Below are 56,497 nucleotides of genomic sequence, written 5' to 3' on the forward strand. Positions count from 1 at the left end.
GGCACCGTCGGCGCCGGTCGCACCCGTCGCTCCTGTGGGGCCGGTGGCTCCCGTGGCTCCGTCGGCGCCGGTCGCACCCGTCGGGCCGGTCGCGCCCGTGGCACCGGCAGCGCCAGTCGCACCCGTCGGGCCGTCAGCCCCGGTCGCACCTGTCGGGCCAGTCGCCCCCGTCGGGCCGTCAGCCCCGGTCGCACCCGTCGGGCCAGTCGCACCTGTCGGGCCGGTCGGGCCGGTCGGGCCGATCGTGGGGTCCACGTAGGCGAAGGTGAGGACGGGAGCGCCGGTGGCGTCGGCTGTAGCCACCGCGCCCGTGGTCAGGGTGGGGTGGCGGTACGAGGAGCCTGCGCCTGCTCCGCCGTCGACGTTGCCGCCCGCGCCTCCGCCCCAGTAGCCGCCCCCGCCGCCTCCCGCACCGTCCGAGACCGTGCTCGAGTCGCCCCCGCGGCCCGAGGTGCCGTTGCCTCCCCCGTCACCGCCCCGCCCACCACGCGGGTCGACGAGACCGCCGCCGCCTCCGCCTCCACCCGCGTTGAAGCCGTTGCTCCGTCCCCCGCCCCCGCCTCCGGCGGTGTCGGGGGAAGCACCACCGCCGAGGCCGGCGTTGGGGTTGGCGCCGGGTCCGCCGTTGCCGCCGGCGTGGTTGAAGCCCCCGCCCGGCTGCCCGACGCCACCGGGGAACGAGCTCCCGCCCCCGGCGCCGCTGCCGTTTCCACCGCCGCTGAAGCTGTAGCCACCGCCTCCGCCACCGGAAGCGACCAGGATGCGCGGGTCGCCGGGAGTCGGGTACGTGGCCGTGCACGCGGGGTCCGTGGCACGGCAGGTCTGCAGGCTGCTCGCTCCGCCTCCGCTGCCGTCGTCCAGGCCCCCGTTCCCTCCGCCGTTGAAACCGCCGGGTGCCGGCTGGGTCACCGTTCCGCTGACGCCGATGCCGCCGATCTCCACGAAGAGGTTCTGGGCCGGCGTCACCGTCACGGCAGTGGCGGACACCTTCCCGCCCTTGCCTCCGATGCCCGGGGTGCTGAACAGTCCGTTGCCGCCCGGCGCACCGGTGGCGGCGAAAGCGGTCAGCTCGCTGACGCCGTTCGGGACGGTGAACTGGAACTCGCGCAGGGTGCTGGTATTGGCCGGCTGGTAGCGGCACGTGACGGTCCTGCCGTCGAGCGTGGCGGTGATGCCGGTGGTGGCCGTACTGCCGAAGACGGTGCCGCAGTACGGGTCGGCCGCATGGGCCGCGGAGGACAGGGAGAGCGGGGTGAGGATTCCCGTCAGTACGGTGAGGGCACAGCTGAGGAGAGTTCCTCGCCGGGCCGACGTTCGAGCCGGTGCCGGACGAGTAGGGGGAACCATGACGGCTTCGTCCTCCTGTGACGTATGAGTCGGTCGACTCCGTGGTCGCGCGGAGGGGAGTCCTTCCCGCGCCGGCCCCTGCATCGGCCGCGGCCGCACTCCCGTCACCCGGGTGGCCCGGGCCTGTCATGCGCTCGGACCAGGGCTGATTCCGTCGCGCACCCGGTCGCCTTGCGCCGGTGTCGTGAGCCGGTTCTCTGAAGGGGGGGATCGCGCGCGTCCGGGACCGGAAGGAACGGGAGCACGAGCATGAAGACGATGCCGGCGGCACGGCTGTCCGTCGAAGGTGGCGGCCTGGTCGTCGAAGAAGTACCCGGACCCGCCCCCGGGCCGGGACAGGTGCTCGTGGAGGTGCGGGGCGGCCGGGGTCTGTCTGCCGGACGTGCATCTCATCCAGGGCATGCTCAAGGCGCGGCCCCTCGCGGGCGACAAGGCGACGCTGGGGCACGAGACCGCGGGGGCGGTGCAGCCTCTGCCTGATCGGGGACACCGGCACCGGCAAGTCCCACCTGCTGATCGCCCTGGGCACCGAAGCCGCGATGGCCGGCTACCGGGTCAAGTACGTTCCGGCCACCACGCTCGTCAACGAGCTCGTCGAAGCCGCTGATGAGAAACAGCTGACCAAGACCGCCGCCCGCTACGGCCGCGTCGACCTCCTCTGCACCGACGAACTCGGCTACACGGAACTCGACCGCCGCGGCGCCGAACTCTCTTCCAAGTCCTGACCGAACGCGAGGAGAAGAACGGCGTCGTCATCGCCTCCTACGAGTCCTTCTCCAAAGCGCACACGTTCCGGCGAACCTGTGCCAGGCGGCGCCGAAACCATCCAGGTTCGGCCAGGCTCAGCTGTTCTCCAGGGAACGGCTCTTGTGCCAGACCTCTCTGAGGGCTTCGAGTTCGAAGCGGGGAAAGTGCTCGCCCCACTTGCCGCGATACCCGCTCTCGCCGTACTTCCGCGCGACCTCGTCGAAACAGCGGACCATGGCGCGAGCCACAGTGCCGATGTTTTGCTGACTCGACCAGATTTCGGTTCCAGCGTTGTCGTGGTCGCTGCCGTCGGCCAGTTCCAGCACACGAATCCACACGTCAGTGCCCTCGCGGTAGAGGATCCAGCGGAAGGCGGTGGGTTCCGCCTCGAACTGCACGCGTACCTCCGCCTCACCGGTGACGAGGCGGGCCACCGCCGTCAGTAGGTCCTCGGGGGCTGTGGAGATGTATGAGGCTGTGACCTCGGCTTCCGCCTGATGATCGGCGATGGTGCAGTCGGCCCATCCCCGCCCGCTGAGAGTCCAGAGGAGCTGCATGTCACCCACGATGACCGGTCTCCTGGCCGAGGAAGTGCCGGACATCGGCTGCGAGTGTGGACATCTGCTCGCCGGCTTCCAGCCAGGTGGTGACGGATGCCTCCCACCTACCAACGGATATTCTCCAAGGACGTAGTGTCCAGGTCAGCCCAACATGGCCGCCCGAGCGGAAGACCGCTCTGACAGTGAGATCGCGGTCATTGGTCTGCCAGACACGCTCTCCATCCCAGCCGCGGAAGTCCTCGGAGAGCTTCTCCAGGAATGGGGCCAGGTCGGCGCCCCAGTTCCAGGCTGCCACGCCGTCCAGGCGAGCGTTCAGGCCGGCCGCGCATGCCTCGATGGCGTAGTGGACGCAGTCTTCGTCTTCATCGAAAAGGTCGCAGAGCTTCACCGAGACGGACCGGTCGTCCTGGCAGCGGACGGTCAGTTCGGCTGGTTCTTCGCGGGCGGTGTCTCGGGAGCTCATCCAGAAACACTAGGTCAAGGAGGTGCTCGTCGTTCACACGGTGAGTTCTCGTTCCACTCCAGCCGGCATGTCGCGTCACTCGGGGAAAGTGAAGCCCAGTTCGCGCAGGCGGGGCAGGCAGGCCTTGAGGCACTGCTCCACCGACGCAGCATCGGTACGCACGAGGATGTCGTCACGCAACGGGGCGCCACTGGCCACGAACGTCCAGGGCTTCCGCCTCTCTGCCATCCGCTCAGCATCTGCCTTGAACAGCACGGTTATGCCCTGTTCGGCCAGCGCCTCCATGATCGCGACAATGTCCACCGGTGACCCCTTCAGAAGTGGCTCGAACACACCACGCTGAACATATCCGTCCGAGGACGGACCACGAACACCGGCCTCGCCGCCCAGAGCGGCCAACGAGAGCCGTCCAAGCCGGAACAGGCGACACCTCAACTTGCTTGCGGGCCTGCCATCTCACCCGGATCAGCGGGGCAGGATGCGCAGTACTGCCTCGCGTTCGCCGCTGAGCCGCAGGCCTTGCTGTAGTGCGACGCTCAGATCGACGTCGCCGAGCAGGGTCGCGGCCAGCAGGTGCGGCGGTCCGGTCAGTGACGCGGTGGGGTGGTCGACCCGGCCGGCGTGTGTGTGCACCGAGCCGTCCTTGACTTCGATGACCAGGTCCTCGCTGCCGTCGGCGTGCAGTTGCAGGGCGATTGCCGGCTGGTCGGGGCGGTGGTCGGTCAGTGCCCGGGCGGGCATGTCCAGCCAGTGGGTGCGGAAGGTGTCACTGCCGCCCGGCTCACGCAACAGCGGCACGCCCCACCGGCTCAGCTCCCGCAGCACCGGCTCCAGCTCGCGGCCGCGCTCGGTGAGGGAGAACAGGGTGCTGGCCACCGGCGGCGGGGCGGCCTCGCGGCGGATCAGGCCGGCTTCCTCGAGTTCGCGGAGCCGGTCGACCAGCAGGTTGCTGGCGATCCCCGGCAGCCCGTTGCGCAGGTCGGTGTGCCGGCACGGACCCAGGGCGAACAGTTCACGGACGATCAGCAGGGTCCATCGGTCGCCGATGGTGTCCAGTGCTTTCGCGATGCCGCAGTACTGCCCGTAGGTGCGCATGCCACCACCCTACATCGTGGTGTTGAGATTCAAAACGCTCTTGTTGACTTTCTCAACAACATCGGTCTAGCGTCGCTGCCCATGACCCCCACCCTTTCCGTACGTCGGCTGGCCTGGGCCGGCGTCGAGATCCGTCTCGGCGACACCCGCCTGCTGATCGACCCGCTCGAGAACGTCGCTCCGCTGGCGCCGGTGATGGGGCCGCCGCACCGGCCGGTCGACCCGGTCGATACCCCGCCCGGCACCCACGCCCTCATCACCCACCTGCACCCCGACCACTACGACCACGACCTGATCGCCCGGATCGCGGCCACCGGCACGATCGGCTGCCACACCCCGAGCGCGGCGGCGCTGCACGAGGCGGGCATCACCCCAGTTGCCCAGGACCTGGGCCGGTCACGCCGCATCGGAGAGCTGACCGTCACCCCGGTGACCTCGCTGGACTGGCGCGGCAACGACTGTGACCAGGTCGCCTGGGTCGTCGAAGGCGCCGGCCGACGGGTCATCCACTGCGGCGACACCCAGTGGCACGGCAGCTGGTGGCAGATCGCCCGCGACCACGGCCCGTTCGACGTCGCGTTCGTCCCGGTCAACGGCGTCATCGCCCACTTCGAGGGCTACGCGGCCAACGTCCCGGCGACCATGACCCCCGAGCAGGGCGTCGAGGCCGCCGTCGCACTCGGCGCCGGCACCGTCTGCGCCATGCACTACGGCCTGTTCCACAACCCGCCGTTCTACACCGAACAACCCGACATCGAGCAGCGCTTCCAGCACGCCGCCGACGAGCGCGGGATCACCGCGGCCATCATCGCCGACGGCCAGCCCGTCCTGTGACCATCAGAAACAAGGAGCAACACATGAAGATCGTCCTGTTCGGTGCCAGCGGCAACATCGGCCGGCCCACCACCGAGGAACTACTGCGTCGCGGCCACACCGTCACCGCGGTCACCCGAGCCGGCCACGTCGACGGACTCAAGCACCAGGCCCTGACCGTGACCACCGGTGACGTCACCGACGCCGCCGCGGTCGCCGGCCTCGCCGCCTCCCACGACGCCGTACTGTCGGCCGTCGGCCCCCGGATCGGCCAGGAGAACGACCGCGCCACGATCGTCGGTGCCGCCCGTGCGCTGATCGACGGACTCCGCCGAACCGGCGTCACCCGCCTGGTCACCATCGGCGGTGCCGGTAGCCTGCGCACGCCGACCGGCGCCAGGGTCATGGACGACCCGGACTTCCCAGCGCAGTGGAAGGCCAATGCCGAGGCCCAGTCCGAAGCGCTCGACCTCTACCGTGGCGTGCAGGACCTCGACTGGACGTACGTGTCGCCCGCCGCGGTCATCGGAGCGGGCGAGCGGACCGGGGCCTACCGCAGCGCCGGGGACACCCTGCTCACCGACGACGACGGCAACAGCCGCATCTCGTACGCCGACTACGCGATCGCCCTGGCCGACACGATCGAGAGCGGCACCGCGATCCGCCGCCGCATCACCGTGGCGTACTGAGCCATGAACAACGACGCCGCCGGCCGGCAAACCCGATTCATCGTCCTGCTCGCAGCGCTCGTGGCCCTGGGACCACTGTCCATCGACGGCTACCTGCCCGGACTGCCGGACCTCGCCGGCGACCTGCGCGCCAGCGCCGCGGCCACCCAGCTGACCATCACCGCCTGCCTGGCCGGGCTGGCCATCGGGCAGCTGATCGCCGGGCCGCTGAGCGACACCTACGGCCGGCGGCGTCCGTTGCTGGCGGGCCTCGCCCTCTACACGATCGCCAGCGCGCTCTGCGCGGTGGCGCCCGACGTCCGGACCCTCGTCGGCCTACGCCTGGTCCAGGGCATAGGCGGGGCGTTCGGCATCGTCATCGCCAACGCCATGGTCCGCGACCGCACCTCCGGAACCCGCACCGCACGTCTCTTCTCCACACTGACCTTGATCACCGGCCTGGCGCCGGTGTTCGCGCCGGTCCTCGGTGGCCAGCTACTGCGCGTCACGGCCTGGCCGGGGATCTTCGTGAGCCTGGCCGTACTCGGCGCCGTGATGCTGGCGGCCTCCGCCGCAGGACTGCCGGAGACCCGGTCCTCCGCGTCACGCCAGCCGCTGCCGGCTGTCGTCGGGCAGCTGCTCAGCGACCGGGTCTTCACCGGGTATGTCCTGGCCAACGGCCTGGTCTTCGCGGCGATGTTCGCCTACATCTCCGGCTCGCCGTTCGTCCTGCAGGAAATCCACGGCCTGTCACCGCAGCAGTACAGCGCCGTGTTCGCCGTCAACGCCGCCGGACTCATCGCGGCCGCCCAGATCAGCGGCCGGCTGGTGGCCCGGGCCGGCGCCCGCGTGCTGCTGCTCGCCGGTCTGCTGGGCGCGACAGCCGGTGGCACCACGGTCCTGGGCGCGGTGCTGACACGGGCACCCCTGCCCGTGCTCCTGATCGGCCTGTTCGTCCTGGTCTCCAGCGTGGGCCTGGTCATGCCGAACGCCGCGGCCCAGGCCCTGGCCGACCACGGCGGACACGCCGGGTCGGCAGCCGCTCTGCTCGGCTTCAGCCAGTTCATGTTCGGCGGGGCACTTGCTCCGCTGGCCGGCGCGGGTGGCGCCACCGACGCCTTGCCGATGGGAATCATCGTCGCCGTGCTGCCGGCGCTCGCTCTGGTCACACTCGGCGTCCTCACCCGGTCGATGCCCGGTGAGCGCACTCGCAGGCCGGCTCGCCAAGGAGGCGCCGGGCACCGGCGACCGCGCCAGCACATCGACCGCAGACGAACCGGCATCCAGTGAATCGGGCCAGCGTCTGGCGAACAGGGTGTTTCCGCGATCAGCGTGACGGACGTACGACGACGGTCGGGTGCAGCGACGCGTGGAACGCGAATGTTCGGCGTCCCGCCGCAACGAGGCAGGACCTCCGGGATCCGCCAGTTCGTCCTCCAAGCCCCGGCACCCGTCATCGCGAAGGCACTAACCCGAACGACGGCGAAGCGGTCGCTCGCGAGGCGACCTCGCTGCTGGCCTCCCGGCCGGTCGAGGAGATCGTCGCAGCTGAGCAGGTTCTGCGGGACCTGATGGGCGACTCCTACACCAACCCTCTCTGGGCCGCTGCTTACATCGCGCCAACGGTGGGTGCTCTGACGACGGCATCGACTACTTCCGAGGCTGTCTGATCATTCAGGGTTCCGCAGCCGACGGCGTCGACCTGGAGGGTGAGGACATGCTGGGCATCGCCTGGAACGCACACATCTCGGCGACCGGTGATCAGCTCCCAGCGATCCCACCCACCATCCGATACCAGGAGCTGGACCCCACCTGGAACTTCGATGTCGATGCCCACGACGAAACGACCCGCCGACTGCCCCGCTTGGCAGCTCTCTATCTGGAGTAAGCGGAAGCTCGCAGTCACAAGACGAGGTCCAACAGCAGAGAACCAGACTCCCGGATCACTGTCGGTCATCTCATCGGGCCATGCACACACCTCGGCTGACGAATTCGCGACACCTCAACATGCGCGCCCACCAGCCTCAGACCCGGTGAGGCCGGTGGGTTCAGGGAAACCGAAGTCTGTTCAGCGGGAACTCGCGGGTCGGCCCGTGTGCATCAGCTGCGCGAATCCGTGGGTTCGGCGGGAACCGCGGGGTGGGCTGCGAGGCGGCAGGCTTCGGCGGTGACCTCGGCATCGACCTGGTCCACGGTGTTCGCGGCCTGCTCCGCCACCGCATCCTCCTCGGATAACACCACCCACCGTTACCACCGAATGTGAGGCAGAGCCGTTGACCGTACAGACCCCCGTGGCGCAGGGCCGGGCCGGATCCTGGGCAGCCTCCAGTACCCGCTCGTGCAGGGCGACGACCGGACGGCGGCGGCGCGGCTCCGCCGGCTCGCCCCCACCCATGCCCGGCTGGCCTCCGCACTCGGCGAAGCGCTGTGAAGCGAGTACGGGCTCACGGCGACCCGGCGCCGCGGGGACGGGCTGCGCCCGGCGCGCCGGTCGGTACGGGTGGCCCCGAAGCGCGGAAGGCTGGCCGCATGAGGAAACTGATCTACGGGATGAACGTGACCCTGGACGGCTACATCGCCGCACCCGGCGACGACATCGCCTGGGGAGTGCCGAGCGACGAGCTGTTCCGGTTCTGGTCCGACCAGTTGGAGGCGACCGACCTGTCGCTGTACGGACGCAAGCTGTGGGAGACGATGAGCTCGCACTGGCCGACCGCCGACCGGCAGCCCGGCACCAACGATGCGGAGGCCGAGTTCGCGCGCCGCTGGCGGAACATGTCGAAGGTGGTGTTCTCCTCGACACTCGACGAGGTCGACTGGAACACCCGCCTGGTCACCGGCGACGCGGTCGCCGAGATCACCCGGCTCAAGGCCGAGGACGGCGGCCCGATGGACATCGGCGGCGCGACGCTCGCCGGTGCGGCCATGCGGGCCGGCCTGATCGACGAGTACGTACTGGCCACCGCCCCGGTCCTGGTCGGCTCCGGCACGCCGTTCTTCGCCGCGCTGGACCGGTGGGTGGACCTGCGCTTGATCGAGACGCGGACGCTGCCCTGCGGCGTCGTCCTGTCGAGGTACGAGACCAGGCGCTGAGCTTCCGTGCCCCCGCATTCCCAGCGCGGCGGCGCACCGGCCCCGCAGAAGGCTGGGGGCCGTCCCCGTCCGCAGGCGCGGTGCGCCCGCTGACGGAGACGGCCTCGTCGCGCCCGTCGCGACGGTGTCCGTCAGGCGAGCGTCACGGGAGCGCAGTAGGCGTACGCCTGGACCACGGCGTTGGTGGAATCCGTGGGGTTGTACGCCTGGACCAGCCACGCGTCTCCCGCGGCCGCGCCACTGACGCTGGCTTGCTGGGACACGTTCACGGTGACCCCGGACGACGAGCGGAAGCCTCCGGAGATCGCCTTCTGCCCTGCCGGGCACTGCGCGGTGCTGCCGACCGCGGTGCCGGGAGGGATGGTCACCTCGGGCCCGAGGACCTGCCGGAGGGTGAGGGTCGGTCCCGCGGGTCCGGCGGGTCCGGCAGGCCCTGCGGGGCCCTGTGCACCGGCGGCACCCGCCGCACCGGCCGCCCCTGCGGCACCTGCCGCCCCGGCGGCTCCCGCCGCGCCCGCCGCCCCGGCGGGACCGGCAGGCCCCGCGGGTCCGGCAGGTCCGGGCGGGCCGGGCTGCCCGCCGCCGCACTCCCCGTCGGACCCGTGGGGCCCGTCGTGGCACAGCTGCGGTGGCGCCGACTGCCGGGAGGACGGTGCCGCCTGCTCCAGCGCCTGCGCCTGCGGGGCCGCCCAGCCCATGAGCGCGCCGGATGCGAGGGAACCCGCCAGCGCGCACGCTCCGAGCCAGCCAACTCTCATCGGATTTCCTCTTCTCGTAGCACGGGGACCCCCGCGGGGATCGCGGGGATCGCGAACGCCACCATTCATATCGAGCGATGATCGGCACTAAACGGCGGCGAAGCCGTTGTCGCTCGGTTGCCCTCGCGGCCCGGGCCGTCTGGAGCTCGTCACCGCCTCGACGATCCTGCCGGCCGTGATCTACGGAGCGACCCCCGTTCTGCACCTGGCCGTACGCGGCCGCCTCGACCGGCGGTCCGGCTCCTCTTCTTCCGCGGCATGGTTGTCTTCGACCGTCAGGCCCTGGACGCGCAGCCCGTCGGCGAGGAGCCCGAACTCCGCTGACCGGCCCCGCCGGCGGAAGTCGGTCAGGCCTGCCTGGGATGCTCCGAGCATGGAGATGACTGTGCAGCCGACGATCGACTGCTCCGACCCGTGCCACCGTGAAACGCGAGGCCGACGCCACGTTGCGGGGCCGGGGTGCCGAGGGGCCGAGTGCCTGGCGATCGACGGATCGCAGATCTGTGTGCTGGTGAGAGGGGCCGTTCAGCGCCATGGGGGAGTACGGCCGGCACAGGGGTGTGCGTCGTGGGGTTAGGGGAGGGTTGGGCCGGTGGTGCCGTCGAGGGTGATGAGGTTTCCGGTGAGGTTGCCGTTGTTGGCGATACCACCGGCGCCGCGCTCGCCTCTGCGTAGTCATCCCTCGCCGCCGCTGCCGCCGAGGACGGCGATGGTGTCGGTGCCGCCTCCGCCGGTGATGGTCCGGTTGTAGCCGTCTCGCGCCGTTCCCGCCCCTGTCGTTCACGGCTCCGCTGTCGCCGGCGCTGCATCGGACGAAGATGGTGTCGTTGCCGGGGTTGCCGTCGATGGTCCCGTCGTTGCCGGTCTGGCCATTGCCCGCCACGGTGCTCGACGCGGTCTCGCCCTCGACGATGATGGTGTCGTTTCCGGCCCCGGCACTGCTCGGAGAAGATCGCCTCCCCGGGTCTCGCCGCCCGGCGTGGTGCCACCAGCAGACATGCCGTTACGACCACGGCGGGTATCCCCTGTGCAAGCCATGCCGCCAGGAGCAGCCGGTCCGCTCACGGAGACGAGCGCTGCTGGATCCCTGCTGCCGAGGCCGTATGGCGCCACCAGGTCTTTGACCGCGGGTAGGCGACCATCGGCATCACCGACCGAGCAATGACCAGCACGCCATCGATACGCAACGGCGTAGGCACCGGCTTGGCCCCCGGCTCCGTCTCGGGCCTGTCCGGCCTCTGCCGGGGCGCAGGATCCGTGTCCGCTCACCGCGCCCCTTGCCCGGCAAGTGGCCGGTGACGCCCCGAACGGGGCGACTTCCCCCACCAGCCGGCCCCCACCACTCGCGCCCACGGCCGTCCGCAGGCACGCGTGGGAGCGAACCTGACGGGGGAGGGCGGCACCTGACCGGCCAGTGCATGGCACGGCAGCCGAACCAGCCCCGGACCGGTGGCCCGAGCCCGAAGGAGCGTCGGTCGCGCCCGTGGATGGGCGGCCGGCACGCACTCGGGCCCCGACCCAGGGGGAGGGTCGGGGCCTGAGAAGGGGGCGTGTCAGGACGCCCGGGTCAGTGGCGGAAAGTGTCCTTGATGTCTTCCTTTGCCTGTCGAGCGTTGCCCTTGGCCTGGTCGGCGTGGCCTTCGGCGGTCATCCGCTTGTTGCCGGCGATGCGGCCGATGGCTTCCCTGGCCTTGCCCTTGGCCTGTTCGGCGGTGGCCTTGGTCTTCTCCGTGCCCGACATCGGGACCTCCTCGTGTAGTACCGGATTGGTCGTGACCTGACGCCTGCTCCAGATCGGCGACCGCAAACCCCCTCGCCGCCGACTGGGCGAACCGACTGCGCCACGTTGCGGCGGGCCGTCGCTCATACCCGGCCGTGCGGATAAGAATCGGGTAAAAGTCGGGTGCATGAGCGTCGCGGTGGCGGGCAGTCGCCGCTGCGGAGGTTGATAACTATGGTTCCCCTGCTTCTCGTTCTTCTGCTCATCCTGATCCTCCTCGGCGCCGGTTTCGTGGTGAAGATCCTGTGGTGGATCGCGATCGCGGTTCTGGTGCTGTGGCTGATCGGGTTCGTCGCCCGTCCGAAGGGCAGCAGCGGCCGCTGGTACCGCTGGTAGCCGGGCCTGCGGCACGTCCCGGCGATAGGCCAAGGTGGGCCGCTCCCCAACCCGGGGAGCGGCCCACCGCCGTGTGCCGTCCCCTGCCGCGTCAACTCCTCGACGCCGAGGACACGGGGTAAGGGCGGTCGCCCAGGGGTATGCGCGAAAGCAGCCGGGTCGGTCGTCGTGACGCAGCAGGGACCTGCTCACCTCCAAAGATCGGCGGCCGTCCCGGTCACACCGGCTCCGACTGAAAGGGACTCAAGGGACCGGCCTGGCCGAGCACCGCCCCAGCAGCGCACCGTCCGCGTAGGACTGCTTGTCATGGAGGGGCACCCGTTGCTGGCGCTTTGACACGAGGTCAACAGCAGGCTGAGCGCTGGGCGGCGTGGCTGATGGCGATTTTTGGGAAACGGCTGTGGCGGATATTTCGTGACGGCCAGTTCTAAACATCTCGTGTAGTTCTAGATGCCCGTTCCTCAGCATGGTGTTTGTGGGGGACGAACAGTTCTGGATCTGGTGTGGCCCGACGTCGAGCAACTGGGCATCGATGCAGTACGCGTCGTTGGGGATGCTGTGTGGATCGACCTGCATGCTCGGCAGCCGATGGTGACGTGCCCCTCGTGCGGCGTGACCGCCTCACGCGTGCACAGCACGTACATGCGACGCATGGCTGACCGCCCGCTGGGCGGCGAGTGCTGCTACGGCTGCGGATCCGCCGGTTCTTCTGTGACAACGGTCTGTGCCCCGCCGGACCATGGCGGAGCAGGTCCCGGGCCTGACCACGGGCCACCGGCGCCGGACCACGTCCCTCGCCCGAATGGTGCAGGCGATCGGGCTGGCTGTCGGCGGCCGGGCCGGTGCCCGGCTTGCCGGCTACCTACCGACGCAGACGAGCCGGGACGTGATCCTGGGGGAACTCCGGCGACTGCCGGACCCGCCGTCCGGCAAGGTCACGGTCCTGGGCATCGACGAGTTCACGTTCCGCAAGGGCGCCACCTACGGGACCGTGCTGATCGACGTCGAAACCCGGCGGCCGATCGACCTGCTGCCCGACCGCACCGCGGACACCGTGGCCTCCTGGCTCACCGACCATCCCGAAATCAGGGTGATCTGCCGGGACCGGTGCAGCACCTTCAGCCAGGCCGCTGCACGCGCGGCACCCGACGCGATCCAGGTGGCAGACAGGTGGCACTTGCTGTACTCGCTCGCCCGTGCCGTCGAACGAACCGCCCACCAGCACCGAGTCTCCCTGCGTAAAGACGCCGAGATCGACGATCTGGACCAGTGCCAGGGGCCGTCGAGCCCCGCATCCCTGGCGGCGCTGATCGGGCCACCGGAGCCCAGCGACCCACCAGACGGGCAGCTCTTGGCCCGAGTCCGCCAGTGGCACACCGACATCCACCAGCTGCGCGAACGCGGCTACCGCGGCAATCGCGTCGTGGTCACCAAGTACATCGCGACCCTCCCTGCCGGCACCGCCGCCCCGGAACCACGCCAGCCGATTCCCAGTCCCCGCCGGATCACGACCTGGATCATGCGCCGGCCTGACACCCTGACCGACGGCCGGCGCGATCAGCTCAACCGCATCCTGGACGCCTGTCCTGACCTGGACGCCGCCCGCGACCTCGCCCACGAGTTCAGTGCCATCGCTCGCGAACGCCGAGGTCACGACCTCACAGGCTGGATGACCCGCGCTCTCGATCAGGGGGCATCGCCGATCCAGGGCTTCGCCTCCTTCTTCCAGAACGACTGGGCCGCCGTCGTCAACGGCCTCACGCTCCACTGGAGCTCAGGCGCCGTCGAGGGCCGGGTCACACGCATCAAACTGATCAAACGCCGGTCATACGGCCGAGCGTCCTTCTCTCTCTTGCGAACCCTCGTCCTCGCACAGCCACCATGACCTTCACAGCTTCAGACGCGTCGCCCGCGCTTGGTCTTCGCGCGCACGCGGTCGCGAAGCTCGGCCTGGTAGAAGGCGGCTTTGTCACCGCCCAGTTTGAAGTACTCACAGATGTCGGCGACCGTTTCGGCGTCTTCCGCAGTGCCCGTGAGCCCGATCTGGACGAGCCCCCAGAACCCCTCTTGAGCGTGGTGCCTGCATCTGTCGCCCAGACCCGCGCCTTCTGTTGTATCCAGTGCATAGTCGCCGGAACCCGCGGCCACGAACAACAAGGTCTGCAGCAGCACGTCTCGGGCCAGTGGCGAGAGGTCGCCCGCCAGCGCGGCCATGATCACGCCAACCGCGGGCGGCGTGCACTCGAAGATGACGGTGTCTCCCTCGACGTGATCATCAAGGGTGTACCCGATCATGTCCCGGGGCGTCTCAGCAGTGATGATCGCCTCGAACAGAAGGGGCACATGCTCCGCAGAATCGCCGCAGCCGCACTTCAACGAAGCCCAATCGACCCGTCGCAGTTCCGCGCGCACCAGCTCACCGACCACCACCGCGGACCCCCAAGAGCCATGCCGGACCCCGCCCTCCGGCGCTAGCGATCAAGCATGACCCAGCTGTCGGCCCCACCGCCATCACGTGCTTCACGAAATATCCGTCGCGGCCAAATTTCAAGAGCCGCATCATCGTCGCCGCACGGGCCGGTACGAGGTCTTCCTCCCGGCCGGTCCGCCGTCGCGGCGGCCGTCGCCGCCGATCCCCGGGGCCCCTATGGCCCGGCCACCCGCACCGTTCTGCAGCGGGTCGCGCCCTGACGAACCTCGTGGCGCTTCGATGGAACCAAAATGTCGCCGGATTGATCTATACCTGTGAGGTCCGTTCGAGACCGCGTTCGAGATCCTTCAGTCTGCTCCGGAGTCCGAGTGAAACACCGTTCCGCCACGCTCTGCGCGGCCTTCGTCCTGTCCGGCGTCGCCGCGCTGTCCGGCTGCTCCAGCGACGGAGCTCCCGTCTCCTTCGCCCCGAAGGAGTCGGCGAAGCCGGGGGAGACCAAGGCCGCCAGTGACGTACGGATGCCGACCAACCCGCGTACGTGGGACCCGCAGAGGACGCTGCCGGACGGGACGCGGGTGGTGCACGTCGACCTGAAGGGGGCGAAGTCCGGCTTCACCGGCCGGGTGTGGGCCTGGGTGCCGAAACAGTACGACCGGCCCGAGTACAAGAACAGCGCCTTCCCGGTCCTGATGGCGCTGCCGGGTGCCGTGGGCTACCCGACGAACTACTTCTTCTCCAAGGAGTTCCGCCTTCAGGAGCGGATAGGGGAGGCCGCCGACAAGGGCGAGAGCCTGCCCTTCATCGTGATCATGCCGGTCCTGAACGCCAACAAGGACACCTACTACGACGGCAGCGACATACCGGGGCAGCCCAAGATGGGCACCTGGATCTCGGACGACGTCCCGGACCTGGTGCGGGAGAACTTCCGCACCTACGCCGACCCGAAGGGCTGGGGCTTCTTCGGCTCCTCCTCCGGCGGCTACGTGGGCATGAAGATGGTGCTCCAATACCCCGAGCGGTTCAGCGTGGCGATCGCCGGCGGGCCCGATGCGGCCCCCGACTCCCCGCTGTGGAACGGCCACCCGAAGGAGAAGCAGGAGAACAGCCCGGCCTGGCTGGCCGAGCAGCTGATCAAGAAGAGCGGCGGCGCGGGCGGTCCCTCGAGCAGCCCGTCCAGCAGCGCAAAGGCCGGTGCGAAGGCCAGCCCCAAGCCCACGAACAGCCCCTCGCCCTCGGCGGCGACCGGTCCCACCACCGGCTACAAGGTGTCGATCTCCTTCCTGATGGGCACGAAGGAGCCCAAGGCGGAGGTCGCGGCGCTCGACAAGCTCCGCCAGGAGATCACCAAGGGCCCGATCGAGACCAAGGTGACCTCCTTCGAGGGCGGCCACGACGGCTACAAGTACACGGACACCCTGTTCAACGGTGACCTGAAGTGGATGAGCGACCGGATGCGCGGCCCGGTCGCCGCGAAGTGAACCGTTCCGACCTCTCTGCCGCTCGAATGTGAGCCATCGGAGAGGATGGGACACGTGCCCAAGATTCCTACTGACTTCGGCTCGTCAAGGTGTTGTTGGGTGTCGAGGGTCAGGCCCGTGCCTGCTATGAAGCCGTCGGGGGTGCCGGGCCGGTACTGAAACCGTTTGAGACGGTTGCGGACGAGGGTTTCGAGTCGGTCGAGGGCTATGACGGCGAGGTGGGCCAGGCTGCGCTTGACGTGTGCCCAGACGCCTTCGACCGGGTTCAGGTCGGGGGCGTAAGCGGGCAGCAGGAACGCTGTCAGCCACGTCCGGTCCGACACCACCCGCGCCCGCCGCAAGGCTTTGAAGCTGTCCCCACCGGCCCTCGTTCAGGCCCCGCCGAGGTGCGCCCGGGGCCGCCGGCGCCACGGAACCCCAGGACACCGCCACCGGCCCCCTGGTCACCGATATGCAGGTACTGATGCGGCGCTGCGCTCTGGCCGGCCACCGGTGACCGGCGCCCGCCGGTACGCGCTCGGGCAGGCGGTGTTCGACCGCGACCGCCAAGCCCACGGCCGCGTAGTCGCCCTCTACCTATCCCCGCTGCTGGTGCGCCTGGCGGATACGGCCGGATTCCAGTGGATCGCCCGCACAGTCGCCTGCGAGCCGGCCCCACCGCCACCGGCCGCCGCCCGCGATGCGGAAGCGGGCCGGGGCGGGGTGGGGGTCCCGGCGGGGCGGGTGCCGGTGGACGTGGTGCCGACCGAACTGCGTGTCCGGGACCAGGTGATGGCGGGCGACCGCCTGGTCGCGATCACGGATCTGCGCTACCGGCACGGCGGCAGCCGCACCATGATGATCCTGGCGGGTGGCCGCCTGGCCGGCGCCGAGCGCAGGGTGCGTGTCTACCGCCCCCGCACCGCCTGAACCGATGTCCGGCGAACTACCGAATGAGCTATCCCGTTCGAGGCATCGTTCGAGGCCATGGCAACATGTTCCGAATGACGACAAACCGAAAGGTCCATGCCGCGTAATCGGCCAGGACAGATCCGCGCCGGCCTCCCGCATCGGCTCCGCGGACAGAGCACCAAGCCCGCCATCAACGGGCTGTCCCCGCGAGTGCTGTCCGAGATCGCCAGTCTTGAGCGCACCCGTAACTACCTGGACCCGGGAGAAATCGGCTGGGCCGTGCGCATGTGGAGTGACCATGTTCACCGGTCCGCGCGCGAGCTATGGCATCACTACGAGCACGGCGACGTGCACGAGTACTGCTGCGGCAATCCCCTGCAGGCCCGTGCCGTCCTCGAGACCGCCCTTCGGGCCATGTCTCTTTGCGGCGCCCGCGAGTTCCGAAAAGTCATCGCCCATCTCGACGGTCAGCTCGATCGACTCTCACTCCCGCCACCACCAGCCTGACCATAAAGCACAAGCTGGGTGCCTGTTCCGTATCCCCGTGGTCGCAGGTGTAAGGCCAGGTCTGCGGGAGAGCCGTCGCGAGACGCGTTCGGGGAGCGGTCACTGTGACCGCTCCCCGAACGGAACTTCTGGTGTCCATGAGCCTGCTGCGACGTGTGCAGCGGTCACTTGCCACCACTACGTCGCGGAGTCTCGCGGACAGTGGCGAGTGCGGCCCGAAGTGCTGGGCCGGCAGAGGGAGGCCCCGGACGCGGCGTGGGGTCGGCTACTTCTTCCCGGTGACCTTCAGCCGCCAGGTGACCTGGCCCAAGTGGACCGGGAACAGCTTCGTGTCGCCGTTACCCTGCATCCTGTTCATGGAACAGTCACCCTCGTCCGCGGTTGCGCCGCACGGGTCGTGGGTGGTGGTGACTTTCACGACTCGGCTGAACCAGCGGCCGCCCTTCTGCTTGACGTCACCGACCTCGTATTCCAACTCCGGCCCCACCTGATCGACTGCTGTCTCACCGCCACCGGCCTGGCCCTCAACCCACCGACTCCACCCTGAAATCCTCAGTGGTCCTGTTCCCATTGAACCAGGTCTGCCCAGGCAGGCCCGCTGCTCCGCCGCACTGGGGGTGGCTGCTGAGGGGCCGGATGACCGAGGCAGATGATCATTTCGGGGCGCAGGGCCTCGGTCAGGTTGAGAAGGGTGGCGACCGCAGCCCGGCTGAAGGACGTGACCGGTCCGGCTCCCAGGCCGATGCTGTGCGCCGCCAGCAGCATGGTCGCGGCAGCGGTTCCCACGTCGATGTAGGGGCCCGGGTTGGCCGGAGGGAACCCGTAGCTTTTGACGCGTGCCCAGTCCACACAGATGACGATCGCGGCCGTCGGACGCTGGAGCATCCCCGGTGAGACCATCCGTACTGCGCGCAGCAACGCAGGACGGGTGATGGCGACGTAGCGGTGCAGCCGCCGGTTGCCGGCGTGGGGCGCGTAGCGGGCGCTGTCGAGGACGGCTTCGACCTGGAGAGGGTCGACCGGCTCCGACGTCATGGCCCGTACGACGCGGCGCGTGCGGATGGCGTCGATCACGGCGGCGGCCGGCCCTGTGCTGTCGTTCACAGGCTGCTCCCGTCCAGGTCGAGTGAGGACGCCAGGTGCACGGCCACCGTGCGGCACAGGGCGTCTAGCCGGGCCGTGTACCCGTCAGGATCACCGGCCGCGACGGACGTCTCGCCGGAGCCTTGACGGATGTCCTCCAGGAAGGGACGCAGCCCGTCACTCGCCGCAGGCCCGATCATCTCGGCCAGACGGCTCGCGGCGGTGAGCAGGCGCAGCGGCGCGTACTCCGCCGCCTCGTCCAGCTGGGTACGCGCAGCTGTCACCAGGTAAGCGAGGAGCTCGACGGCATCGTCTTCGGCAAGCACGAAAGTCGAGGACACTGCAATTCCTCTCTCTGTCGTGGTTCCGCCCCCGCCGCGTCGTCCGACAGCGTCAGAGGGGCCAGCACTGCATTCTCCTGCCGGAGCCCCCGGGCCGCCTGTTGATTCCATGACGGTGCGCTGTACTGTCCGCGCCAGCGGCTGTGCCGCAGGTCCTGCCGATCGCTTGTAGTCGAGGACCGCACTGGCTACCAGCTCACCAGCTTCAAGCACTGGAACGCAGGCGACATCCCGGCGGACGGCTGCAACACCCGCGCCGAGGTATTGCTGTCGGAGGCGGTGGAATACTCGCAGATCGGTCCGGGCTGCACGCTGACGGGGGGCGTGTGGTGATCTTACAACGACGACACCACGGTCACCGACGCCTCCAAGCTGGACATCGACCACATGGTGCCCCTCGCCGAGACCTGGGATTCGAAGTAGGCGGAGTTGCCTTCCCCGCATCAAAATCGCGGTCCACAGGCACGGCGATGCCCTCGTAGGAGGCTGCCGATGGGGTGCCCGTTCAGTTGACGCCGTCGGCCTGATCTCGGCCGCTGGTGACAAACACCGCAACGTCGTATCGGGTGCAACGCCCGGGAAGGCCGTGAAGCTCGGGTGGCACGCCGCTGTCGGGTTCCAGAGATGTTCGTACCAATGATCAGCTATTTGGCAGGCACTACGCGGGTGAACACGGCAGGTGAAGTGGGGCATCAGCCGCGGCGATCACGATCGGGTTCTACGGTGTCCGCATCAGCGTAATCATGCGTCAGATGCCGGGTGGGTGGGTGTGACGGATGTTCCTCTGGTAGAAGCGGTGGCGGCCGTACGGGACGAACTGGTCGCGGCGGCGGCGCAAGTGGGTGACGATCCCGGGGTGGTGTTCGCGGTGGGGCCGGTGGCGATGGAGTTCGAGGTCGAGCTGCGGGCGGACGCGAAGGCGAAGGCCGGCTTCAAGCTGTGGGCGGTCGGCAGCGTGGAGGCCGAGGCCGGGGTGTCACGGGGGCGCACGCACCGGGTGTCGTTCACCCTCACCCCGAAGACCGCGGGCGGCGGGGATCTGCTGGTGCACGCGACGCGGCCGCGCCGGTCCGGTCCCGGGGACACCTCCAAGCGCATCGAGGACTGATCCCGCGGCCGGGCCAGGGACGCTGTTTGCCGGACCCGGCTGCGGGGCTTGTGTTCGGACGAGGCCGTGGAGGGCTTGGATGGAGCGGCGACGTCTGGCCGGAGTGAGTGGGCCGGGTGAGCCGGGTTCGGGGTATGCAGTGGGCGGGCGGCTGGTGCTGCCCTCCGCGCACGTCGCTGGCCCCGCCGGCACCCGGGTGGAGGTCTCCCCCTTAGGCGGCAGCGGGACGGTGGGTGGGTCGGTGGTGTGGTGCGGTACCCCGGCCGGTCGGGACGACGCAGCCCTGGTCCTCGTCGACGACGATCCGCACTGGCAAGCGCCAGCCGCGCCGGTGCGGTGGGGCCGACTGGTCACGGACCGGCCCGGTACCGGTTGTGAGACCTGGGGCGTACCGGATGTCGCCCAGCGTGAGGACAGGACGGTGGAGGCCGCGCAACTGCGCGCGGAGCTGAACCCGGGCACCGGTTTCGTGGGCAACCAGTATGTGATGGACCTGCTCCAGCACCCCCCGCAGTGGTCATCCGACGGCACATCTCCGTGGGGCGGCATGTCGGGCGCGGCCGTGTTCGCCGACCTACTGCTGGTCGGTGTGGTGGCCTCCGACCGCGCCTATTCCGGCGGTGGGCAGCTGAACGTCGTACCCGCCTACGTCCTCCACCACGACCCCGCCTTCCGTACCGCCCTGGCCCAGCATGGCCCGGGCGCGGATCACGGCTTGGAGGCGGTGGAACTCCAGCACCTCACCGATCCCGCCCAAGGCACCGACCGAAGCACGCAGCTGCCCTCCCCCGCGGCGCTGCTCGAAGCCCGGTACCAGACCGTGCCCTTCGACGGCCGCGAGGACCTTCTCGGCGAGCTGAGGGCGTGGTGCGCACGGGGCGGGTTCGGAGCCTGGCTGCTGCTCGGGCCGGGCGGGCAGGGCAAAACCCGCCTCGCTCACCACCTCGCCGCCGACCTCGCCGCCGACCACTGGGCCGTGCTGTGGCCGAAGGCGAGCGCCAGTGCGGACCAGCTGGCGGGGGTGCGGCACGTCGCCAGGCCGCTGCTTGTCGTCCTCGACTACGCCGAGACCCGCACCGAACAGCTCGCCGCCCTCGTCGAGGCCGCCGCCGAACACCCTGGCGCCACCCCGCTCAAACTCCTGCTGCTTGCCCGTACAGGCGGCGACTGGTGGCGCCAGGCCGCTACCGCCACACGCCTCGCCGGGGACCGCCTCGCAACTGCACCCATTCGCCTGCTCACCCCTCTGGAGAACGACCCCGCCGACCGGGCCGACCGCTACCGCGACGCGGCCCGCGCCCTGGCCACCGCCCTGCCACGGGTCGCCGGCATGGCCGGACACGACTGGACCACAAGTGCGGCCTGTCTGCCGCCGCTGCCGGACCAGGACGCCTACGGCAACGCCCTCACCCTCCACATGGCCGCCCTCGCGGACCTCCTCGACACCGCCGAGCCCCCAACCACCGTCGCCACCGGAGACCAGCAATGCGATGCCGCACTCCGTGGAGCCGCGGATGTCGAGGACCGGCTCCTAGACCACGAGAGCCGCTACTGGAGGCAGAGCGCTGCCGTTCTCGGCCTCACCCCGGGTCTGAGTCCCGCGACGCTGGAGACGGCGCTGGCCGCTGCCCACCTCGTCGGCGCCGCCGACCGCGAACAGGCCGACCGGCTGTGGCAACGGCTCCCCGCGCTGGCAGACCAGACCCGCGACCGCCGCAACCAGGTCACCACCTGGCTTGCCACCCTCTACCCCCCAACCACCACCCCGCTTCCGTGGGGCGCACTACAGCCCGACCGCCTCACGGAACGTCACGTCGGTCGCTTCCTGAACGCCGACCCCACCCTCGCCGACCGCCTCCTTCAGGACGCCGACCACGCCCAGACCGTACGGCTTCTCACCGTCTACAGCCGCGCCGCAGCCCACCCTGTCTTTCAAGACCGCCTCGACACCCAGCTCACTGACCTCTGCACACGCAACCCTCAGCTGAGCGCGCAGATCATCATCACCGCCACCCACACCGACCACCCCGCCCCCCTCGCCGCCGCTCTCAACATCACCATCTCCGACCCCGCTACCCCCACTACTGCTCTCACCACCCTCTGCGATCAGCTCCCGCGGAGCAGCCAGCGCCTCGCTGCCACAGCCTCTCACCTCATGCAAACCCTGGCCGACCGCTACCGCGTGCTGGTCCAGGCCGACCCCAACGCTCACCTGCCCGGCCTCGCCATGGCCCTGAACAACCTGGCCGTCTGGCTGAAGGAGGTGAACCGGGGGGAGGAGAGCCTGGCTGCCATCGAGGAAGCCACCAGGTACTACCGCGTGCTGGCTGAGGCCAGCCCCGACGCCCACCTGTCCGTCCTCGCCGCTTCCCTGAACAATCTGGCCGTCCGGCTGGGTGAGGTGGGCCGGCGTGAGGAGGCCCTGGCCGCCGTTCAGGAAGCTGTCAGGTACTACCGCGTGCTGGTCGAGGCCGACCCTGACGCCCACCTGCTCGACCTCGCCAAGGCCCTGAACAGCCTGGCCATCTGGCTGGGAGAGGCGGGCCAGCGTGAGGAGGGCCTGGCCGCCGGTGACGAAGCTGTCAAAATCAACCGAACACTGGCCGAGGCTGACCCCAACGACCACCTGCCCGCCCTTGCCGCCTCCCTCACCAATCTGGCCATCCGGCTCGGTGAGGTGGGTCGGGGTGAGGAGGGCCTGGCCGCCCTTGAGGAAGCTGTCAAAATCAACCGAACACTGGTCGAGGCCAGCCCCAACGCACACCTGCCCGACCTTGCCAAGGCCCTGGACAACCTGGCCGTCCGGCTGGGTGAGGAGGGCCGGCGGGAGGAGGGCCTGGCCGCAATTGAGGAAGCTGTCAGAATCAACCGCGGACTAGCCGAGACCAACCCCATGGCTTTCGAAGCCGCGCTACGACAATCTCTGGAAGTGGCAGCCTGGTTCGAAGCCCTCGGGCAGTAGCCCAGCGGGCGCACCTAGCCCCTCGGGCCACCATCCGCCGCAGCGCAACGCGACACCAGGCGCAGAACGTCCACCATTCTCTGGACGCCAAGGGCAGGCTGGAGGAATAGTGCACGTTTGGAATGACGCTCCCCGCCCACTGGCGCAAGTTCGTGGACCGCGCGGCATGTTCATGTTCATGCCCGGCCGCACGAAGGTCTGCTTCTCGCCCACCATCGACCGCCGGCATATTCCGGAGGCGCCCGCGTTCACCGACCTCGCCTGGTACCTGCGCGCTCTCGTACCCGTCCTCGCCACGATAGGGCTCGAAGGGTACGAAGCCAAAGAGATCAAGTACTGAGCATCCCGTTGCAACACCTCGTACCTGGCGGGATGCGCTGCGAGGCGGAGGGATTGCAGGATCGTTCCGCCAGGGGATCGCGCCATCATGGAGCTGGAGACTGTCGAGGGCGCCCTGTTCCCGGGCCTGACCGTAGTTGTGCGGCAGGCCGTCGTCCTGGATGACCACTTAATGATCGACGCGGCTGGCTGCGGGCCGCCCGGGGTGTGTCCCGCGTGTCAGCATCCGGCCGAACGCGTTCACAGCACGATCACCGGCCGCCGGCTTCGCGAACTGACGCTCCGCGTGGGGCGGGATCGCCTGGACAAGGTCGCGCGCGGCGTTGACAGTGCTCCGGGCACCTCAGGGCAGCAGTCCCCGGCCCGTAGAAGCGGGTGTCGCCATCCTCCACGACCGTGCTGAGCGGGGGGGGCTCCTACGCCAACTGGCCATGACGCCCGTCAGTCTGGACTCTGTTTCCTCAACCCCGCCGATACCGACGACCAGGCCTGTGCGCCATCCTGCGCCTCACCTTCCTCGGAGGGATCGCCGGTCCTCGCTTTCCCGGAACGGCCCGCGGCAGGTAAGTCGATCTTCTGGCGCTGTACGCGACGGCTTCCGGCGCTCACCAGCTGGAATCTGGCGCGCCCGTACCGGCGGGCAGCGCCGGGTTGGCGGGGCGCGGACCAGATCAGTTCAGCTGTGGCGGGACCCAGGTGTGGTGTCGAAGGATCATGCGCGTTGTGACTCGGGAGGGTGTCAGCCGCATTGCTGCATTGCGCAGGGTGACGGCCAGTGGATGGGAGAGCTGCTGGCCCATGCGCCCGGCCTGCCGGGCAGCCCGGGCGACGGCCTGGCTCCGGGTGCGGCGCATGGCGTTGTAGCGGGCGAGGGCGGTTTCGATGGTGGGCTCGGTGCCGAGGGCGGCGGCCAGGGTCACCGCGTCCTCCATTGCCTGGCAGGCGCCCTGTCCGAGGTTGGGGGTCATCGCGTGTGCCGCGTCGCCGAGCAGCGCGATCCGTCCGACCGTGTACGAGGGGAGCGGCGTGCGGAGTTCGCTCACGTCGTGGTGCAGCACGGCTTCGGTCCGGGTCGCGTCGAGCAGGGCGGGGATCGGGTCGTGCCAGGCGTGGAACCGTCGGCGCAGTTCGGCCAGTGGGTCGGCGAACCTGGTCCCGGCAGCGAGGCTGAGGACGGCGTGCCACTCGGCTCGCCCGTCCAGGAAGGCGATGTGCCCGAACTCCGCGCCGCGGCCCCAGGTCAGCTCGAAGTCGGTGCGCAGGTCGACCGCGTGCTCGGTGATGGCGCGCAGCACCGTCGAGCCGCCGTAGACCGGGCCGGGGTGGTCTGGGAAGAGCCGGCTCCGGACTTTGCTGCCGATGCCGTCGGCCGCCACCACCAGCTCGGCGTCCAGGACCGTCTCGCCGCAGCCGACTTGAACCGTCCCGGCGTCGATCTGCTTGACCGAGGCCGCCTCGGAGCCGATCAGCATTGATTCGGGGGGCAGGGAGTCGCGAAGCAGCCGGTGCAAGGTGGAGCGAGGGATGCCCATGATCGGCGTGCCCACCGCCTTCTCCAGCGCCGCACCGTCCATCCGGGCCAGCCAACCGCCCTGGGGCGTGCGAGTTCCGCCACTGTACTGGCCTCGCGATGCATCTCGTACCGCCTCGCCGACGCCGAGTTCGTCCAGCGCCCGAAGGCCGTTGGCAGCCAGTGAGATGCCCGCCCCCGCGTCCTCCAGCATGGACGTGCGCTCGACCACCGTCACGTCCCATCCGATGCGGCGCAGGCCGATCGCGGCGGCGAGCCCGCCGATGCCTCCTCCGACCACTACTGCCTTGCTGCCCATGCCGAACTCCGATTCTTCTACAGCTGTAGAAAACGATCCTATGTGAATCTCTACGGGTGTAGAAAGGGGTATGGCCTCGAATCGACGCACTTTCCTCGCGGACTCCGCGATCGACGTACTCGCCGACGAAGGGATCCGCGGCCTGACCCACCGCGCAGTCGACCGCAAAGCCGCCATGCCGCCCGGCACCACCTCGGCCTACTACCGCACCCGAGCCGCGCTGCTCACCGCACTCGTCACACGCCTGGTCCAACTCGACCAAGCAGAACTGCAAACGATGCCCGAAGAGCTACCGCCCCTGCGCACCGTCGAGGACATGGTGAACGGCATGGCACTGCTCACCCGACAGCGACTCACCGGCGAGGGACGCCGCCGCTCGCTCGCCCGCTACGCCTGCGCCATCGAGAGCGTGCGCGACCCGGAGCTCCGCGAGATCCTCGTACCCCGCGAGAACGCCGGCCGCGAGGCCGTCCGACTGTTCCTCGCCACGCACGGCGTCACGGATGTCGAGAGCCGCACTCACATCCTGCTGACCTGCATCGACGGACTGGTCTTCGACAGGCTGGTGAGCGGCGGCGACGTACCGCGCGAAGCCATCGAAGGGCTGGTCGCCGCCGCCCTGCGTTAGGTTTCCGCTCGACGTCGACGAGATCGACCACGACGGGCACGGTCAGCAGAACGGGATGGCACCGCTTCGGCCGGTGCGCCCTCCACACGTGCACGTGGAGCGGCGACGACGGCGGGGACGACCTCCAGCGAAGCTCAGCCAGCTTCGGGCTGAGCCCGGAAGGCGGCCCCGGCAAGCGGGAGCATCAGGAACGCGACCGCCAGTACGGCGGGCAGCGCCAGGGCGATCGGCGGGCGGGACCGGGAGACACGGCGGGCCATCAGCACGTCCGGAAGCTAGAAGGGAAACAGCACAACAGAAGGGGGAGGGGCCGCAGGCGAGCGGGGGAGTCCGGGCCGCGGCACGCAGTACCAGCAACCGGCACAAGACTGGGATCCCGTCCGCGGGTTACCGCTGCTACGGCTTTTGGAAGCCGGCCTGTTGGAGGATCTGCTGGGCCTCAGGGCTCGACAGCCAGGTCGCGAAGGTGTTCGCGGCGGCCTGGTTCTTGGTTGCCTTGAGGGTGGTGGCGGGGTAGGAGGCGATGGCGTTCTGGTCGTCGGGGATCTCCACCGCGTCGACTGTGCCTTTCGGGGCGATGGCGTCGGCCTTGCAGACGAGGGCTGGTCGGCCTCGCCGAGTTCGAACCGCCGCGACCACCGCCGACGCTGCCAAGGACATCGGCCTGAAGGCCGGTGTCCTTCCCCGGCTGTCACTCATCACGAGACGCGAGCGGGCCGTCCTGGATCCTGGAGATGGACAGTGCCCGACACCGACACCGACACCGACACCGACACCGACATTGGCTGGGCGGCGGAGGGGAACAGGCTCTTCGGTCCTTGGCACCGGAACGCGGGCACTGTGACGCCACTTCCGGAGTGTGCCTTGACCCCGCCCTTCCGAACCGTCCGGATCGGCAGGCCGCGTCGACGTTCGCTATGACGCGGGCTGAGGCCGATCCCTCTTGTCGTCACTGCGGCGTGTGTGCTGCAGAGCACCGGCCCCCGCGGCGATCACTTCGGCGAGCCGGTTGGCGAAGGCCGCATTGCATCCTCCGAGTCGGACGAAGCCGTGGCCGGCCACCGGCCCGTCGTTGCTCAGGGAGGGAAGGGTCATGCCCGCGAGCGCGAGCGCTGCCTGAAGACTGGTGACGGCCTCTTCGCCGGCCTGGTAGGCGGCATCCTGGCGCCGCTTGTACCGGATGCGTTCGGTGTGGGTCATCTCGTACACGGTGCTGCTGACCTCTCTTGGCAGGTGTGGGTGTTGAGGCGCAGGGCGCCTTGTTTCTTTGGTTTGGCGGGTCATGCCCATCCGCCGGGTGCGCCAGCCCCTTGCAGGCAAGGCCCGTGGCGGCTGCGGTAGTGGTCACTGAAGCCGCCCGCACGTCGCAGAACCCGGCGCCGTACGTCACCGGGCACGGCGTGCTCCACGGCTGACGGCCGTTGATTCGGGGTTGTCGCAGTGACCGGGCGCCGGGTGTGCGGAGGTGGGGTCTGGACTGCATCGTGGTGGGAGGGGCCCAAGACCTGCCCATGTTGGGGCAAGGGTGGGTAGACCGTCGGGCTGAGTCTGCGCACGGCCCGTGACTATCGGTTTCGATCTTCGTTTCAGAGGTGCAGGACAACACCCCTTTGACGTATGGGAAGGACAGGGTTGGGCAAGGAGTTAGCGGCTGTTACGTCCTTTGCCCTGTGTGGTGGCCGCCCATGGGGTGCTCGACCTTCTTGCGTCGTTGCCCGGCTGAGGAGGTTCCGCCGGGACGCTCGCCCAGGATTCTCATTCCTCCTCTTGGACGGCGGACTGATCTTGCCGGTCGCACAACGATCAGCCGGCCACACACCGCTGACGGTACGCACCTGGGCCCGGCCCTCCTGCGGGAGCTCACCGAACCTCGCCGGGCGGGCAATCGGAGAACCCCCACACCCTGTCGGCATGACATCGCTCGTCGTTTCCATGCAATCGCGCTCCACCACTTCTCACGGTGACCGAACCCCACTGCCCGAGCGGGGGGCCCTGACATCGGCGGGCACGAGGGGCACTGCCCCACGCGTACGCCCGTCATGCGTCCCAGCCGAATCTGTGACCGCGGGACGCAGAGTGGACGACTCTGTCGTTATCTGCTGCGGGGTAGCCGGGACGGACGCTGCCAGGGTTGAGTCTGGCGGCGGCCGTCTGGTCGAGCGGAACCGACGCAGAGACCAGCGGGTTCCGATGTCGCGGAGTGGTTTGGCGAGGCGGTCGCGTGAGTGTGATCTGCCGGACCAGCTGTTGGAAGCAGGCCAGCGCCGCGATGGCAGGAAGAGCAGACGCTGCTCCGGCGGCGATCGTTCTGGGTGCCTGGGCTACGCACAGAAGCGTGGCCAGGGTGGAGAACAGCAAAACGACGGACCAGGAATGAAGCGCGCGGCGCTGGTGCAGAGCAGATCTGAGGATGGACAGGGAGGCGACCATCCAGGGGCCGTAGATCAGCAGAGGCCACCAGCTGAGCACATCGCCGTCCGTGTCGGGTCCCGCGCTATGACGCAGTGCGTCGCAGATGGCGAGCCCACTGAGGATGCTCACCACAGCGGCGATCGCGCCCACCAGCGCGGCGGTGAACACACTGCCCGTGTGAAGCAGGGTCACTACCGGCGACTTCGACTTGCTCCGGCGGTGCCCGCCGGAGGGTGGCGCGGGCGGGCGTTCGGCGGCGTTCTGGCTGAGACCTGGGGCCCACCCGCTGGTGCTTGCCGTGTCACCGAGGACGTCCCGGGGGAAGCGCTCCGGGTGCCCAGGAGCAGCGCTTTCCTGGAGAAAGATGGCTAGATCCTCCACCGGATCCCACGACGGATGCGCCATACCGGTCCCACCGAGCGCTTGCCCGGTGTAGGGGTGCTGCACGCTCTCGGGGCGGTCCCAGAACATGGAGGTCTCGGGCTGCGGGTGGAGGCCGTGGACGTCCGGGTACCCGTACGGCTCATACACGGGAGCTGCTACCCGGGCACCCGTCGACAGCCGTAGCGGACGCTGCCGTGATACCCAACCGCCTGCCGAACTCGATCTGGAGCACGCTCATCGTATGGAGGAAGTCCTCAAAAATCGCAGAGGAGTATCGAAGATCGATCTCTAGCTCCGCGTGCCTCAGCGTGGCGTTCCGGATCCCGCCCCAGCCCACGGAGTGTGGAGTGAACATCCACTTCCCGATCCGGGTGGCCCCAGCGGGAGAGCTGTTTCTCTGCCCGTCTTCGTCCGCTGTCCTGCGGAGGGATACGGGGAGCTTTGCTGTTGTCATATTCCATAAACGCTCTCGGCGATGATCTGGGTGTGTGCCATACGGGTGATGGTGGTCGGCGAATAAGCATTGACCCGCCCTGTCGGCTTTCCAAACCAACCCGGAGGGCCAAGAGCTCCACTCCTTTTCGCACTGCCAAACAGCGACCGCAAACGCTGTGAGCTGCGAGGCAGGCAGCGCGACGGACCCCTCCTGCCATGCCGCACCGGGCAGTCACATGCAAGCCCCGATGCGACGGTGTGCCGCCTGCCACCCACCTGCTGCGGCGCTCATGCATGGCGGGTTCGCCTGTATGTCCAGCCTGTTCCACAAGCCGCCGGCCTGTCTGCCTCCGCGGCGTTGCCCGCCATCGCCTGCTCTGGCGGACCCTGGTCTCCTCCTGGACGGCGGCCCCGCCGCGCCAGGGAAGCGCGCTGGTCTTCGGAGGGCGGTCCGCCCGGTCTCCTGCCGGCTGCGTTGGCCGCCACGGTCATCGACTGATCATCGTCAAATAGATTGAGATGCCGCAGCCGACAGATTGCTGCGCATGGCTGCAATCGGGGGAGAGGGCGCAACTCTGCATATGCCTCTGCGTTATGCGGAGGGTCCGCCAGGGCTCAGGTCCTGCGCATCCCCATGAACCTCAGCCTCTGAAAGGACCAGCTGTGGGAGGCATCCTCCTTTGGATCGTGCTCGTTTCTGCCGCAGTAGGCGCAAGTTGCACCGCGCTCACGTCATCCGGGACCGGGCGGCTCTGGCATGTGGACACCCGCGAACTGAAGCGCCACCGACGCTTCAAGAACGTCCTGTCCCTTCATGCAGACGCCGCCCGGTCATCTCGCCCAGCTGCCGCGGCTCCGGCACAGCCGAGGAGGATCCTCGCTAGCGTCTCTCCTCGTGCAGGCGCGGATCCGCTTCGACGTCGTGGGCCGGCCACCCTGCACGCCAGACCGCCAGGGCAGAGCACCTTGCCGGCAGCCGACACCAATCGGTGAGCGAGTGCATCATCGGACGGCTCGCCAGCCCTGGACTCGGGCGATACGAGGGCGTTGTCGCGGCTGCCGGAACACCTCTGGGGCCGCAGGATGCCTACACCCGGATGATGAAGGGTCTAGGTCAGGTGAAGGCCAGGGATACGACCTTGGTCATCTGCGTTGTCTTCGATCATGAAACGCCTCGCGAGCCGCGGCCTGAAGAAGCCGACACAGAAGGTCGGCGCGTTCCATTTCCGCGCTTCCGTAAGCATTGCTTTTCCCCTCATCGTCACGCGCATCAGGTCGAAAGGACGGCTGATATTGCCGAAAAACCCCGGCAATCTGGGCATTGCCGGTTTCTGGCCCTGAATGCCGCGTAGAAGCAGAGGTGATGTGGAGGGCGGAGGATCGTTTCGGCCGATGTGAATGACAGATTCCGTTTGCCGGAGAACTTCCGCAGGCCCAACCACGTCAGCCTGCTCGATGCCGGCCAGCGGGTCCGCGGAGGTCCCCGACTTCCAGGTCTTGCCGTCGGTGCTCTCGGCGATGGTCTGCCCGGAGGCGGTGAACGCGACGTACCGGTTGCCGTCCCACGTGACGCCCGCGAAGGAGTCCGTGACCGAGGCGTCGTGGCGGGTCCAGGTGGAACCGTCTGTGCTCGAAAGGGCTGCACAGTGCGGTCCGTCGGGCGCTGTGGCCCGCTGCGGCCGGCACCCGGTATGCCGGTTACACCGCCTGGCGCATGGTCACCGAGCCCCTCGCCGAGCCGCCCCGCGAGGGCGCGGCGACCTGGGGTCGCGGGGCGAGGTTCGGCTACACCGCGCTGCCAGGCGGGCGGATGTACTGCTTCGCGACCGCGACCCTGCCGGCGGGAGCAGCCTCCGGCCCGTCCGAGTACGCCGAACTGCTGGGCCGGTTCGGGTCCTGGCCGGATCCCGTTCCCGCCCTGCTGGCCGCCGTCCCCGCCGGCGCGGTGCTCCGGCACGACTTGTACGATCTGCCGCCGCTGCCTTCCTTCGTCCGCGGCCGGGTCGCGCTGATGGGCGACGCGGCCCACGCCATGACCCCCAACCTGGGCCAGGGCGCGTGCCAGGCGCTGGAGGACGCGGTCACCCTCGCCCACTGCCTGGACACCACCCCGGACGTGGCCGCCGCGCTGCGCTCGTACGACCTGCTGCGCCGCCCGCGGACCCAGGCCATTACCCGCCGCTCCGCCCGGCTCGGCGTGGTCGGCCAGCTGTCGTGGCCGCCTGCGGTGCTGCTGCGCGACACCGCCGCCCGGCTGACGCCGACGCGGGCAACGCTGCGTTCCATGACCCCGGTGCTTGGCTGGACCGCGCCCGGTGACCCGGTGACCGAGACGGAGAACGAGAGCCACTGATGCCGGACTGCTTGGTGAACCGGCCCAGGTTCCCTCCCGCACCCTCCGCATCGAGGGGAGCTCCAGGCCGACGCCCGGAGGGAACCGGACATGTTGAGAACGCCCCGCGCAATGGCATGGCCACGTCAATTCATTCATGACATTCTGAGCGGCCCCTCAGGCTGCGTCCGTCAGGCGTCGCCGTGTATGCCCCCGGAGGCATGTGTCCATGTCCGCATCGCGAAGAAGTGCTTCACCAGGAAGAACCGCGTTGAACGGCCTCCTCGTCCTGGCAGCGACACTCGCCATGATGTGGCTGCCCGCCGCCGGGCAGGCGCGTGCCTACGGCCCCGCCGCGGCGGAACAGGTCCGCCTCGACTCGTGGATGGGCGACCTGTCCTCGCGCCTCGCCCGTACTCCGCTCAACCGGATCGCGATGCCCGGCAGCCACGACGCCGGGTCCTGGAGCATCACCGCGCGATCGGGGCAGTGCCGCACCGGCTACATCTACGACCTGGCCAAGACCTTCCCGCAGCTGGCCGCGAGCGTCTCCAGGACCCAGCGCGTGTCCATCGCCGAGCAGCTCGCGAACGGGTCCCGCTACGTCGACCTGCGCTTGTGCAAGCAGGACGGCCAGTGGTTCACGTACCACGGTGCCCCGCTCGGTGCCCCGTTCTTCGAACCGGGCGGGGAAGCCGAGCAGATCGGCCGGTGGATCGCCGCCCACCCTGCGGAGATCGTCGTCGTCAGCCTGGCCGTTTCCGCCCCCGCGGCGGACCTGCCCGCGGCGACCTTGGAGGCGTACGACGGCTTCGCTGCCGCCGCCGGCACGGCGAGGATCGCCTCCCAGCAGCAGTTCTCGCCGACGTCGACCTACGGCAGCCTCGTCGCCGCGGGCAAGAACGTGATCCTGCTGGACGACTCGGGACTGGCCGACCGGGCGCTGGCCTGGAATGCCACCGCCACCTCCTCCGGCCGCGGCAGCTACCCCGCCGACAGCCCGCCGGTTGGCAACTACCTCAGGGACTTCGCCGACCCCCGTGCACTGTTCGCGGAGACCATCGCACGCGACCGGGCAGCGTTGGCCAGGAACCCGGGGGAGGACGCCGGGAAGTTCTTCGTCATGGCCGGAATCGTCCAGCCGGACACCCTCCTCGGCCTGGCAGGCCTGCAGCAGAGCTTCACTGCGCTGCCCGACTCGATGACGTGCGCCTCGGGCTCCTTCTACGACCCCCGCAACGCAGGGGAGTGCTGGAGCTGTCCGGCCGAATACGTAAGGAACGTCACCCCCGTTACCCAAGGCGACGCCTGCTGGCTGCCCAGCCGCGCGGTCAGTACCGCCGCGACATACGTGCGCAACGAAACCTGGGCGTGGAACTGCCCCTCCGGTACTTTCTGGGACCCCCGCATGGACACCTTCCCGTGGCAGGGACAGTGCTGGTCCTGCCCGCCCGATTACCTGCGCAACGTCACTCCCGTCACCAGTGCGAACGCTTGCTGGCGCATGACGCCCATACGTCAGGCCCCGGCGTCCTTCCGTGGTCCTTCCGGGATCACCCGTACGTTCCTCCTGGACCGTGCGGCTTCCTACAACGCGCTCCTGCATCAGCAGCTCATCGGCCCCTGGAACGTCCCTGACCTGCGAAGGAACCTGAACATAGTCGCCGTGGACGACGTCACCGGAGCCCCTGACGGCCTTCAGCCCGCAGACCTGGCCCGCGCGATCATCGCCTACAACACGGCATGACACCTGCCCCTGTGCCCCCGGGCGGCCTCCGAGAGAAGCCGCCTGGGGGCACAGGCCGCCGCCGGAGGCGACCACGCAGCGCCGTGAGCGGCGCGCGTTTCAGAAGGGGGCGGTCCAGCCGCTGTCGGACGTCCAGGTCAGGTAGCGGGCTTCCCCGCCGTCGCGGTCGGGGTCGACCTGCCACAGCGCCTCGCACGCCTCCGGCGGGAGGGTGGCAGGGATCTCCACCGTCACCTCCGTTTCGGGATCCTCCACGACCAGCGTGATCTCACGGTCTGCGCGTGTGAGGCGTAGCTGCTGGAGCCATCCGTGGAGTCGTCGGCCGGCGGTGGCGGCGGACTCGACACTTGCCTCGGCCGCCATTTCGCCGAGCTTCGACACATATCCGTCCCCGAACTTGATCAGCAGGTAGGTCAGCGGGATCCCGATGGACAGGCTCCACGACGACATGTCCCTGCGCTGGTTTCCGTGCACCGACACCTCGGCATCGAGGCCGAGATCAGCGAAGAGGGAACGGAGCGCCGTTCGGTCGGTCTCGGTGACCGGGGTCTCGGTCCTGACCTCAAGGATGCTCACGCCGTCAGTGCCCTTCGTCGGATTCATGGGTGGCTTCATGACTGCTGTTCGGCAGCTCGGTGACCATCAGTCCTGCCCAGTCGACCGGGCTCGCCCGGGGGAGCGACCGGTAGACGGATTTCACCGCGTTGTTGATGCGCGCGGTGAATTGGCCGGACGGGGCGATGTCGCCGTACACGGACTTGAGGATCTTCGCCGTCGATTCGTCGGGAAGGTCCCACGCCCCGGCGGCGAGCGCGGAACAGCCGGTCGCCAGCGCGGTGGCGATCAATCCGGTCGGGTCGGATCCCGCGTCGGAACCGGAACTGCAGGCAGCGGCGACGAAGAACGGCGGGAGCGGGAGCCCGAGCAGGTCCGCGCAGACCAGAGGGCGCCCACCCACGAACTGGAACTGGTACGCGAGCCCCTCTCCGCTGCCGTGGGTGGAGAGCACGAGAACGTCGGGCGAGGTCTGCTCCAGGGCCGGGGCCAATTCCTCCGCCCGGTGGATCAGGGTGAGCTCCACCGCCCCGGCGGCCGCGAGATCGCTGAGCGCCTGCAATTCCTGCATGCTGCCTGGCAGTTCCGGATTGAAGTAGGCGACGACGCGAGTGGTGGCAGCCGGATCGCGCGGAGCGGAGACCGCCCTCGTGTGCAGGAGCAGACGGAGCAGAGGAAGCCGGTTCACCGCGGCGTGGTCGGCCACGACGGTGCCGGCCGAGAGGGGAAGCGCCGCGACCGGCAGAGCCCGGAGGGTGTGGTCGGCGACGACGTTCAGTTCGCGCACCGCGGTGTTCGCCAGCAGCCAGTCGCGCAGCGGGACGGGGATGAGCTGCGCGGCGACCCCGTCGCGGATCTGATCCCAGCGGGAACTGAACCTTCTGTCGTTGGACATGACCGAGTGCAGGATGCGGGTCTCCTTGACGGAGAGCTCGAAGCTACGAACGCCCGGAGCGGACCCGGGAATCGACCAGGTGACGACTCCGGACAGGCCCTCCGAGTCGTCGTCGGTGGCTGTGACAGACAGGATCGCGGCGGTACCCGAAGCGGCGACGAGGGCTTCGGCGTCCAACGGGACGGGCACGTAGAGGCGGGAGAACTCGCCGGACACCATCTGGCCCAGCTCGGCCTGCAGTTCCCCGAGACGCCTCTCCCAGTAGGACAGGGGAGGTCCGAACGGTCCTGTCTCCGCGGTGGACGAGGCCGGTCGCTCGACGCACAGGACGCGCAGCCGGTCGATCTGGGCGAGGAGTTCGGAGAGCCGAGGGTCGAGAGTGCCGGAGGTCTGTCTCAGCAGTGCGGCGAGGGTGTCCTCCCGCGCCGCCTCGGAGGCTTCCAGTGCCGCCTGCCCGGCCTGACGGACCCCCTGCCCTGCCGCGATCACCGCCACGTCGAGGAAGCGCTGGTGGTAGTTCTTCTGGGCGGACAGCAGGCGCTGCCGGTGGCCCGTCGTGCCGGTCCGCCCACTGGCGAGAACGAGGTGACGGACCGCGTCGCGGATCAGTGCCACGGCTTCCTCGTGACGGCCCAGAGCGCTGCAGATCTCCGCGTCGAGCGCCAGCAGCTCCAGCCGGGCCATCGGCGCGTCCACTCCCCGTACCCCGTCCAGGCCGGCCCGTACCGCCTGCCGGGCGGCCTCGAACCGTCCGCTCGAAAAGAGGGCTGTGCCCAGGACCGCCTGGGCGTCAGCCGTGATCACGGGATCGGCGGACGCCAGGTCCGCCGCGGCCCGCGCGCACTCGGCGGCGCGTTCGGCGCGTCCCGACACCAGGTGGGCGCGGCCCAGCATGCCGAGGGCCTCCGCCCTGGCCGTGGCGGCCTCCGGAACCCTCACGGCCAGCTCGCAGGCCTGTTCGAGGTTGTCGATCGCCTCGTCCACCGATCCGGCGAGCGCCTGGCCCTTGGCGTACTCCGTGGCCGCCCGCAGGACCAACGTCATGATCGCGATGGGGTGGGTAGTGCTGAAATCGGTCTCCGGGAAGTAGTGGAAGAACGCTTCCAGGCAGTCGTGTGCGTCGTCGTACTCGTCGAGGAGCAGTTGAATGGAGGCGCGGGCGACGAGGGCACCGAGGAGCACCGGGCCGTCCTTGCGGCGCCGCGAAGAATCGATGACGTCGGCGCATGTCGCCAGGGCCTTGCTGACGTCGCCTCGCCAGTGTTCCAGAGTGGCCAGGTTGAGCCGGGACTGGTCGATGCGGTGGTAGGCCTGATCGGCGAACAGGCCGCCGAGGCCGCTGATCAGCTCGGACACCGCGCTGATTGCCTCGGAGTACGCGCGGGCGGCCTCGTCCACCAGTTGTTCGGAGACCAGGCCGGAAGCCTCCACCATGCGAGCTTCCCAGGCGATCAGGGCACGTTCTTCCGAGCCGATACGCGGTAACTCGCTCAGCGCGCGGTCCAGCGCCTCACGCCACCCGGGGTTCCGCAGCGCCTGGCAGGCCCTGGCCTGCAACGTCCACGCGAGCGCGGCACGGTTGGCGCGACCGACGGAGCTCGCCAGTTCCGCCGCCTCCCCGGCGACCTCGCCCGCACGCTCATACTGCTGGCCGTCATAGAGCGCGGAGGCGTGGGAGATGGCCCGATGCAGGGTGCGGGCAGTGGTCATCCGCTTGATCAGTGACACGATTCCCCCGTTGCGCCCTCTTGCCAACTGCACCGAATCTACTGCAGCTTGTGGGGCTCTCGCTGACAAATCACCCACAACCTCGACCGCCTGGACTACACGACGGTGACCTCGCGCAACGCACTGCGGGCCGCCGCCACGAGAAGGTGGAGCAGGCCGTCGACGTCCATGGCTGCGACGGCGTACAGGTCAATCAGGAGATCCCGCTCGCCCGTGGTCATGTGGTCGAGCGCGCTGGAGAACTTCTTCTGCGCTCTGGTCGAGCTTCCCGGTGGCGCTGATCAGAACCGAGCGGCCGCAGGGTGCTGGACGTCCACGCTGATCAATGTTCTGCTCCCGTCTCCCGAAGGCTCCGGACCCACGGGACCCCATCCTGGCGCGACGGTTCCTGGTGCTCGCGGCCGCCGTGTGGGTCATCATGCGGGTGATCGGTTCGGTGCGGCTCGTCGTCCTCGCCTTCGTGGCCGCGCTGCTGATCACCGCCGTGCTGGAACCGACGGTCTCCCGGCTGCACCGTGCGGGGCTCTCCCGGGGGCTGTCCACCGCACTGACCGCGCTCTTCGGGTTCGTCGTCCTGGGGCTGATCGGCTGGTTCGTCGTCTGGCAGGTGCTCGACGACCTGGACAATCTGTCCGGGCGGCTCCAGGAAGGCATCGAGGAACTGAAGCGATGGCTTCTCGACAGCCCCTTCCACGTGACCGAGCAGCAGATCAACGATGTTGCCGGCAGCCTGAGCCATGCCATCGGCACCAGTACCAGCGAGATCACCTCGACGGGGCTCCGGGGCGTGACCGTCCTGGTGGAGATGATCACCGGAATGCTGCTGGCGATGTTCTCGACGCTCTTCCTGCTGTACGCCGGCAGGCGCATCTGGCAGTGGACGCTGAAGCTGGTCCCCGCCGCCGCCCGCCCGGATGTCGCCGACGCGGGACCGGCCGCCTGGGGCACCCTGACCGCCTACGTCCGAGGAACCTTGATCGTCGCCTTCATCGACGCACTCTTCATCGGTCTCGGCATCTACTTCCTGGGCGTGCCACTCGCCGTGCCCATCGCCGTGGTGATCTTCCTGGCCTCGTTCGTGCCCCTGGTGGGCGCCGTCGCGTCCGGGGCCCTCGCGGTGGTCGTCGCACTGGTCACCCAGGGGGTGTTCACCGCGCTGTTGACCCTGCTGGTGGTGCTCGTCGTCCAGCAGATCGAGGGCCACGTGCTGCAGCCGTTCATCCTCGGAAGGGCTGTACGGGTCCACCCGCTGGCCGTGGTCCTGGCCGTCGCCACCGGGGGAGTGGTCGCCGGCATCGGCGGGGCGGTCGTCGCCGTCCCGCTGGTCGCCGTGTCCAACACAGTGATCGGGCACCTGCGCGCCCACGGCGGGGCGACGGTTCGGCGGACGGGCCCCCGCGGCGGTCGAGCAGGAGCGGGCGGATCCGCCCGCGGAGCCGGACCAGGAACCCGCCTGACGCCCGGGCCGGGTCCGCTGGCCCGTCCATCCGGCGGCGTCGGTGATGGGGATGCTGTTGGTGAGGTGGTCGAGGCGAAGAAGGGGCGGAGGCTGTGGATGACCACGCCTTCGGGGACGCCTGCCTCGCCGGCGCGCTGGATGTGCCGCCACCAGTTCTGGAGGCAGTGGGCGAGGTATGGCCTGGTCGGGTCCCAGAGGTGCCGGAGGCCGAAGGATCAAGCGCCCACGTGGAGGTGAGCGGCCCAGATTGACGGTCGGTGCGGGTGCGCGGCGCGCAGGCGCAGCGCCGCCTCGTGCACCCCGAACGGGACTTTGCCTAGATCCGGTCCCCGTGCGGCCCCGGACACCGGACCGTAGACGCATCCGGTGACTACGGGGGCCGCGGCGTCGCCGAGCGGCCAAAGGCTGCCGACGACCTGCGGGTATCCGGCGAGGAGGAAGGCCGAGGCCAGGTGGATGGATTCGTCGGCCAGGTCGTTGCCGCCGCGAGCGGTGTTGCAGGCCGCGAGGAAGGCCAGTCCCGCCCCGTCGATGCTCAACGCCGCGATGTCCGTCACCCCCAGAGGCTGTGCCCGGTGCAGGAGCAGCGCCCCGGAGGAGGGCGCATCGGGGTCGCTCACCCCGTGGCAGGCGAAGTGCATCCAACCGTGCTCCTTGAGCGCCTCGACCACGTTGCCGGGGGTTGCGTCCGCCCCACGCAACACGTCCACCCCGGTGAAGCCGCGGGTGAGGATCTCGACTTCCTCGTCCACTCCCGGGAGGGTGCCGATCCACGGGACACCCGTGTCGGGGAGCGCGACGACCGCGCCCTTCAACGAGGTGTCGGCGTGAGAGAGGCGGTGCTGTGCCTCCCGCAGTCCTCTCATGGTCGGGGTGTAGGACGAGACCACACGGTCGAGCACCGTACGGGCGCCGTGCGTGCCCCGCTCCTCGTGGTGTCCGGCGGCGTGCAGCGGAAGGAAGCTCAGCAGGCCGGTGGGGGACCACCACAGGCGCCGGGGTTCCGCGGGATCATCGCGCCAGAGCCGTGCCAATGCGTCGAGCACGGGGCCGGCGATGCTGTCCCACAGCCGGCGCAGCACTCCGTCGATCAGCGCCTCCCCCCTCTCGGCTTCCTCGGCGGACGTGTCCCGTGTGGCGAGGGCGAGTGCCTCCTTGAAATCGGCGTAGAGGCGGTTGACGTCACCGCGGGTCGCCCGCGGTAGCGGGACGACCTCCTCGAGTCCCGACGCGGTGTACACGAAGGCATCCGAACGGTACGAGCTGATGTTCACGGTCACCACAGGACCCCGGGCGGCTGCGGCGCGTAGATCCGTGTCCGAGAGCCGGGGGAAATCGGCGAGTCCTTCCAGGGTGCGGATCTCCGCGGTGACTTCCTCCAGTTGGGCCGTGAGCGCGACGATCCGCGTCTCGTCGTCCGCCTCGGCGGGCTCGTCGAGGGCTCTGCGGACGGCCTCGAGTCGGTCCGCGAGGCGGGGCGAGCTACGGCGGACCTCGGCGATGTCCCCGCGGGTGTCGAGGACTTGGGCTGCGAGGACGGATCTGCCCTGTTCCAGGAGGGCGAAGGCGCGTTCGGGAGCTCCGGTGTTCAACGCGCATGCGGCGGCATCGGAGCAGACGCCGGGAAGACCGGCCAGGAGCCGCTCTTGGTCCTTGCGTTCGAGGCGCCGGGGGACGGTGTGTGAGAGCGTGCGGATGGCGTCGCTGAACGCCCCGTCGGCAGCTGCCCAGTGGGCGGCATCGGCGTACTGGGTGCCCAGTACCGTCGCGACGCTGTACCGCAACGCCGGAGGCGCGGAGGTGTTCGCGCGCACCTCTTCGAGCGTCCTTTCGCTCTCGCGCATGAGTGAGGGATCGCCTGCCTCCCGGGCTGCGTCCCACAGATGGGCGCCGAGCCGGGTCAGGAAGCGGGAGCGGAGGCCGGCGCGTACGCGCCATGCAGAGCGCAGGTGCTCCAAGGACTCGTCGCGCGCCTCCTCCCTTTGTGCGTCGCCCTGCGCTCGCGCCGCGTACTTCGTCCACAGGGCGAGGCCGACGGTGTATTCGTAGGCGGGACGGTCGGGATCCTCCGGGTGGGACGCGGCGAGGGCCGCTCGACTGAGCTCGAGGACCTCGTCGACGTCGCCTCCGATTCTGTCGAGCACCCTGGCGGCGAGCTGCAACTCCTGAGCGAGCCCGAGGCGGCCCGCCGGGCTGCGTGCGACGGTCTCGCGCATGCGCGCAAGTGCGTCCTGGAGCGTGGCGGACACCGCGGGGTCCTCGCGTCCGGCCTCGGTGCGCGCGTACTCATCGAGTGCCGCGAGCAGCCCGCCCAAGCGTTGCGGGAAGTCCGGGTGGGTCGTCGGGATCAGTGCCATCGCATGCTGGTGGGCCTCCACGGATCTGCGCGCGTCGCCGGCATCGCGGAGGAAGGTCGATCGGTGGAGCAGGGAGGCTCCGAGGTTGCTCAGGTACAGGGACAGGTCCGGGTGGTTCGGATCTGTCCGGGATATCGCCTCGCGGTGCAGGGATATCGCTTCGTCCAGGACGGCCAGGTCCGGGTCCGCGGTGAACCGGTGGGTGAGCGCACTGCCGAGGTTCGAGTACGCCATGCCCGGGTTCAGAGCATCGGGGGGCAGGGCTTTGATCACCTCGCGCCACTGGCAGATCGCCTCGGCCAGCAGAGCCTCGTCCCCGTCCTGTTTGTATGCGACGAGCAGCGAACTGCCCAGATTGGATTTCCTGGCCCCCAGGTTGGGGTCGCCGGCCGAGGTGAGCCTCACCGCTTCGCGCCCGTGGCCGATCGCCTTGACGGCGTCCGGCTTCGACCCGAAGAGCATGAGCCGGGACCGGTAGGCGTTTCCCAGAGCGGACCGGTAGCGCCCGAGGAGCTTGTCACCGGCGGCAGCGCACGTCAGGCAGCGCTCTCCGGCGGCGATGGCGTCCTCCAGGGCCGCGGCGTCTCCACGGTGCAAGTAGAGCGCTCCGGCAGCCTGGCAGAAGGTGCCGAGCACCGCGGCACGGATCTCGTCGGAAAATGTGCCGGAGTTGAAGGACCGCTGGCCCAGTGCCTGCCGGTAGCGTTTCACGGACTCGGCCAGGGCGTCCATGTCGTTGGACAGGAGGTGCAGTTGCCACAGGGCTTCGGCGAGTTCGGCCACCTCCATCGCGTGGCTCGGGTCCGCGGGGTCGGCTTCGTCGGTGAGTCGGGTGAGCAGCTCCACGCTCTTGCCGAGGAGCCCGACGTCCCGGCCTTCCGCCGCACGCAGGAGCACCTGATACACCATGCTTCGGCGCGCCGTGCGAGGGTCTTCCGCGGAGGCCTCGTCCCACGCGCGCCGAAGGGCCGGGGGCACCAAGGCCGGAGAGGTCCTGTAGACGGGAGCCAGGAGCGTCGCGGCTGCCTGGAAGGTTGCGTCCTCGCTCTTCAGCTCGGCCAGGCAGTACAGCGCCCAGCCGAGCACCCGCAGCTCTTCGAGCACCTCCTCCGGCCGCCCGCCCCGGGCGAAGTGACGCCGCAGGGTGTCGTAAAGGTCCGACCGCGCCGTGGCCGTCTGCGGGGAGAGCAGGAAAGCCGGTTCACGGGTGTCCAGATAATCCTGTACCTGCTGGTCCAGAAAATCCTTCGCCCCGTGGCCCGTCACTCGCCGCCGGCCAGGGTGATGCCGTCCTCCGGCGGTACGTCGGTGTGCGAGATGCGCCACCCGGATCCGTCATGGGTCACGAGCAGCCAGCCGGCCCACGGCCAGCGCAGCCTCAGGTTCCCGATTTCCTGCAGGTCCCGCAGTTCCATGGACTCGGGCAGGCGCACGATCACCCGGCTATCCGGATCGATGATCGTGATGACGCTCTCGGGGCGCGTGTCGTCCTCGATGCGGGCGCGCTGTGCGGGTGAGAGCAGGTTCCGGATCTTGGCGTAGGTCTCCTCGCCGGCCTTGGTCACCACGGCCTGGAAGAAGGGGATGAGCGCCGATGCGGCGAGCAGTTCTCCGAGGAGCTCCGGAAGGCTGCGCCGGCCGCTCTGCTGCACGGAGGCGGGTCCGTCCCACCACTGACGCCGAGCTTGCTCTTCAACTGAGGTCATGAGCAACATTATTGATGGCACATCACTCAGATCAAGCCGTTTCGGGGTGAAGGCGGCAGGATGCGCAATCCGCGGCGTGTTCCGATTGACAGCCTCGCCTTCACGGCTGACGCCCGCCCACGGCCCGAGTGGCCGGGCTCCGGGAGAGCCTTCCGTGAGCATCGCGACGCGGAAGTGACCGCAGCATGCCCGGAACGGGTCCGTTGCTGGGGGCGGAGTTCATTGTCTGCACCGGAGGGGACATGGATGCCTTCGTAGCACGGGACAGCCCACCGGAGTCGCCGGTCCCACGGTACTCAGGCACCTTTTCTAGCAGCGCCAGCAGGTAGTAGGCGAACGCGGCCGGGTAGGCCCACTCGTGGGCGAACCTGCGCGCGTGCCGACCGCATGCCAGCGGTAGCGGATCTGCCCGGCGGTGACGTCGCATGGGAGGCCTCCCCCCTTTGTGCGCGGCCCGGTGCGGCCGGGCTGCCGGAGCGCCGGGTTTCCGGGCCCGCGAGACCCGGAAGAATCGACCCCGTGGGGGTAAGACGATCCGCTACGGCGGTAGTTCGCCACATCGCTTGTGATGTGAGGTCTCAGGACTCGGTTGACACTTCTGACTCATCAGATCCGTGACAGGCTCAAGGCTCACTGGACATGGTCGGGCTGCCAGGGTTCCGAAGGATCGGACGGCCAGGTCCGAAGGAGTTGATGGCTGCGCTGTGGTGGACGAGATCAGGGCCCGTCTGAGTCGTTGGCGTTCGGATCGACGTTCCATTGCCGGGGTAGGTCTGCGTCGCAGAAGACCCAGACGAAGTGGCCTTCTCGCACGATGTTGTGCTCCTGGCAGGCGGGACACCGACGGAAGACCACTGCGTGTGTGAAGCAGTCTGGGTGGTCAAGTGCGGCTTGGTCCAGTGCCTGTGCGACAGCCGGCCATGAGGCAACGTCCGGGCAGTAGCCGGTCGACTGGTTGCTGACCTCGTTCGCTACCCAGCGTCCGGCGTCGCGGTAGAAGCTGACTTCGCCGGCACCCAGCACTCGATCGCCGCTCGCGCAGGCGACGTGCTCGCTGCGGCGTGGTGCTAGCCGCAGAGCACCGTCCATGCCGACGACGAAGGTGAAGGGCTCTTCCATTTCCTCGGAGGACCGGGCCGCGACCCAGTCCGCGAAGTCGGCGGCTGTGCGGATCGTGACACCACCGTCCGCCGCCTCGACGGCGGCGATCACATGGTGCGGCCCGACATAGCGGTAGCCCCGTCTCGACGCTCTCGTGTAGGTCAACGTAGAACACGCGACCTTGGCATGCTCAGAGCTTTGGAGCGTGGATTTTTGCTCTAAACCGGGTGACCGGGTGCTGGTTTTTGCGCGGGTGAAGTGAGAGGTCAGCGCCGTTGAAGGTGATGCGGAAGTAGGTGTCCTCGACGTGGACGGTGACGATCTCCCCGGCGTAGGTGCGGCCGCCACGAAGCCGTTGGCGGGCGACCATGATGTCGCCGTCGGCGGGGACCTTGCGCTCGACATGAACTGCCCCGGCTGCGGGTGCGGGCAGTTCACTGGTGACGGCTCCAGCGCCGCGAAGCCCGGCTCGTTGCTCGGCGTCGATCGGTGCGGGCAGGGTCTTCGCGAGGACTCCGTCGTGGACGACGTGCATCAGGTGCCCGCAACGTGCCGCGCTGGCTGGCGAGTTCGCATCCGACGGTCACCTTCGCGCTGCCGAGGCTGGTAACACCGCTCAGGTCGACCTTCCGGTCAACCTCGATCACCGTGCCGGGCTCCGTACGTCCCAGCCGGCCCGCGGCGCGGGCCGCCGGTGGAGGCCCTGCCCGGACGGCCCCGCGCATCGAGAGTTCGTGCAGGTTGCTGGTGTCGAGACATGGCGCGATGCTCCTGATCAGCTCGCCGTGGATGACGATGTGGACCGTGTGCTCGTCGGCCCACACTCGTGCGCGGAGCCGCGCGTACTCCGTGCCGAGCCTGACCCGCTGAACGCGGGGCAGCGCGCCGACCAGGCCGCCGGCTGTGACGACGGTCTCGAATTCCATCGCCGGTGCCGAGGCCGGAATCAGCATGGTGACCGGCGCTGCGGGCCCAGCCGCGTTGGACGATTCCTCAAGGGAGGCCGGAGCAGTGACAAGCGTCGGTTCCGGTGGCGGGTTCGGCCGGAACCGGCTAGCGGGGGTGGCCATGCCGAGGGCCTGGTGTGGCCTGGTCGTGTTGTAGGTGTGTACCCAGGCATCGACCGAGGCCTGCGCGCGGGCAAGTCAGCGAACGGGCCGGAGATGTCGAGCAGCTCACGACGCAGGGTGGTCTGGCGCCACCTCTCGATCTTGCCCGTCTTGGTCGGAGAATACGGTTTGATCAGTTTGGCGGTGACGCCGTTCTCCCGGCAGACACGTTCGAAGAGCACCTCGGCGGGCCGGGGCTTAGTGAAGCGCCCGGTGAACTGCTTACCGTTGTCGGTGAGGACCTCGGCCGGCACCCCGTAAGTCCGCATAGCGCGCACGAATCCGTCTGCGACGGCCCGGCCGGACGGCACCGCCAGGACTGTGGAGACGACGACGAACCGGGAGCGATCGTCGATCCCGGAGAGCATCTTGCACTCGCGGCCGGCGGCCAGAAAGATCCCGCCGACCAGGTCCATCTGCCACAGATGCATCGGCGTCTCGCGCTGCCACCGCTTGTACTTGCGGCGATGCTTCTGCTCCTGGCGCCCAATGAGCCCGTTGCGCACCAGGACCCGGTGGACCGTCGCCCGCGACGGAGCGGCACCATCGCCGGTCCGTGCCACCTCGAAGGCGATGCGGCGCACACCCCAGTGGGGGTTCGTCCTGCGCATCTCACACACCAGGGCTTCCACCTCGGAGGGAAGCCGGGCCGGGCTGTTACGCGGGCGCCGGGACTTCTCCCTCAGCCCTCCGAGCCCCTCGGCCTCGTGCTTCGACTTCCAGGTGTAGACCGTCTGGCGTGACACACCGTACCGAACGGCCACCTCGCTGACCGGCGATCCGTCGAGTACCTCAAGCACCGCCCGGTACCGCTGCTCCACGAGCCATGCATGCTCGGATTTGGTGACGTTCGCTGGCTCGGCGTGCCGTGACGTACAGACGCGGCGACGCCGGACTCACGCGCCCGTATTGGCGTCCATCGCCTTCTCCGAGCGCGAGCGTGGCCGCTGAGGCTTCGGTCAGACGGGGGCGAAGAGATCCTCGTGCGCGTCGTCCAGGATGAGCCCGAGGTCGAAGCGGACGCGGACCGTCACCCGCTGTCTCTGCTCCTGATAGGCGGTCCACTCCGGTTCCAACGAGGCGATCTGTTCTTCGAGTTGCTTCCGGCTTCCCGGAGGCATGTCCGGGCCGAACGCCTTGAGCAGCGACGCGAGCCGTTCGTACTCGCGCGCCTCATGGCTCTGGTTCTCGTGCTCGGCCACGTGCTCGACCGTGCCCTCGATGCCCGCCGCCAGCAGGAGGGATCCGGCAACACTCCCCGGCGACGTCGGGGTGTCCTGCGTCATCGCAGTCCAGTCGGCGAGTCTGGTGTCCGCGGCCAGCTTCACCCGCTGGCCTTCCTTCAGCGTCATGGACTCTGCTCTTCATCTCTCGAATCGGTGGGGCCCTCGCACGGGACGGGCCTCGGGTGGTGCCATTATCCGCGTAGGCCCCGCCCACCGAGTTTTGACCGGTGGTTCACGTTCCCGCCTGCGCAGCCAGTCGGGCGGCGCGCAGGCTGAGGTGGTGACGCTCCGGGAGGCTGGCGGTACGGCAGGCGGCGCTGCGGCAGTCGGTGACGGCGGCCTCCCGGTTCCCGGCGAGTTCGTGCAGATGGGCGCGGACGGCGTACAGCCGGTGGTGGCCGGTGAGCGTGCGCGGCGGGTCGGCGAGTAGGGCGAGTCCGGCGGCGGGGCCGTCCACCATGGCCGTGGCGACCGCCCGGTTCAGGATGATCAGTGGGTTGTCGGAGATGCGGGCGAGTACCCCGTAGAGGGCGAGGATCTGCGGCCAGTCGGTCTCTGCGGCGGTGCGCGCCTCGTCGTGGACAGCCGCGATCGCCGCCTGCACCTGGTACGGGCCGACCCGACCGCGCGGCAGAGCGGCGGTGATCAGCGAGACGCCCTCGGTGATCGCGGCTGTGTCCCATCGGCTGCGGTCCTGCTCGGAGAGCGGGACGAGTTCGCCGTCCGGGCCGGTACGGGCGGGCCCGCGCGCCTCGGTGAGCAGCATCAGGGCGAGCAGGCCGGACACCTCGGTGTTGTCCGGCAGGAGCGTGTGGACGGACCGGGTGAGGCGGATCGCCTCCCTGGAGAGTTCGACGCGCCGCAGCTCGGCGCCGGTGCTGCTGGCGTAACCCTCGTTGAAGATCAGGTAGAGGACGTGGAGCACCGCGTCCAGACGGGCCGGCCACTGAGCGCTGTCCGGCATCCGGAACGGCACCCCGGAGTCCTTGATCCGCTGCTTGGCCCGACTGATCCGCTGGCCCATGGTCGCCCTGGGGACGAGGAACGCCGCGGCGATCTCATCCGTGGTGAGTCCGCCGACCGAGCGAAGGGTGAGCGCGATCGCGGAGGCCGGTGACAGCACAGGGTGACAGCACAGGAACAGCAACCCGAGGGTGTCGTCGTGCGTGCCTTCGTCCCTGGCGTCGGCTCCGGGTGCGGACCGCTGGTCGGCCGGGACCTGACCGCCCACCAGTTCCTCGCGTCGGCGTCGGGCATGCTCGCTACGGATCTGCTCGGTCATCCGGCGGCTGGCGACCTGAACCAGCCAGTCGCGCGGGTTGCGCGGCACAACCCAGGACGGTGGCATCTAGGACGTGACACTCCTCATCCTGGAATGGCTGGGTGGGCAGGGCGTGAACGCCATGATCAGAGTGGACGCCGAGAGAGTGGCTGAAAGCGTGCCAGCGTGGACGTTCGCCGCCAGTGGGGGTTCCTTGGAGCATGGCTTGCGTGCTGACGGGAGGACTGTGCAGCAATGCATGTCCACGGCACTGTTGCAGCTGCGAGAGGCCGGACTCTCGGTTCCCTTTTGATCTCGTCATGGCCAAGGGCATCGGCAAGTGGGCGCGACGCGCCCGGAGCCTCATGTGACTCCGGGCGCGTGCGGCCTGCTGTGGGGCGGTTGATCGGGTGGAGCGGTTGATCAGAAGGTGAGCTTGAAGTCGGTGATCGTGCCGACGTCAGCAGCGCCCTTGTCCTGGACCTTCAGCTTCCAGGTGCCGTTGGCCGCGACGGCCGAGGCGTTGACCGTATAGGTCTTGTTCAGGTTCGCCGTGGAGTCCGACGAGGAGCTCTGCAGGCGGAACGTGGTCCCGTTCGGGGCCACGAGGTCGATCTGCAGGTCACCGATGTAGGTGTGGTTGATCTTCACACCGACCTGGAGCGCGGTCGGGGCGTTACCGGTGATCCCGGTGACGGCCGCCGAGGAGGTGACCGCCGGGCCCGGGTAGTCCGGGATGGCGACCTGGGCTGTGCTCTCGAAGACCTTGCCGGTGCCGGGGTTGCCGCCGCCGGAACGGGCGCCCACGTTGACCGCGGCCCAGGCGTCGGTGACGTTCTTGACCTCGGCGCTGCCGGCGCCGTACAGCTCGGTCGCCGCGGCGATCGTGCCGGCGCGGGCACCCGCGTAGTCCGTGGTGGAGTTGAACTTGGTGGTGAGCGCCTTGTACCAGATGAGCTGTGCCTTGTCCCGGCCGATGGCGGTGACGGGAAGGCCGTCGGAGGTCGGCGAGTTGTAGCTCACGCCGTTGACGACCTTGGCGCCGGAGCCCTCGGAGGCCAGGTAGAACCAGTGGTTCGCCGGGCCCGAGGAGTAGTGGACGTCGAGGTTGCCGACACCGGAGTACCAGGCGTCGGCGGAGCCGCCGTCCTTGCTGGGCTTGTCCATGTAGCGCAGCGGGGTGCCGTCGCCGTTGATGTTGATCTGCTCGCCGATGAGGTAGTTGCCCCGCGCGCTGGAGTTGTTCGCGTAGAACTCGACGGACGTGCCCATGATGTCGGAGGTGGCCTCGTTCAGGCCGCCCGACTCGTTGCTGTACTCGAGGCCCGCGGTGGCGGCGGTGACGCCGTGCGACATCTCGTGGCCGGCGACGTCCAGCGAGGTCAGCGGGTCGTTGTTGGCGGTCCCGTCGCCGTACGTCATGCAGAAGCAGCTGTCGTCCCAGAAGGCGTTGACGTACGCGTTGCCGTAGTGGACGCGGGAGTAGGCGGCGACGCCGTCGCCGCGGATCCCGGAGCGGCCGAAGACGTTCTTGTAGAAGTCCCAGGTGACCCCGGCGCCGTAGGCGGCGTCGGCGCCCGCCGTGGCGGCGTTGGAGTTGGCCCCGTTGCCCCAGGTGTCGGTGGACTGGGAGAAGAGCGAACCGGTGCCGGACGTACCGCGGTTGAGGTTGTACGTCTTGTGGCCGCCGCGGGCGGCGTCGTTCATCGTGAAGGTGGAGCCCGACTGCGAGGTGCCCAGGGTGACCTGGCCGCTGTAGTGGGTGTTGCCGACGCCGGTCTCGATGCCCTGCCACTGGTGCAGCTTGGCGCCCGTCTTGGCGTCGGTGATGACGTGGAGCTGGTTGGGGGTGCCGTCGTCCTGGAGGCCGCCGATGACGGTCTCGTAGGCCAGGGTCGGGACACCGTTCGCCATCCACACGATCTTCCGGGGCGCGACGTCGGCCTTGTCGGCCTTGGAGCCGACGGCCTTCGCGGCGTCGAGGGCCTTGGCGGAGGCGGCCGCAGGAGCGTCGGCCGGGGCGGAGGTGGAGACGCCCTGCAACTGGGCGTTGGACGCCTTGCTGACGCTCTGCGTCTTCTCGGCCGCGGTGCGGCTGACGACGAGGTCGCCGCCGAGGACGGGCAGGCCCTCGTAGGTCCGCTCGTAGCGGGTGTGGGTGGTACCGTCCTGGTCCTTGACCACATCGTGGACGAGGAGCTTCTCCTGCGTGCCGAGGCCGAGCTCCTTGGCCGTGGCGGCGGTGGTGCTCTGGGCCTTGGCTATGAGCTCGGCGCGCTGCGACGGGGTGAGCTGCGCGGGCAGCGCTCCCGGGTTGCGCACCTGCTGGCCCTTGGCGGCGGCGTTGGCGGAACCGTCGGGCTGGGCCGCGGCGGTGCCGGCCTGGACGCCGACGGTGAGCAGGGCTGCGGCGGCGAGCAGCGCGCCGGTGGCGGTGGCGTTCCGCCTGTGCGTGGACTTCACGCGGACTCCTTGCATGTGGGGGGTGGAACCGGGCAGCCGGCAAGGGGCAGCCCGGAGCTGTTCGTGTTGGGGATGGGGAGAGGTTGCCAGCGATCTTCGTGATCGCCATGAACACGACAGCAATTGGCCGAAACGAGTCCGGATTTCGCCCCCACGCGTCCGCTGAACGGACACCCTTGGCTGGGACAGACGACCGAAAATGTTCTCAAGCCCACCTATTCCGGGCGGGACTTGACCGGATCGTGGTACTTACCGGCGTCTTATATGTTCAGGTAAAGCGTTCGGCATCAAGCGTCAAACAATCTTGTCCTGCTCATGACTTGCCGGGTGGGATGCGGGGGTCGCTCCGCGCGGCGCCACCCCCCAAGGGGGTCCGCAATGCACGCGTTCCGGCGTACGTGGCCCCGCGCCGGGGCCACCGCGGCCGCAGCGGCATTGGCTGGGACTTCGGGGGTCAGCGCTTGGACGGGTGCGCGGCGTGAGGCGTACGCGAACGACCAGAGCCAACTCTCCACCCTGGTCGCGGTGACCGCCCGTTCCGACCGGAGTAAGGCTGACCAGGACCCTGCCGAGTGGCTGCCGCCGACGCGGGACGCGCTGTGCCAGTACGGGGTGGAGGGGACGGCGACCAAGCTCCGCTGGGGCCTGGCTGTCGACGAGCTGGAGCGGGAGCGGCTGTTGGACATCGCGGCCGGGTGCGGCGCCACGGAGGTGGAGTTCACCCCTGCTCCGTGGCCGCCGCCGGACAGGGCGAGAGCCCCGACGCCTTCTTGATGTCGGGGCTCGCTTCTTCGAGTGGGGCCGGGCGCTCGCATCCGGCACGGGAGGCGCTGCCGGTGAAGCCCGCGCCGGCGAAGTGCGGACGGTGTGGCGGTGAGGTGGGTCAGGCGAGGCGGGATCCGAGGCGGGAGCGCATGTCGCCCGCGGCCCGGCGTACGTCTTCGCCCTGCTCGCCTTCTTCGAGCAGCCCGAGGAAGACGATCAGGGCGCGTGCCTCGTCTGCGCTGATCAGTTGCAGCCGTGGCTCGCTCACTCCGTCGAGGAGCGTGTCCAGCAGTTCCAGCGTCTCGTTGCGTACCTCCAACAACGCCCGGGCTCCCGCCGGTCGCCCCCGCCGGCCGTTCCCCTTGTGGCCGGGCCGGCACGCCTGTGTCGATCACGGCCGCGCCGTGGTCCGAAGCGTTGACCGTGCCCCTCTTCGCGGGCGTGGAGCGGGGTGGTGGGGAGGCGGAGCCGGTGCAGTGGGTGGCTCCGTTGAGGGCCCCGAAACGGTGGCCGTCCGGGTATGGCCGTTGGCGGCAGCTGGGGCTGCTGGCCATAGGTCCGCTATATGACCTGATAAGCGCTCAGGTGGTACCAATCCGCTTCTGGCCTAGAGAGGGTGGTAGTGACAAATCTGAGTGAAATCGAGGTAGTTGTGCGTTTGAGAAGAGTTGTTCTGGCTGCTGCGGCCGGGGTCCTCGCCCCGGCTTCGTTTCTTGCGCCGGCCGCGACCGCGGAGGTTGTTACCGCAGGCACGGACACCCTGCGGGATAAGAGCGAGGCGGTCGGCGAGGGGACCGGGACCCGTGGTGAGGTCACAGACGGCGCAGACGCGCCGACGGCGGCTGACGGCCCTGCGCCACGAAAGCTGACGGACGCGGCATCTGCTCGGAGTGCCGCGGGCGGGGGTGAACCCGGTGCAGCGCGGAAGACGTCAGTCGTTTCGTTGGGGTGGCACAGCCGCCTGCTGCGGACGCGGCGGTGAACACGCCTGGACCTGATGCCGCTCGGCCGACGCCGGTGCTCAGCTGGCAGGACGCCCCGAGCAGTTTGGAGGCCGGCGGCGACTGGTGGCAGGCCGGCCTGGTCGTGGACAACACCAACGGCGTGGTGAAGAGCGATGATCCCTACAAGCTGAGCCTGAGGTTCTTTCCCACCGCACCTGAACCGGAGGACCACCAGGTGTAGGTATTCCTCGACGGGGCATGGCATGACACCGCGCCCCCGCCCCGGACCAGGGAGGGTTTTCGGCAACCGTGCTGGTGGAGTCGGTGGGGCTTCGGGCGGAGCGAGTCGTGGTGCCGGTCCGCGTCCACGTCGGAGCGAACATCCCCGAGAGCGACAAATTCGACATCGGATTCCGAATCAATACCGCTCGCCTTCAAGGGACCAAGACGATGCGAGTCAAGATCACGGCTCCCAAGGAAGGTGGTGAGGAGACGGGCGGAGGCGAAGATCCGGGTCACGAGCCGGGCGGCGGTGAGAATCCGGGCGATGGACCGGGCGGTGGTGAGGAACCGGGTCACGGAGCGGGCGATGGTGAACGGCCGGGCGGCCCCTCCGATCCCGCGTCAGAGCCCGGTTCGCAAGTCGGACCTGTACTCGGCGCGGCGAAATCCCCCCAAAGACTGCTGCCGACGACGAACACGGCTCCGGCGACTCCGGTACTGCCGGTGCGTTCGCTACCACCGGCACAGGTACGGGTACCGCCTGGGCGCTCGGAATAGGAGTGACATCAGCTCTGCTCGGCGGTGTTGCTGGAATTGCCAGTGGGCACGGCGCCGCCGCCGATCCCGCTGAACATCTGCTTCGTCGGCCACTGAGCCCCCTCCCCGTCTGCGTAGCTGTGGTTCGCGCGGCCGGGAGGGGGCTCGGTGCACCTGGTCGCGACTCTTGCCCCGGCCGGCGGCAGGCAACCGAGGCTGCGCGGTGTCACCCCGGCAAGGCACCCCGTCTATGGGACTTCGGGGCCGGGGGGTGGTGCGATGTCGCCGCATGTCGGGGTACGGGTCAGCACGCACAGGCGGGTACAGCCAAACGTACACAGGGAAGTACTTGCCGCGCCGACGGCGGGCGTTCATCGATGTGCTCGTGGCCGACCGGGGCGGACAGGCCTCCCCGCGAGGTGGAGCGGGAGGTACGGGTCTCCTGCCCAGGCTGGCTTCGAGGCCCGTTCTCAGGAGTGATGCCGGGGAGACGGCACGCCGAGACGATAGTGCACATGCCGACCACGCAACCCGACACAAGCCTTCCGTCCCCACCCCGTTGGGCCGTCCGCGCCGCCCACGCCGCCGCGTTCGTCACCCTGCCGTCCGGGGTCTGGCGCCTGCTTCTGGCGGCCGGTTTCACCGCCGGGTACACCGAGGCCGGGTACGAGGCGATGGGTTTCACCGGCTGGGGCGCGGTGTACGTGTTCGGGCTCACCATGGGCGGAGAGCTACTCGCGCTGCTCACTCTCGGGCTGGTCCGGCCGTGGGGTGAGGTGCTGCCGCGGTGGGTCCCCCTCGTCGGCGGGCGCCGGCCGAACCCGCGTGCGGTGACCGTGACGGCGAGCATCGGCGCCGCGGCGCTGACGCTGGTCCTCACCCAGTTCGCCTTCTGGTGGGCCTTCCCCCATCCGGACATGACCCGCCTCGCCCGCACCATCGCCGGAATCCTCTACCTGCCACTGGTCGCCTGGGGGCCGCTCCTTGCTGCCGTCACCCTCGACCACCGCCACCGGCGGCGTCGCGCCGAAGGACTCTGACCCGCGTCCGTTCCGGCCTCGGCCCAAGGCCGCCCTGCCAGCTGTGCTTCCTGGCTCAGCTGTCTCAGCGTGGGGCGAGCCTGCCGGGAAGGGGTAGCGAGGGCAGGTGGGGTCAGGGGTGGAGGCGGGCCCGTGCTTCCCGTGCCCTGCGGCGTTTGACGGCGCGTCGTTCGTCCTCGTGAGGCCTCCGCACACGCCCCAGTCGATGCCCTCTTCGAGAGCCCAGTCCAAGCAGCGCTCCAGGACCGGGCATCGGTGGCATACGGCCGCCACGGGCATCAGCGCATCTTTCACCACGGCCTGATCTGACAATGCCGCACTGATCTCTGTTGGCCTTCGGTGTCCGGGGCAGGCTGTGCGCATGTTCAAGCATCGGCGTGTACGTACGGCAGCGGTTCTCGTGGTGGCCTGGGGGGCGCTGACAGGAGTCGAGCGGTGGGGTGAATCGGCGGCGTGGCCACAAGCCGTGCTCCAAGGCCTGCTCTGGGCTGCCGTCGTCACCGCAGCCTGGTGGTTCGCCGACTGGACCCAGGCGAGCCGCCCCCAGCCGCGACGCCTTGCGAGGAGCCGCGGGGAACAGTGAAGGCCGATGCGGAGAGGCACGCACCCGGCCATACCTCCATCCGCGACGTCTCCCGGAAAACGGTGTGGAGCGCTCCGCACGGATCCGGCTGCCACGCCCCGGGCAGCCGCCTGTCGGGCATGCCGCTGTGCGGCGCGATGCGGGTCAAGCGAGGCGCGATCCGAGGAGACGAGGCAGGCGTCGTGACCGTGCTTCTCAGGCTGCTCGAAGAAGGCGAGCACGCGAAGCGCGGGGGCGCGGCGGCCCGTGCGCCTCGGGGTGGCGTACAACAGTGCCGTCCTGAATACCTGTTCGGCAGCGCTGCATCGGATGTCCCGCCGCTCTGTCAGTCCTCGATGCTGCATCAAACCTGATGCCGCTCGCCTACCCGAACGACAGACCAGGGCGAAGAATCATCCGATGGATCGTGTATCACGGGGTACGCGGGCCGGCACGGCACCGAAGAGTGATCACCTCATGTCCTTGCGGGCCGTACGCGAGCTCCGCCGGGTCCGCGCCTTCTACGCGGCGGGTCTCCTGCTGTGGGCGTCCGCGGCGGCCTGGTCGGGGTGGGCCCATCCCGGGAGTCGGCCGATGTGGGTCTGCCTTCTCCTCCTGGCGGTCTTCACGGGCCAGCTCGCCACCACTTCCCTCTGGCTGTCCCGTCTCCAGGCCACCCGTCATCATGAGCCTGCCTGTCATGTCGCGCCCCGGCGGGCCCTCGCGTCACACCACGCGAGCGCCTGAGCCCCAGGTCCCTATCCGGCCGGGCCTGCCTGCAGGCCCGGCTGCTTCTTGCTGGCACGTCAGAGATGCGGGGCTTCCTCGGTGACGAAGTGGTCTCCTCCGGGCAGCATGACGCCCCCCGGCGGGTGCCGGGGACTGCTGTAGGTGGTGCTCGTTCGGCGGTCTTCGTTCCGTTTTTGATGCTGGACAGTGCTCGGTAGTGCTGGAGGAGGTCGCCGGGTCATGGTGTGAGGACTGCCAGGGAGTAGTGACGATTCCGTCCGGCCCGGGGCCGCTTCCCGCCCGGCGGGCACCTGAGAAGAAATATCGGCCGCTGATCCCGCCCGACGGGACCTCCCGCTGACCACCCTTTCCTTGCAGGTCAGAACGGTGTGGCCTGATCTGCATGACATTGAAAAACAGGGTCATCCGGGCGGGTAGCCGTGCCGCTACCACCTGCGCCAGACCGTCGTCGGCGACAGCCGCCGCCCTGCCCGTACTCCGCTGCGGGCCGCCCGGGAGGAAGCCGGGGTCCCTGCTGGGCGATGGATGGGCCGGGACCTGGCCGCGCTCGGCCTTGCGCCGGGGAAGGAGGTACCCGAGGCGCAGCTGCGGAACCCGTTCGGAGAGCGGGGCCGCCAACCGTACGCGGACCGGATCGAGACCGAACTGCTCGCAGCAGGCTCCTCTCCGAAGAAGGCCGTTCAAGTCCGGCGCCCTCGGTCGCCGGGTGACGGTCACGGGCGTGGATTTCGTGCTCCGACCGCAGCCGACGATCTACCTCCCGTGGGCGCTGGGGAACGAGGAGACCCGCCGGTTGATCGAGGCCGCGCACGAGCGGGCGATCGAGCGGATGCTGGAGTGGATCGAGGACGAGGTCGCGGTGATCCGGTACGGCACGGACGACATCTACCGGGTGCGGCCGGTCGGCCGTCTGGGCGCCGCCCGCCTCCGCCACCATGAGGCGCACTCCGGGCGACCGCTGCTCCGTGACCATCTGCTGCTGCTGCTGTCGGTGAAGGGGTAGCGCTTGGACGGGTGCCGGGGGTCAATCCACACCCTGGCCCTGCACGACAGCACCGTGGCCACCTCCGCGCTCTACGACGAGATCGTGGCTGCGGAGGTCTGCGAGGCGCTGGGGCCGGCGACCGAGCCGCGTACCGTCACCCCGGGCCGACGGCCGGCGATGGAGCCTCCGCGCGAATCTGGCGCTCCGCCTCCTGCCGACCGGTGTCTGCCTGCGAGTACTGGACGACCGGTACGTCGAGGAGTCCGCGTGCGCACACAGATGACGGGAGGTCCGGCGGGGATTTCAAGGCGTACATCGAGGCCCGCGGTGCCGAGAACGGCTCCTGGCGCGCCGAGGTCTGAGCGTTGTCAGCCGGCCTCGGCCGCGGGCGGCAATTGCTGTTCGACCTGGTCCGCGAGCTTCTCGAATTCCGCCCGCAGGAAGGGTTCGGCGAGTCTGGCGAGGCCCTTGAACCGCAAGGAAGCGGTGTAGGTCATGCGGGTGGAGGCGGCAGATTGGGCCTCGAAGCGCATGACGTCCGTGGCGGTGACGGTCTTGTTCGTTCCGGTGAACACCAGCCGGTGCGGCTCACGGGCTTCCAGCCGGTAGAGCAACTCCGTGGTTCGCTTGCGGAAGCGAGAGGTGTTGTGCCAGCTGGCGCCCGGCCGGACCGGACCTCCGTCGATCCGGACACACCTCACGGTGCCGGGGTCCCACTCCTCGGTGTGGCCGAAGTCCTCCAGATACGCGATCAAGTCGTCGAGCGGAACTCCGACGAGGAAACTGCGTTCCACGGTGATCACTGCGCTGCTCCTTCGCCGCCTGCAGGCACGGCCCTGTGCCGGCGCCCCTCGCTCCCTCTTCCCTGCCCGGCCCGGTTCCGGATGCATCCGAGGCCACTGGGTCCGCTTCCCGGTAGGAGCATCGAGGGGAATGGAATCCCGGTCAGCAAGGCGCGCGCGACAGGCGCGGGGACCGGCTCAGAGAACGCGCCGCCGCGCTCGGTGGCTGCCCGTGGACGGTGTTCGATCTGCCGCTGGCACGGCCGTCGTGGTGACGGGCGAGGTCGTGGACCGTCCCGCACTGGGCATGGTCGACTACGCCGCCGTCAGATCCGCCCTCTTGACGCGGCTGTTCGCGGCCGGTCGCGAAGCCCGCCGCGACCGCTGGAGCGCCACCGACGTACGGCTGCCCCACCTGGACACGCAGTGCGCCAGGCGGCCGGTGGTGGCCGGGCCGCCGGCCCGGGGCCCGGGCGCCGATCTCGACGATGCCATGACCGGTCTCGTGCTCGCGCCGCAGATCCATGCGTACGTCCCCACGCGGGATGGGGAAAACGGGCGGATGGCTGGGTTCCAGGATCCGGAAGCATCCCTGCGAGTCCGCCAGCTTCACGGCGTCGCCATCGTGGAGGCGCATGGGCGGGACCACAGGGCGGGCTGAGCCGGGGCTGGTGGGTGCGATCGTCACATCGCTGAGCGGGCGAGGTTGAGCAGGCCGGTCCGCATCCGCTGTTCGCCGACCTCCGGTAGGAGGGCGGCGACGTGGTCGGCTGCCAGGGCGGCGAGCAGGGCGTGGGCGGTGTAGTCGGGGTCGGGGGCGGCGGCGAGCAGGATCGCCACATGGCGGTGCCAGAACCGGTAGGCCCCGATCCTGTACCGGGCTCCGGGGGCGGCGGTCTCGGACATCCGGACCAGAGCCAGGTGCTCCAGCAGGTAGTCGAGGTATGCGTTGAGGAATGCGGTCAGGCGCTCGTCGGCGGGGGCTCCGGGGCCGAGCGGCGGCGGTCCGGAGAGGGCCGCTTCCTGGAGCACGCGCTCACGGGCGTCCAGCAGGGCTGCGGCCAGCCCCGACTTGTCGCCGAACCGGCGGAACAGGGTGCCCTTGCCGACGCCGGCGGCTGCGGCCACCTGATCCATGGACACCGCATCGACGCCCTGCTCGGCGAAGAGCCGGGCGGCAGCTTCCAGTACTGCAACCCGGTTGCGGGCCGCGTCCGCGCGTTCCTTGGGCGGCGGCGTCCGCAGCAGTTCCAGAGGTATTGCCGAACCGGACCGCAGTCCGTTACTGTCGTGAGTCATAACAGGACTGTAGTCCGATTCCTTCCCTGGAGGCAGTGGCATGACCGCACTCATCACCCGCGACGAGCTGACAGCAGCGATGGAGACCGGCGCCGTGACCGTCGTCGACACGCTCGGCGGCCAGTACTACGCCCAGCAGCACCTCCCCGGCGCCTTGGCGCTGGCACCGGCCGACGTCGACTCC

Annotated in this window: 50 protein-coding genes and 7 pseudogenes (1 of these 57 only partly in view); 27 read left to right on the top strand and 30 right to left on the bottom strand. The window is 69.4% G+C overall.

The genetic code is table 11. The features are described from left to right. A pseudogene (locus ACFYXV_RS28925) lies at positions 1-1,347 on the bottom strand (hypothetical protein); the annotation flags it as partial. A gap of 470 nt (positions 1,348-1,817) precedes the next feature. Between ACFYXV_RS28925 and ACFYXV_RS28930 the strand changes: the two are divergent. Then, a pseudogene (locus ACFYXV_RS28930) lies at positions 1,818-2,155 on the top strand (ATP-binding protein); the annotation flags it as partial. A gap of 34 nt (positions 2,156-2,189) precedes the next feature. On the opposite strand, the gene ACFYXV_RS28935 reads toward ACFYXV_RS28930, so the two are convergent. The 4 genes from ACFYXV_RS28935 to ACFYXV_RS28950 form a co-directional block, all read right to left on the bottom strand. Then, positions 2,190-2,651 carry a hypothetical protein gene (locus ACFYXV_RS28935; protein WP_389384520.1) on the bottom strand — a complete coding sequence of 154 codons (462 nt, stop codon included), beginning with the start codon at positions 2,649-2,651 and terminating at the stop codon, positions 2,190-2,192. A 1-nt stretch (position 2,652) separates the two neighbouring features. Then, the gene (locus ACFYXV_RS28940) at positions 2,653-3,117 is read right to left on the bottom strand and encodes a DUF6228 family protein (protein WP_389384441.1); all 465 of its coding nucleotides are present in this window, start codon (positions 3,115-3,117) and stop codon (positions 2,653-2,655) included. 75 nt (positions 3,118-3,192) lie between these two features. Further along, complete coding sequence (locus tag ACFYXV_RS28945; RefSeq protein WP_389384442.1) at positions 3,193-3,420, bottom strand: hypothetical protein; 228 nt, start codon at positions 3,418-3,420, stop codon at positions 3,193-3,195. Between the two features lie 162 nt (positions 3,421-3,582). Continuing rightward, positions 3,583-4,212 (bottom strand): winged helix-turn-helix transcriptional regulator, encoded by a 630-nt coding sequence (locus ACFYXV_RS28950; protein ID WP_389384443.1) that lies wholly within the window; start codon positions 4,210-4,212, stop codon positions 3,583-3,585. An 81-nt stretch (positions 4,213-4,293) separates the two neighbouring features. Between ACFYXV_RS28950 and ACFYXV_RS28955 the strand changes: the two genes are divergently transcribed. The 5 genes and pseudogenes from ACFYXV_RS28955 to ACFYXV_RS28975 all read left to right on the top strand — a co-directional run bounded on the left by ACFYXV_RS28955 (position 4,294) and on the right by ACFYXV_RS28975 (position 8,786). Next, complete coding sequence (locus ACFYXV_RS28955) at positions 4,294-5,046, top strand: MBL fold metallo-hydrolase (protein WP_389384444.1); 753 nt, start codon at positions 4,294-4,296, stop codon at positions 5,044-5,046. 23 nt (positions 5,047-5,069) lie between these two features. Next, on the top strand, positions 5,070-5,714 hold the full coding sequence (locus ACFYXV_RS28960; protein ID WP_389384445.1) for an NAD(P)-dependent oxidoreductase: 645 nt from the start codon (positions 5,070-5,072) through the stop codon (positions 5,712-5,714). A gap of 3 nt (positions 5,715-5,717) precedes the next feature. Next, positions 5,718-6,983: a multidrug effflux MFS transporter gene (locus tag ACFYXV_RS28965; protein ID WP_389384446.1), complete on the top strand. Its 1,266-nt coding sequence runs from the start codon at positions 5,718-5,720 to the stop codon at positions 6,981-6,983. 182 nt (positions 6,984-7,165) lie between these two features. Continuing rightward, a pseudogene (locus ACFYXV_RS28970) lies at positions 7,166-7,581 on the top strand (DUF4240 domain-containing protein); the annotation flags it as partial. 641 nt (positions 7,582-8,222) lie between these two features. Next, positions 8,223-8,786 carry a dihydrofolate reductase family protein gene (locus ACFYXV_RS28975; protein WP_389384447.1) on the top strand — a complete coding sequence of 188 codons (564 nt, stop codon included), beginning with the start codon at positions 8,223-8,225 and terminating at the stop codon, positions 8,784-8,786. 131 nt (positions 8,787-8,917) lie between these two features. Here the strand turns inward: ACFYXV_RS28975 and ACFYXV_RS28980 are convergent, their stop codons facing one another. Then, a complete protein-coding gene (locus ACFYXV_RS28980) occupies positions 8,918-9,544 on the bottom strand; it encodes a hypothetical protein (protein WP_389384448.1) in 627 nt (208 codons plus the stop codon). A gap of 1,567 nt (positions 9,545-11,111) precedes the next feature. Then, positions 11,112-11,285, bottom strand: a complete 174-nt coding sequence (locus tag ACFYXV_RS28985; protein ID WP_389384449.1) for a CsbD family protein — start codon at positions 11,283-11,285, stop codon at positions 11,112-11,114. Positions 11,286-11,498: 213 nt separating this feature from the next. Between ACFYXV_RS28985 and ACFYXV_RS28990 the strand changes: the two genes are divergently transcribed. Together ACFYXV_RS28990 and ACFYXV_RS28995 are read left to right on the top strand one after the other, a co-directional pair. Next, positions 11,499-11,660, top strand: coding sequence for a hydrophobic protein (locus ACFYXV_RS28990; RefSeq protein ID WP_383351504.1), 162 nt, complete (start codon positions 11,499-11,501; stop codon positions 11,658-11,660). A 739-nt stretch (positions 11,661-12,399) separates the two neighbouring features. Next, positions 12,400-13,545 carry an ISL3 family transposase gene (locus tag ACFYXV_RS28995; RefSeq protein WP_389384450.1) on the top strand — a complete coding sequence of 382 codons (1,146 nt, stop codon included), beginning with the start codon at positions 12,400-12,402 and terminating at the stop codon, positions 13,543-13,545. Positions 13,546-13,556: 11 nt separating this feature from the next. Here the strand turns inward: ACFYXV_RS28995 and ACFYXV_RS29000 are convergent, their stop codons facing one another. Then, entirely contained in the window at positions 13,557-14,090 is a 534-nt protein-coding gene (locus ACFYXV_RS29000; protein WP_389384451.1) for a hypothetical protein, read from the bottom strand. Between the two features lie 369 nt (positions 14,091-14,459). Between ACFYXV_RS29000 and ACFYXV_RS29005 the strand changes: the two genes are divergently transcribed. Beyond that, positions 14,460-15,569 (top strand): alpha/beta hydrolase, encoded by a 1,110-nt coding sequence (locus ACFYXV_RS29005; protein WP_385461826.1) that lies wholly within the window; start codon positions 14,460-14,462, stop codon positions 15,567-15,569. A gap of 101 nt (positions 15,570-15,670) precedes the next feature. On the opposite strand, the pseudogene ACFYXV_RS29010 reads toward ACFYXV_RS29005, so the two are convergent. After that, a pseudogene (locus ACFYXV_RS29010) lies at positions 15,671-15,883 on the bottom strand (transposase); the annotation flags it as partial. A 178-nt stretch (positions 15,884-16,061) separates the two neighbouring features. Here ACFYXV_RS29010 and ACFYXV_RS29015 point away from each other — a divergent pair. Both ACFYXV_RS29015 and ACFYXV_RS29020 read left to right on the top strand, forming a co-directional pair. Beyond that, positions 16,062-16,478: a hypothetical protein gene (locus ACFYXV_RS29015; RefSeq protein ID WP_389384452.1), complete on the top strand. Its 417-nt coding sequence runs from the start codon at positions 16,062-16,064 to the stop codon at positions 16,476-16,478. Between the two features lie 192 nt (positions 16,479-16,670). Further along, positions 16,671-16,967, top strand: coding sequence for a hypothetical protein (locus ACFYXV_RS29020; RefSeq protein ID WP_389384453.1), 297 nt, complete (start codon positions 16,671-16,673; stop codon positions 16,965-16,967). A gap of 552 nt (positions 16,968-17,519) precedes the next feature. On the opposite strand, the gene ACFYXV_RS29025 is transcribed toward ACFYXV_RS29020, so the two are convergent. Both ACFYXV_RS29025 and ACFYXV_RS29030 read right to left on the bottom strand, forming a co-directional pair. Next, positions 17,520-18,071 (bottom strand): nitroreductase family protein, encoded by a 552-nt coding sequence (locus tag ACFYXV_RS29025; protein WP_389384454.1) that lies wholly within the window; start codon positions 18,069-18,071, stop codon positions 17,520-17,522. Next, positions 18,068-18,391 carry a DUF6092 family protein gene (locus ACFYXV_RS29030; RefSeq protein WP_385461838.1) on the bottom strand — a complete coding sequence of 108 codons (324 nt, stop codon included), beginning with the start codon at positions 18,389-18,391 and terminating at the stop codon, positions 18,068-18,070. Before ACFYXV_RS29030 ends, ACFYXV_RS29025 begins: the two co-directional genes overlap by 4 nt. 120 nt (positions 18,392-18,511) lie before the next feature. On the opposite strand from ACFYXV_RS29030, the pseudogene ACFYXV_RS29035 reads away from it, so the two are divergent. From ACFYXV_RS29035 to ACFYXV_RS29050, 4 genes and pseudogenes are all read left to right on the top strand, one after another. Continuing rightward, a pseudogene (locus ACFYXV_RS29035) lies at positions 18,512-18,808 on the top strand (hypothetical protein); the annotation flags it as partial. A 352-nt stretch (positions 18,809-19,160) separates the two neighbouring features. Then, positions 19,161-19,499 (top strand): trypco2 family protein, encoded by a 339-nt coding sequence (locus ACFYXV_RS29040; RefSeq protein WP_389384455.1) that lies wholly within the window; start codon positions 19,161-19,163, stop codon positions 19,497-19,499. A gap of 79 nt (positions 19,500-19,578) precedes the next feature. After that, positions 19,579-22,461, top strand: a complete 2,883-nt coding sequence (locus tag ACFYXV_RS29045; RefSeq protein ID WP_389384456.1) for a tetratricopeptide repeat protein — start codon at positions 19,579-19,581, stop codon at positions 22,459-22,461. Positions 22,462-22,627: 166 nt separating this feature from the next. Continuing rightward, positions 22,628-22,801 carry a hypothetical protein gene (locus tag ACFYXV_RS29050; protein WP_389384457.1) on the top strand — a complete coding sequence of 58 codons (174 nt, stop codon included), beginning with the start codon at positions 22,628-22,630 and terminating at the stop codon, positions 22,799-22,801. Positions 22,802-23,471: 670 nt separating this feature from the next. On the opposite strand, the gene ACFYXV_RS29055 is transcribed toward ACFYXV_RS29050, so the two are convergent. Continuing rightward, positions 23,472-24,629 (bottom strand): FAD-dependent monooxygenase, encoded by a 1,158-nt coding sequence (locus ACFYXV_RS29055; RefSeq protein ID WP_389384458.1) that lies wholly within the window; start codon positions 24,627-24,629, stop codon positions 23,472-23,474. A gap of 70 nt (positions 24,630-24,699) precedes the next feature. Here ACFYXV_RS29055 and ACFYXV_RS29060 point away from each other — a divergent pair, with 70 nt between their 5' ends. Then, a complete protein-coding gene (locus ACFYXV_RS29060) occupies positions 24,700-25,257 on the top strand; it encodes a TetR/AcrR family transcriptional regulator (protein ID WP_389384459.1) in 558 nt (185 codons plus the stop codon). 134 nt (positions 25,258-25,391) lie between these two features. On the opposite strand, the gene ACFYXV_RS29065 is transcribed toward ACFYXV_RS29060, so the two are convergent. The 4 genes from ACFYXV_RS29065 to ACFYXV_RS29080 form a co-directional block, all read right to left on the bottom strand. Next, positions 25,392-25,523 carry a hypothetical protein gene (locus tag ACFYXV_RS29065; protein WP_389384460.1) on the bottom strand — a complete coding sequence of 44 codons (132 nt, stop codon included), beginning with the start codon at positions 25,521-25,523 and terminating at the stop codon, positions 25,392-25,394. 130 nt (positions 25,524-25,653) lie between these two features. Further along, positions 25,654-25,956 (bottom strand): molybdate ABC transporter substrate-binding protein, encoded by a 303-nt coding sequence (locus ACFYXV_RS29070; RefSeq protein WP_389384461.1) that lies wholly within the window; start codon positions 25,954-25,956, stop codon positions 25,654-25,656. Between the two features lie 216 nt (positions 25,957-26,172). Further along, positions 26,173-26,457, bottom strand: coding sequence for a hypothetical protein (locus ACFYXV_RS29075; protein WP_389384462.1), 285 nt, complete (start codon positions 26,455-26,457; stop codon positions 26,173-26,175). Positions 26,458-27,294: 837 nt separating this feature from the next. After that, positions 27,295-28,200 carry a hypothetical protein gene (locus ACFYXV_RS29080; protein ID WP_389384463.1) on the bottom strand — a complete coding sequence of 302 codons (906 nt, stop codon included), beginning with the start codon at positions 28,198-28,200 and terminating at the stop codon, positions 27,295-27,297. 1,452 nt (positions 28,201-29,652) lie between these two features. Between ACFYXV_RS29080 and ACFYXV_RS29085 the strand changes: the two genes are divergently transcribed. The 3 genes from ACFYXV_RS29085 (at position 29,653) to ACFYXV_RS29095 (ending at position 32,567) form a co-directional block, all read left to right on the top strand. Beyond that, complete coding sequence (locus tag ACFYXV_RS29085; RefSeq protein WP_385464262.1) at positions 29,653-29,829, top strand: hypothetical protein; 177 nt, start codon at positions 29,653-29,655, stop codon at positions 29,827-29,829. A gap of 373 nt (positions 29,830-30,202) precedes the next feature. Continuing rightward, positions 30,203-30,841: an FAD-dependent monooxygenase gene (locus ACFYXV_RS29090; RefSeq protein WP_389384464.1), complete on the top strand. Its 639-nt coding sequence runs from the start codon at positions 30,203-30,205 to the stop codon at positions 30,839-30,841. A gap of 250 nt (positions 30,842-31,091) precedes the next feature. After that, positions 31,092-32,567 (top strand): hypothetical protein, encoded by a 1,476-nt coding sequence (locus tag ACFYXV_RS29095; protein WP_389384465.1) that lies wholly within the window; start codon positions 31,092-31,094, stop codon positions 32,565-32,567. Positions 32,568-32,666: 99 nt separating this feature from the next. On the opposite strand, the gene ACFYXV_RS29100 is transcribed toward ACFYXV_RS29095, so the two are convergent. The 3 genes from ACFYXV_RS29100 to ACFYXV_RS29110 all read right to left on the bottom strand — a co-directional run bounded on the left by ACFYXV_RS29100 (position 32,667) and on the right by ACFYXV_RS29110 (position 35,966). Further along, positions 32,667-33,170 (bottom strand): hypothetical protein, encoded by a 504-nt coding sequence (locus ACFYXV_RS29100; RefSeq protein ID WP_389384524.1) that lies wholly within the window; start codon positions 33,168-33,170, stop codon positions 32,667-32,669. Further along, positions 33,148-35,727: a CHAT domain-containing protein gene (locus ACFYXV_RS29105; protein WP_389384467.1), complete on the bottom strand. Its 2,580-nt coding sequence runs from the start codon at positions 35,725-35,727 to the stop codon at positions 33,148-33,150. The genes ACFYXV_RS29100 and ACFYXV_RS29105 overlap by 23 nt, the downstream gene beginning before the upstream one ends. 113 nt (positions 35,728-35,840) lie before the next feature. Beyond that, positions 35,841-35,966, bottom strand: a complete 126-nt coding sequence (locus ACFYXV_RS29110) for a hypothetical protein (protein WP_389384468.1) — start codon at positions 35,964-35,966, stop codon at positions 35,841-35,843. A 104-nt stretch (positions 35,967-36,070) separates the two neighbouring features. On the opposite strand from ACFYXV_RS29110, the gene ACFYXV_RS29115 reads away from it, so the two are divergent. Then, positions 36,071-37,441: an AI-2E family transporter gene (locus ACFYXV_RS29115; RefSeq protein ID WP_389384469.1), complete on the top strand. Its 1,371-nt coding sequence runs from the start codon at positions 36,071-36,073 to the stop codon at positions 37,439-37,441. Here the strand turns inward: ACFYXV_RS29115 and ACFYXV_RS29120 are convergent. The 7 genes and pseudogenes from ACFYXV_RS29120 to ACFYXV_RS29150 all read right to left on the bottom strand — a co-directional run bounded on the left by ACFYXV_RS29120 (position 37,420) and on the right by ACFYXV_RS29150 (position 48,427). Further along, entirely contained in the window at positions 37,420-40,827 is a 3,408-nt protein-coding gene (locus ACFYXV_RS29120) for a CHAT domain-containing protein (protein WP_389384470.1), read from the bottom strand. The genes ACFYXV_RS29115 and ACFYXV_RS29120 overlap by 22 nt on opposite strands. After that, positions 40,824-41,267, bottom strand: coding sequence for a hypothetical protein (locus ACFYXV_RS29125; RefSeq protein WP_389384471.1), 444 nt, complete (start codon positions 41,265-41,267; stop codon positions 40,824-40,826). The genes ACFYXV_RS29120 and ACFYXV_RS29125 overlap by 4 nt, the downstream gene beginning before the upstream one ends. A gap of 717 nt (positions 41,268-41,984) precedes the next feature. Then, positions 41,985-42,479: a hypothetical protein gene (locus ACFYXV_RS29130; RefSeq protein WP_389384521.1), complete on the bottom strand. Its 495-nt coding sequence runs from the start codon at positions 42,477-42,479 to the stop codon at positions 41,985-41,987. Positions 42,480-42,558: 79 nt separating this feature from the next. Further along, positions 42,559-44,298 (bottom strand): annotated as a pseudogene (locus tag ACFYXV_RS29135) (IS481 family transposase). A 138-nt stretch (positions 44,299-44,436) separates the two neighbouring features. Beyond that, positions 44,437-44,829 (bottom strand): hypothetical protein, encoded by a 393-nt coding sequence (locus tag ACFYXV_RS29140; RefSeq protein ID WP_389384472.1) that lies wholly within the window; start codon positions 44,827-44,829, stop codon positions 44,437-44,439. A 106-nt stretch (positions 44,830-44,935) separates the two neighbouring features. Next, a complete protein-coding gene (locus ACFYXV_RS29145) occupies positions 44,936-46,033 on the bottom strand; it encodes an RNA polymerase sigma factor (protein WP_389384473.1) in 1,098 nt (365 codons plus the stop codon). A gap of 354 nt (positions 46,034-46,387) precedes the next feature. After that, entirely contained in the window at positions 46,388-48,427 is a 2,040-nt protein-coding gene (locus ACFYXV_RS29150; RefSeq protein ID WP_389384474.1) for a M4 family metallopeptidase, read from the bottom strand. A gap of 525 nt (positions 48,428-48,952) precedes the next feature. Here ACFYXV_RS29150 and ACFYXV_RS29155 point away from each other — a divergent pair. After that, positions 48,953-49,201, top strand: coding sequence for a hypothetical protein (locus tag ACFYXV_RS29155; RefSeq protein WP_389384475.1), 249 nt, complete (start codon positions 48,953-48,955; stop codon positions 49,199-49,201). Between the two features lie 109 nt (positions 49,202-49,310). On the opposite strand, the gene ACFYXV_RS29160 is transcribed toward ACFYXV_RS29155, so the two are convergent. Continuing rightward, positions 49,311-49,511 (bottom strand): hypothetical protein, encoded by a 201-nt coding sequence (locus tag ACFYXV_RS29160; protein ID WP_389384476.1) that lies wholly within the window; start codon positions 49,509-49,511, stop codon positions 49,311-49,313. 698 nt (positions 49,512-50,209) lie between these two features. On the opposite strand from ACFYXV_RS29160, the gene ACFYXV_RS29165 reads away from it, so the two are divergent. After that, positions 50,210-50,377: a hypothetical protein gene (locus ACFYXV_RS29165; RefSeq protein WP_389384477.1), complete on the top strand. Its 168-nt coding sequence runs from the start codon at positions 50,210-50,212 to the stop codon at positions 50,375-50,377. Between the two features lie 1,033 nt (positions 50,378-51,410). Next, positions 51,411-51,935, top strand: coding sequence for a hypothetical protein (locus ACFYXV_RS29170; protein ID WP_389384478.1), 525 nt, complete (start codon positions 51,411-51,413; stop codon positions 51,933-51,935). 112 nt (positions 51,936-52,047) lie between these two features. Here the strand turns inward: ACFYXV_RS29170 and ACFYXV_RS29175 are convergent. Then, positions 52,048-52,202: pseudogene (locus ACFYXV_RS29175) on the bottom strand (WhiB family transcriptional regulator); the annotation flags it as partial. 312 nt (positions 52,203-52,514) lie between these two features. Here ACFYXV_RS29175 and ACFYXV_RS29180 point away from each other — a divergent pair. Beyond that, the gene (locus ACFYXV_RS29180; RefSeq protein WP_389384479.1) at positions 52,515-52,871 is read left to right on the top strand and encodes a hypothetical protein; all 357 of its coding nucleotides are present in this window, start codon (positions 52,515-52,517) and stop codon (positions 52,869-52,871) included. 758 nt (positions 52,872-53,629) lie between these two features. Continuing rightward, complete coding sequence (locus ACFYXV_RS29185) at positions 53,630-54,250, top strand: relaxase domain-containing protein (RefSeq protein WP_389384480.1); 621 nt, start codon at positions 53,630-53,632, stop codon at positions 54,248-54,250. Positions 54,251-54,600: 350 nt separating this feature from the next. Here the strand turns inward: ACFYXV_RS29185 and ACFYXV_RS29190 are convergent, their stop codons facing one another. Next, entirely contained in the window at positions 54,601-55,035 is a 435-nt protein-coding gene (locus tag ACFYXV_RS29190) for an SRPBCC family protein (protein ID WP_389384481.1), read from the bottom strand. Between the two features lie 211 nt (positions 55,036-55,246). On the opposite strand from ACFYXV_RS29190, the gene ACFYXV_RS29195 reads away from it, so the two are divergent. After that, positions 55,247-55,675, top strand: coding sequence for a hypothetical protein (locus ACFYXV_RS29195; RefSeq protein ID WP_389384482.1), 429 nt, complete (start codon positions 55,247-55,249; stop codon positions 55,673-55,675). A 23-nt stretch (positions 55,676-55,698) separates the two neighbouring features. On the opposite strand, the gene ACFYXV_RS29200 is transcribed toward ACFYXV_RS29195, so the two are convergent. Then, the gene (locus tag ACFYXV_RS29200; RefSeq protein ID WP_389384483.1) at positions 55,699-56,313 is read right to left on the bottom strand and encodes a TetR/AcrR family transcriptional regulator; all 615 of its coding nucleotides are present in this window, start codon (positions 56,311-56,313) and stop codon (positions 55,699-55,701) included. A 40-nt stretch (positions 56,314-56,353) separates the two neighbouring features. Between ACFYXV_RS29200 and ACFYXV_RS29205 the strand changes: the two genes are divergently transcribed. After that, on the top strand, positions 56,354-56,497 hold the 5' portion of the coding sequence (locus ACFYXV_RS29205; RefSeq protein WP_389384484.1) for a rhodanese-like domain-containing protein. 183 nt of this gene lie beyond the right edge of the window; the window shows 144 of its 327 coding nt (coding positions 1-144); the start codon lies at positions 56,354-56,356; the stop codon falls past the right edge of the window.

The sequence above is a fragment of the Streptomyces sp. NPDC002181 genome, assembly GCF_042890485.1.
In the GTDB taxonomy this organism is placed as follows: Bacteria; Actinomycetota; Actinomycetes; order Streptomycetales; family Streptomycetaceae; genus Streptomyces.

Excerpts from the sequence above, each read along its gene's own strand:
- ACFYXV_RS28935 (WP_389384520.1), bottom strand. The coding sequence starts at position 2,651 with ATGCAGCTCCTCTGGACTCTCAGCGGGCGGGGATGGGCCGACTGCACC.
- ACFYXV_RS28940 (WP_389384441.1), bottom strand. The coding sequence starts at position 3,117 with ATGAGCTCCCGAGACACCGCCCGCGAAGAACCAGCCGAACTGACCGTC.
- ACFYXV_RS28950 (WP_389384443.1), bottom strand. The coding sequence starts at position 4,212 with ATGCGCACCTACGGGCAGTACTGCGGCATCGCGAAAGCACTGGACACC.
- ACFYXV_RS28955 (WP_389384444.1), top strand. The coding sequence starts at position 4,294 with ATGACCCCCACCCTTTCCGTACGTCGGCTGGCCTGGGCCGGCGTCGAG.
- ACFYXV_RS28960 (WP_389384445.1), top strand. The coding sequence starts at position 5,070 with ATGAAGATCGTCCTGTTCGGTGCCAGCGGCAACATCGGCCGGCCCACC.
- ACFYXV_RS28965 (WP_389384446.1), top strand. The coding sequence starts at position 5,718 with ATGAACAACGACGCCGCCGGCCGGCAAACCCGATTCATCGTCCTGCTC.
- ACFYXV_RS28975 (WP_389384447.1), top strand. The coding sequence starts at position 8,223 with ATGAGGAAACTGATCTACGGGATGAACGTGACCCTGGACGGCTACATC.
- ACFYXV_RS28980 (WP_389384448.1), bottom strand. The coding sequence starts at position 9,544 with ATGAGAGTTGGCTGGCTCGGAGCGTGCGCGCTGGCGGGTTCCCTCGCA.
- ACFYXV_RS28985 (WP_389384449.1), bottom strand. The coding sequence starts at position 11,285 with ATGTCGGGCACGGAGAAGACCAAGGCCACCGCCGAACAGGCCAAGGGC.
- ACFYXV_RS28990 (WP_383351504.1), top strand. The coding sequence starts at position 11,499 with ATGGTTCCCCTGCTTCTCGTTCTTCTGCTCATCCTGATCCTCCTCGGC.
- ACFYXV_RS28995 (WP_389384450.1), top strand. The coding sequence starts at position 12,400 with ATGGCGGAGCAGGTCCCGGGCCTGACCACGGGCCACCGGCGCCGGACC.
- ACFYXV_RS29045 (WP_389384456.1), top strand. The coding sequence starts at position 19,579 with ATGGAGCGGCGACGTCTGGCCGGAGTGAGTGGGCCGGGTGAGCCGGGT.
- ACFYXV_RS29050 (WP_389384457.1), top strand. The coding sequence starts at position 22,628 with ATGTTCATGTTCATGCCCGGCCGCACGAAGGTCTGCTTCTCGCCCACC.
- ACFYXV_RS29055 (WP_389384458.1), bottom strand. The coding sequence starts at position 24,629 with ATGGGCAGCAAGGCAGTAGTGGTCGGAGGAGGCATCGGCGGGCTCGCC.
- ACFYXV_RS29060 (WP_389384459.1), top strand. The coding sequence starts at position 24,700 with ATGGCCTCGAATCGACGCACTTTCCTCGCGGACTCCGCGATCGACGTA.
- ACFYXV_RS29070 (WP_389384461.1), bottom strand. The coding sequence starts at position 25,956 with ATGAGTGACAGCCGGGGAAGGACACCGGCCTTCAGGCCGATGTCCTTG.
- ACFYXV_RS29075 (WP_389384462.1), bottom strand. The coding sequence starts at position 26,457 with ATGACCCACACCGAACGCATCCGGTACAAGCGGCGCCAGGATGCCGCC.
- ACFYXV_RS29085 (WP_385464262.1), top strand. The coding sequence starts at position 29,653 with ATGAAACGCCTCGCGAGCCGCGGCCTGAAGAAGCCGACACAGAAGGTC.
- ACFYXV_RS29090 (WP_389384464.1), top strand. The coding sequence starts at position 30,203 with ATGGTCACCGAGCCCCTCGCCGAGCCGCCCCGCGAGGGCGCGGCGACC.
- ACFYXV_RS29100 (WP_389384524.1), bottom strand. The coding sequence starts at position 33,170 with ATGAATCCGACGAAGGGCACTGACGGCGTGAGCATCCTTGAGGTCAGG.
- ACFYXV_RS29105 (WP_389384467.1), bottom strand. The coding sequence starts at position 35,727 with ATGACCACTGCCCGCACCCTGCATCGGGCCATCTCCCACGCCTCCGCG.
- ACFYXV_RS29110 (WP_389384468.1), bottom strand. The coding sequence starts at position 35,966 with ATGACCACGGGCGAGCGGGATCTCCTGATTGACCTGTACGCCGTCGCA.
- ACFYXV_RS29115 (WP_389384469.1), top strand. The coding sequence starts at position 36,071 with ATGTTCTGCTCCCGTCTCCCGAAGGCTCCGGACCCACGGGACCCCATC.
- ACFYXV_RS29125 (WP_389384471.1), bottom strand. The coding sequence starts at position 41,267 with ATGACCTCAGTTGAAGAGCAAGCTCGGCGTCAGTGGTGGGACGGACCC.
- ACFYXV_RS29140 (WP_389384472.1), bottom strand. The coding sequence starts at position 44,829 with ATGACGCTGAAGGAAGGCCAGCGGGTGAAGCTGGCCGCGGACACCAGA.
- ACFYXV_RS29170 (WP_389384478.1), top strand. The coding sequence starts at position 51,411 with ATGCCGACCACGCAACCCGACACAAGCCTTCCGTCCCCACCCCGTTGG.
- ACFYXV_RS29185 (WP_389384480.1), top strand. The coding sequence starts at position 53,630 with ATGACATTGAAAAACAGGGTCATCCGGGCGGGTAGCCGTGCCGCTACC.
- ACFYXV_RS29200 (WP_389384483.1), bottom strand. The coding sequence starts at position 56,313 with ATGACTCACGACAGTAACGGACTGCGGTCCGGTTCGGCAATACCTCTG.